The organism is uncultured Jatrophihabitans sp. (genome assembly GCF_964246335.1).
Classification (GTDB): Bacteria; Actinomycetota; Actinomycetes; order Mycobacteriales; family Jatrophihabitantaceae; genus Jatrophihabitans.
Map to the genome: position 1 here is coordinate 1 of NZ_CAXTQF010000021.1, position 51,114 is coordinate 51,114.

Consider the following 51,114-nt stretch of genomic DNA (forward strand, 5'->3'; position numbering starts at 1 on the left):
CGCGACGCGGCGCACCGGGCCGTCCAGCGGCCGCGGCAGGACGCGGGCGCCGACGTCGTCACGCACCGCGGGCGCCACCCGACCTTCTTCGTCCGGGTAGGTGCGCCGCAGCTCGCGGCGCAGCCGCCGCAGGTAGAGCGCGTCACCGCCGCCGAGCGGGCCGACGAGCAGCTGTTCGGCGACGTCCTCGACCAGCCGCTGCGGATCGACGACGCACTCGAGCAACGTCAACAGCAGCGCGACGGCCGGCTGCTCGGCCACCGGCAGGTCGTCGCCGCGCACCGTCACCGGCACGCCGGCAGTGATCATCGCGCGGCGCAGCACACCCAACGTCGTGGCCGTCGAGCGCACGAGCACGGCCATCTCGCTCCACGGCATGCCGTCCAGGTGCGCCGCGCGCAGCACGCCGGCGACGTAGGCGGCCTCCTCGCTGGCCGTGCGGAACACCGCGGCCTCGGCGCGACCGGGCGGCAGGCCGGGTGCCGCGGTGATGGTGCGTTGCTCGCCGCGGCCGGGCAGCCGCGCGGCCAACCGGCGGGTAGCCGCCAGCAGCTGCGTCCCGGAGCGGCGGCTGCGTTGGAGCGCGATGGTCGGGACGGGCGCACCCGCGACGCCGTACCGCTCGTCGACGCTGCGGATCGCCGACGCGTCCGCGCCACGGAAGCCGTAGATCGATTGATCCGGATCCCCGACCAGCACGAGCTCGTCGGCGCCGTGGGCGAGCAGCTGCAACAGATCGGCCTGGCCCGGATCGGTGTCCTGGTACTCGTCGACGAAGATCCGCCGTCGCCGTGCCCGCTCGGCGGCGAGCAGCACCGGGTCGTCGCGCAGGACGTTCAGAGCGGTGCTGATCAACTCGGCGGTGTCGTAGGCGCCAGGGTCGGCCATCGCGTAGATGGCGTGGTACTCGGTGAGGAAATCCCCTGCGGCCACCCAGTCGGCGCGCCCGCGCCGGCGGCCGAGCTCGGCGAGCGCCGGGCCGTCGAGGCCACGCTCGACCGCGCGCATCAGCAGGTCACGCAGCTGGCCGGCGAACGCGTGCGTGTGCAGCGCCGGGCGCAGTGCCGCCGGCCAGCGCGCGGGATCGCCGGATTCGAGCAGCTCGCGGAACACGATGTCCTGCTCGGCGGCCGAGAGCAGCCGCGGCGCCGGCAAACCACGTGCGGCGTTGGCCATCCGCAGCACGCCGAAGGCGTAGGAGTGCAGCGTGCGCGCAATGGGCTCGCGGACGGTGCGGTGCAGCCGGGCCGCGACGCGGTCGCGCAACTGCCCGCCCGCGCGCCGGCTGAACGTCAACATGAGCATGTGTTCGACCGGCACCCCGGCGGCTGCCCGGGCGACCACCGCCTCGACCAGCGTGGTGGTCTTGCCGGTGCCGGGGCCCGCCAGCACCAGCAGCGGGCCGCCCGGGTGCTCGACCACCGCGCGCTGGGCGTCGTCGAGCACCGGCGCTGCCGCAGGCGCGGCGGCGGAGCGCACCAGGCGGTAGGCGGGCTGGGTCACGCACGCCATGCAAGCACGTCGCACCGACGATTTCCGCACGTAGGGTCGCCGGGTGCAGGCACGGGTCGAGACGGCGGCGAGGCCCTGGTGATCACTGTCGGGATCGATCTCGCGGCCGAGCCGAAGAACACCGCCGCGGCCGTGCTGCGCTGGCGCAACGGCCGCGCCCGGATCGACCAGGTCCGTGCCCCCGCGACCGACGATCAGCTGTGCGCGCTCGTCGCAGGCGCGGACAAGGTCGGCCTCGACTGTCCACTCGGGTGGCCGATCGCGTTCCGCGACTTCATCGATGCGCAGGCCGACGGCGGGCCGCTCGCTCCTGCGCGCACGATCGCTGAGCGCAGAGCACTGGCCTACCGGGTCACCGATCGGTGGGTGGCGCAGTGGCACTCGCCGCTGCGGCCGCTGAGCGTCTCGGCCGACCGGATCGCGCACGCCGCGTTCCGTGCCGCCGGGCTGCTGCGTCGCCTCGATCCCTCCGTCGACCGCACCGGGTACGGGTTCGTCGCGGAGGTGTACCCGATCGGCGCCCTGCACCGATGGGACATCCGCCCGCGCAGTTACAAGGGACCGGCCGGCCGGGTCACCCGCGAGTACATCGTCGACGCGCTCGACGGCATCGTGCAGTTCGGCTTCCACCGCGCGCTCTGCCTGGACAGCGACCACGTCCTGGACGCGGTGATCGCCGGTCTCGGAGCCGCGGCCGTGCACATCGGCCGCTGGTCGTACCCGCGCGCGCCGGAGCAGCTGGCAGCGGCGCGGATCGAGGGCTGGATCGCCATACCCGAGTGCTCGTTGGCCGAGCTGAGCGAGGCGACCCGCTCCTGAGCGGCCGACGCCGGGTGGCAGGCTCGACGGCATGAGCGAACTCGTCGTCGACGACGATCCGGCAGAACTCGGCTTCGACGGCACGCGACTCGCTCACATCGACGCGTTGCTGCAGCGCTACGTGGACGACGGCAAGCTGCCGGGTTACTCGTTCCTGCTGACCCGCCGCGACCGGATCGCGCACGTGACGCGCGGCGGCCTGCGCGACATCGAGGCGGGGCTGCCGGTCGAGAGCGACACCATCTTCCGGATCTACTCGATGACCAAGCCGATCACGTCGGTCGCGGCGATGATGCTCTACGAGCAGGGCGCGTTCGAGCTCACCGACCCGATCAGCAACTGGCTGCCCGAGTTCGCCGACATGCGCGTCTACGTCGCGGGCTCGGATCTCAGACCGAAGACGGAGCCGGCGACCGAGCCGATCCGCGTCTGGCATCTGCTCACGCACACATCGGGGCTGACCTACGGTTTCCACCGCGCACACCCTGTCGACGCGATGTACCGCACCGCCGGGTACGAGTGGAGCACACCGGAAGGCGTCGACCTCGCCGGCGCCGTCGAGGCGTTCGCGGCCATGCCGTTGCTGTTCCAGCCCGGCACCGAGTGGAACTACTCGGTGTCCACCGACGTGCTGGGCCGGCTCGTCGAGGTGCTGGCCGGCAAGCCGCTGGACGAGGTGTTCCGCGAGTGGATCCTCGATCCGCTCGGCATGGTCGACACGACGTTCGAGGTACCCGCGGCCGAGCACGGGCGGGTCGCTGCGCTGTACCTGCCGACGTCGCGCGGCGGTCTGGTGCGCAACGATGCGCTGGGCAACGGCGCGCTCGAACGGACCTGGCTGTCCGGCGGCGGTGGCCTCGCGTCGACGCTGCACGACTACCACCGCTTCGCCCGGCTGCTGCGCGGATTCGGCCGACTGCGGGACGAGCACGGTGACGTGCGTCTGCTCGGCGATCGCACCGTGCGCTACATGACCCGCAACCACCTGCCCGGCGGCGCCGACCTCGCCACCTTCGGCCGGCCGCTGTTCGCCGAGACGCCGTTCGACGGCGTCGGCTTCGGCCTCGGCTTCTCGGTGACGCTCGACCCCGCCGCGACGCACACGCTGTCCTCGCGCGGCGAGTTCGCGTGGGGCGGCGCCGCCAGCACCGCGTTCTGGGTGGACCCGGTCGAGGACGTCACAGCGGTGTTCATGACGCAGTTGCTGCCGTCGAGCACCTACCCCGTCCGCTCGCAGTTGCGCCAGCTCGTCTACTCGGCGCTGGTGGATACGCCGTCCCAGCGATAGGCGGTCAGGTCGACACGTTCGGATCGCTGCCCGTGGAAGCGCACACCCTCGGCGCGCAGGCGCGCGCGTTGCTCGTCGCGGATGTGCGGCGCCATCGAGCCGTCATGGCGCAGGACGCGGTGCCATGGGACCGTCCCACCGTCGGCGGCGAGCACCTGCCCCACCGATCTCGGTGAACGGATGCCGGCGTATTCGGCGACGTCGCCGTAGGTCATCACCCGCCCGGCCGGAATGGCCTCGACGGCGGCCAGCACACGTTCGGCGAAGTCGGCGCGCTCGGGCACCGGTCAGGACTGGCCGTCGAGCCGGGTCAGCAGGTCGTCGGCTGCCTTCTCGTTGACCTCGTAGCTGGGCACGTCGTCAGTGCGGGTTGCGGCCGGTGAGGCCGAGGAGCTTGTCCAGGGCCGAGGCATCGTCGGGCACGTCCACCGGATCGCCGAACATGTCGCTCTGGGCGAACGCGTCCCGCATGCCTTCGACGTCGCCCCACACCCGTACGGCGACGTCCTCGGGCAGCGAGCCGTCGAAGCCGATCGCGGTGCCGAGATCCCACGAATGCACCAACAGGTCGACGGTCATCTGCCCCAGGTACTCGGGCACCGGTCGCTCGCCGTAGGACAGGTGCACCGTGCGCTGCAACGCGCCGTCCGCAGTGAACGCGTCGGCGGAACCGACGGCTGCCTCGTCCCACTGCTCGGCGAGGTTCGCGCCCACGCCGCCGTCGACCGGCAGCGACCGTGTGCCCTCGACTATCTTGCGTGCCGTATCGATGTCCTGGCCGTGCAGCAGCGGCGCGGCCCACTGGTGCTCTTCGACGAGGTGTCCGACGAGGTCCGCGACCGTCCAGTCTCGGCAGGGCGTGCTCTCCTGCCACTGGTCCTCGCGCACGGCGTGCACGCGCTCACCGAAGGCGCGCTGGACGGTCAGGAACTGCTCGAGCTGGTCATCCATACGACCGTCCTACCCGAGACGACCGCTCGGCGGAACCACCTACCCCGTGAGCGAACGCGCGATCAGTAGACCGGCAGCGACTGATCGACCTGGTTCACCCAGGCGGTGACGCCGCCCTGCACGTGCACGGCATCGCGGAAGCCGGCCGCCTTGACCGCAGCCAGCGTCTCGGCCGAGCGCACGCCCGTCTTGCAGTACATGACGATCTGCTTGTCCTGCGGCAGGTTCGACAACGCGTCGCCGCGCAGGATCTCGTCCTTTGGGATGAGCGTGGCGCCGGGGATCTTGACGATCTCCCACTCCGCCGGCTCGCGGACGTCGACGAGATAGGTCGGCTTGTCCGAGTCGAGCAGTTCGGCGAGTTCCTTGGCGGTGATCGTCGAACCGGCGGCGGCCTCCTGCGCCTCCTCGGACACGACACCACAGAACGCGTCGTAGTCGATCAACTCGGTGATCTTCGGCGCGTTCGGATCCTTGCGCACCTTGAGCTCGTGCCAGCTCGCCTCGAGCGCGTCGAACACCAGCAGCCGGCCGAGCAGTGTCTCGCCGATGCCGGTGATGAGCTTGATGGCCTCGTTGACCATGGCCGCGCCGATGGCCGCGCACAGGACGCCCAGCACGCCACCCTCGGCGCACGACGGCACCATGCCGGGCGGCGGCGGGTCCGGGTAGAGGTCACGGTAGTTCGGGCCGTATTCGTCCCAGAACACCGACACCTGGCCGTCGAAGCGGTAGATCGAGCCCCACACGTACGGCTTGCCGAGCAGCACGCAGGCGTCGTTGACCATGTAGCGGGTGGCGAAGTTGTCGGTGCCGTCGACGATGAGGTCGTAGTCGGCGAAGATGTCGAGCACGTTGTCGTTGTCGAGCCGCTCGTTGTGCACGTTGACGGTGATCAGCGGGTTGATCTCGCGCACCGAGTCACGCGCGGACTCGGCCTTCGGTCGGCCGATGTCGCTCTGCCCGTGGATGATCTGCCGCTGCAGGTTCGACTCGTCGACGACGTCGAACTCGACGATGCCGAGCGTGCCGACGCCGGCTGCCGCGAGGTACATCAGGGCCGGCGAGCCGAGGCCACCGGCGCCGACGCACAGCACCTTGGCGTTCTTGAGCCGCTTCTGACCGATCATCGCGACGTCGGGGATGATCAGGTGGCGGCTGTAGCGACGGACCTCGTCGATGGTGAGCTCATCGGCTGGTTCCACGAGCGGCGGCAAAGACACGGTGTTCCTCACGGTCGGGTCTGGTCTGTCCACCTCAACCCTGACACGCGCGGGCGCATTCCACCCACCCCGGCGGCCGCGGCGGTGACTGCAGCCTCAGTCGCCCTTGCCGTACTCGTCGTTCTTCGCGGTGTCGGGCTGTTCGGCGCCCGGTGCGCCGGCAACCCCCGTGGGGTACGGCCACGCGTTGGCGGAGCAGAACTTGCCCGTCTGCGGCGACCGCAGGCCGAACGTCTGCTGCATCATCACCGGTGCCAGGCCGTTGGGCAGGCACTGGTGCGCGTGCTGGTGGCCGAGGGCGTGCCCGTCCTCGTGGTTGATCATGTAGATGCGATACGCCGCGAGATCACCGACGTAGGCGGTCGAGCCACGCATCCACCGCGCGACGTTGAACACCACCCGGTTGACCTTGCTGGTGCTGCCGGCGGCGTCGTAGCAGGACGTCTCGGCGGGGATCGTGTAGCCGCAGAACTTGCGCGTGGTCAGTGACGAGGTCAGCGACACCCGGAAGTCAATGGGTCCGGAGTCGACGCGCTGCAATGCGACACCGTGCCCGGACCAGCTCTGCGGGTTCGACAACGTCGAGACCACGAGCTGCTGGAACTGTGCGAGGTCGACACCCTGAATCCCGTTCTCGACCTCGACGCTGTAGCGGAACAGCTTGCCGTGACCGACGACGGGCGTGCTGCCCTTCAACACCCGGAACGTGCCCGCGCCCTTGAGCGTGTAGGCCGGGCCGGCGGGCAACGCAGCCGCCGCGAGCACCTTCGGGTTGATGTCGCCGCCGGCCGGGTCCGCCTTGATGATGGAACTGGGGGCCGCGGCAGGCGGGGCGGTGGCACGCGCCGGCACGTGCGCACGCGCGGTGGGCTTGGCGGCCTTCGGCGCGGAGCGCGTCGTCAGCAGCGCAACGATCGTGATGACCAGCAGGATCGGCAGCGCGTACGCCCGCCAGCCGTAGCGCTGCGTGAACCGCATCCACGCGTGCCCGGTCGAACGCTGTGGTGGCCGGCGACCGTAGAGGGTCTCGGTGTTGCGCACGGCGCCGCGGGCCCGGGCGACGTCGTCGACAGTGCCCTCAGCGCCGCGAACGCGCGAAGGATCCTGAACCGCCACGCACCAAAGGTTGCCACAGCCACCGGCAAATAACGCCGAAGCGGCGCAGGCGCTCAGGATCCGGTGGGTGCGGTCTCGTCGAGGAACGCGAGCACGGCGCGGGCGGTGGCGGCCGGGTCCTCCATCATCGCGGTGTGGCCGATGTCATCGAAGACGAGCAGGCGTGAGTCCGGGATAGCCGCGGCGACGTACGGCGCGAGGTCGGGCGCGACCAGCCGGTCGGTGTCGCCCCACAGCACGAGCGTCGGCGCGGTGATCTTGCGCATCGTCGCCCAGCCCTTGCGGCCGCGCAGGATCTGCGACGTGGCGAGCGTGCGCATCGAGCGCAGGAACGCCGCCGCCGCCCACGGCTTGTCGAGCCGGTCGCGCGCCTCGGCGACCGCCTCGTCGAGCCGCTGCTTCGGGTAGCGCTTGCGGTCGGCGAAGCACAGCGCGATGGTGCCCTTGACCCGCGCCTCCGGCGCGTACCGCTTGTCGAACTGCTTCATCAGGAACTCGCCGAGGACGGGCACGACGAGGATCGCCATGCGCGGGTCGTTGCGCAGCGGGAAGACCCGGACGCGGTTGTCCGGCACCGCCGGCGAGATCAGCGTCAGGGTGCGGATGAGGTCCGGACGTCGCGCGGCGACGAGGATCGACACCGCGCCGCCCATCGAGTTGCCGATGAGGTGCACCGGACCGTTGCGGTACTGCTCGATGTAGTCGATGACGACCTGCGCGTGCGCGACGGGGTTGTAGTCGCGGTTCGGCACGCCCGGTGAGCGCCCGTGGCCAGGCAGGTCAAGCGCGTCGATCGCAAGCCGGCCGCGCAGCAGCGCCGCGAAATCCGTCCAATTGTGTGCCGAGCCGCCGAGGCCGTGCACGAAGACCGCTTGCTCCACCGAGTCGCCGTCGGCGGGCGTCGTGCGGACGTGGATGCGCCGGTTGCCGAGCTGGACCTCGTGACCGGGCCACATCTGCACCCCGTCGAGGGACGGCAGGTCGACATCGGCGAGCTTGGCGCGCGGTGCGGTACGCGTGGGCGGCTTCGGCATCAGCTCAGCCTACCGACGGGTAACCATCGGTCAGGCGCTCTTGCGGGCGGCCTTGCGCGCTGCCGTCTTCGTACTCGCCTTGGTGGTCTTCTTCGCTGCGGTCTTCTTGGCGGTCTTCTTGGCGGCCTTCTTGGCCGGCGCCTTCGCCGCCTTCCCCGTCTCCTTCGTGGCGGCCTTCTTGGCGGCCTTCTTGGCCGGCGCCTTCGCCGCCGTTGCCGCACCGCCGGCGGATTCGCCGCGGCCCTTCTTCGCGGCGTCCACCGATGCCCGCAGTGCGGACATCAGGTCGACGACATTGCCGGCGTTGGGTTGCGGTTCCTCCGTCTCGACGATCTCGCGCCCCTCGACCTTCGCGTCGATGACCGCTTCGAGCGCCTCGCGGTAGTCGTCGGTATAGTCCTCCGGCTCGAAGTCACCGGCCATGCTCTCGACGAGCGAGCGCGCCATGTTCTTCTCCTGCTCGCGCAGCTCGACGTCGTCGTCGAGGAACCCGAAGTCCGCGGTGCGTACCTCGTCGGGCCAGATCATGGTGTTGAGCACGATCACGCCGTCGCGCACGCGCAGCGTCGCCAGCTGCTCCCGGTTACGGATCGCCACCTTGACCACGCCGACCGTCTCGCTCTCGGTGAGCGCGTCGCGCAGCAGCACGTAGGGCTTGACCGCGCTCTTCTCCGGCTCGAGGTAGTAGCTCTTGTTGTAGTAGATCGGGTCGATCTGCTCGGCGGGCACGAACTGCACGACGTCCACCACGCGCGCGCTGGGCAGCGGCAGGTCAGCGAAGTCGTCGTCGGTGAGCACGACTGTCTCGCCGTTGGGCAGCTCGTACCCCTTCGCGATGTCGGAGTACGAGACCTCCTCGCCGTCGCTCTCGGCAACCCGCTTGTAGCGGATCCGCGCCCCGTCCTCGCGCCGCACCTGGTGGAAGCTGACGCTCTTCTCGTCGGTGGCTGAGTACAGCTTCACGCCGATGCTCACCAGACCGAAGGACACACTGCCCTTCCAAATCGACCGCATGCCGCCCGCTTTCGTTGATCGGTTGCCCTAAGAATGGACGTATGCAGCCCATGCTCGCCACTGCGACGGCCGTACTGCCGTCCGGCGCGGACTGGGTCTTCGAGTTCAAATGGGACGGCGTGCGCACGCTGCTCGACGTCACCGAGCGCGGTGTGCGCCTGCACAGCAGGGCCGGTAACGACGTGAGTTCGGGTTATCCGGAGATCGTCGCGCAGGCTGCGGACGTCGGCGACGCCCTGCTCGACGGCGAGATCGTGGCGTTCGTCGACGGCCGGCCGTCGTTCGAGCGGCTGCAGTCGCGCATGCACCTGCGCGGGAAGTCCGACGTCGTGCGCGCGGCGGCGGACATTCCGGTGACCTTCGTGGCCTTCGACGTCCTGCGCCGCTTCGGCGTGGACGTCACCGGCCGGCCGTGGAGGGAGCGGCGCGCGACGCTGGAGCGGTTCGCCGCGGAGCACGACGGCTGGACGCTGTCGCCGTCGTTCGACGACGGTCCCGCCACCGAGGCCGTCGCCCGCGAGCACGGTCTCGAGGGCGTGGTGGCCAAACTCGCGACGTCGCCGTACCGGCCCGGCGCGCGGTCCGAGCAGTGGCGCAAGCTTCGTTTCGTCCGGGCCGGCGATTTCGTCGTCCTGGGCTGGGAGTCCGCCCCGGAGCATCCCGCGACGCTCAGCTCGCTGGTGCTGGGGATCATGCGCGACGACGGTCTGCACTACGCCGGGCGCGCGGGCAGCGGACTGTCCGGGCGGGTGGCGGCCACCCTGAAGTCGATGCTCACCGATCGCCGCACCGCGGCGGCCGACGGCGTGCCGCCGCCGACCGCGCGGACCCGCAAGCTGCACTGGAGCGAGCCGACCGTCGTCGTCGAGGTGGAGTTCAGCGCCTGGACCGGCGACGGGCGACTGCGCCAACCGGTGTTCCGCGGCATCCGCGCGGACAAGGACGTGGCCGACGCACGAGGGGACGGGTAGCGGTGGCAGCGAAGTCGCAGAAGGTGCAGGTGGACGTCGACGGGCGCGAGCTCACGCTGTCCAACCTCGACAAGGTCCTCTACCCGGACGCGGGATTCACCAAGGGCGAGGTGATCGACTACTACACGCGCATCGCACCGACGCTGCTGCCGCATCTGGCCGACCGGCCGCTCACGGTCAAGCGCTACCCGAACGGCGTCGACCAGCACTTCTTCTTCGAGAAGAACGCCTCGCGCGGCACGCCGGACTGGGTGCGCACGGTGACGCTGCCCGTGCCCGGGTCGACGAAGAACCGCGAGACGATCGACTACATCGTCGTCGAGGCGCTGCCGACGATGGTGTGGCTGGCCAACCTCGCCGCGCTGGAGCTGCACGTGCCGCAGTGGCAGGTGCCGCGCCGGGCCCGCAAGCCGCGCACCGACATCGTCGTGTTCGACCTCGACCCGGGTCCGCCGGCAACGGTCGTCGAGTCCGCGCAGGTGGCCCTGCTGTTGCGCGACGTGCTCGCCGAGGACGGGTTCACGGCGTTCGCCAAGACCTCCGGCTCGAAGGGCATGCAGGTCAGCGTGCCGGTCAGCGTCGACGACCAGGACCTGCCGTCGCGGTACGCGCACGAGATCGCGAAGCGGCTGGAGGAGCAGCATCCGGATCTCGTCGTCTCGCGGATGACCAAGTCGCTGCGCCCGCGCAAGGTGCTCGTCGACTGGAGCCAGAACAATCCCGCGAAGACCACCGTCGCGCCGTACTCGCTGCGCGCGCGCCCAGAGCCGACCGTGTCGACGCCGCTGACGTGGGACGAGGTCGAGGCAGGCGGGGACCTGTCGTTCACGAGCGAGGAGGTCCTCGACCGCGTCGCCGAGCACGGTGATCTGTGCGACGGGCTGCTCGGCGACGAGCACCGGGCCCGGCTGACGACGGCGATGGTGACCGACCGGTAGATTGCCCTTGCGGGAGCAATCAGCGACCTGAACAAGGAGCCGCCGTGTCCAGCGCCCTCGGCGCGGAGATGGGCCGTGGAGCCCGACTGCCCCGCTCGGCACGCCGCAAGCAACTGCTCGCCGCCGCCCAGCAGGTGTTCGTCGCCAACGGCTACCACGCTGCCGCGATGGATGACATCGCCGAGCGCGCCGGCGTCTCGAAACCCGTGCTGTACCAGCACTTCCCCGGCAAACTCGAGCTCTATCTGGCGTTGCTGGACACCCAGACCGAGGCGCTGCGCGACGCCGTCATCGATGCTCTCGCGGGGCACACGGACAACCGCGAGCGCATCCACGGCGTGCTGTCGGCGTACTTCGCCTTCGTCGACCGCGACGAGGACGACGGCGCGTTCCGGCTGATCTTCGAAAGCGATCTGGTCAACGATCCGGCGGTGCGTGACCGCGTCGAGTCGGTGACCCGCACGACGATGGAAGCGGTGGCCGACGTCGTGGCCGCCGACACCGGGCTCGCACAGGCCGAGGCGGCGTTGCTCGCCACCGCCCTCACCGGCGCGGCGCAGGTGGCTGCGCGGTGGTGGCTCGCCAGCGACCGTCCGGTGTCGCAGGAGGAAGCCGTCGCGCTGCTCGAATCGCTGCTGTGGCGGGGCATCTCGAACTTCCCCCGGCACATCTGACCACTTGGCGCTCTGACGTCGGCTGTTTGCTGCCACCAAAGGCGGACTGTGCACCGTCTGCAGGTCGTTTACGGCGTGTCGCGCGGTATCCGGTGCACAGTCGCTACGTCGGCACACGTTGCGCTGCAGTCACTGTTCGCTGACGGCGCAGCCGACCGAGCGGCGGACCTCACCGGTGCTCGACTAGCGTTGTCGGCAGGACGCGGCACGACGTCGCGGCCATCGACTCGGCGGAGGTTCGCGGTGGAGGTCAAGATCGGCGTGCTGCACACGGCTCGCGAGATCGTCCTGGACAGCCCGCAGACGCCCGAAGAGGTCGAGCACGCCGTCGCCGAGGCCCTCAAGAGCGTCGACGGCCAGCTCGTGCTCGTCGAGGAGAAGGGCCGCAAGGTCATCGTGCCGGCGAACCTCGTCGCCTACGTCGACATCGCGCAGGCCGACACCCGCCGCGTCGGTTTCGCCACCGCGCCGTAGTTGCCGCGCGCGACTCAGCTATCCAAGCCGAGCGCGACCATCCGCTCCGCGTGCCGATCGGTGATCCGCGTGATCAGCGCGGCCACCCCGGTGATGTCCCCGGTGCCCTGAACGAACAGGAGCATCAGCGAATCGCGGTCTGCGAGCACGTGCTGTGTCTGGCTGATGGCCTCGCCGACGAGCCGGCGCGCCCACAGCGCCAACCGGCCGGCCACCGCCGGCTGCTGGGCGACCGCCGCCTTGACCTCACGTACCGCGAACTCCGCCCGGCCACCCTCCACCAGCACGTCGCGGATGAGGTCGCCGGTCTCGGTGTCGACGAACGTCGCCACCTCGCGGAAGAAGTCGGCCGCCATCCCGTCGCCGACATAGGCCTTGACCACGCTCTCCAGCCACGTCGACGGCTTGGTGATCGCGTGATAGCTCTCCAACGCTGCGACGAACGGCGCCATGGCCAGCGCCGGGTCGGCGCCCAGCTCGCCCAGCCGCGCGGCGATGCGCCGATAGTGTTCGAACTCGAGCGCCGCCATGGACGACATCTCCGCGCGCCCGGCGAGGTCCGGCGACAGGCCCGCGTCGTCGGCCAGGTGGTCGAAGGCACTGAGCTCGCCGTACGCGAGCGCGCCGAGCAGATCGACGACAGCGTCCTCGGGCGGCACGCTGCGCAGGCTATCGGTTCGCCGCTGCACGGGCGCAGATCGCGAACCGATATGATGGCCGCGTAAAGCTAGACGAATCTGCGCGTCGACCGCGCTGCTCGCCTCCCTCCCACTCGGTTGCAGGCGCGCACCACTGCCAGAGTCGAGGTCGGCGCACTTCAGCCGAGGATGCGCATGACCGAAGAGACAACCACGCCCGCTGACGAGCTATCGCCCGCGGATTCCGAGATCGGGCTGTCGCCCGCGGATTCCGAGATCGGGCTGTCGCCCGCGGAAGCGGACCACCGCACCGACCTCCCGGACCCCGCGCCGCGGGCCGACGAGCTCGCCGCCCGTGCCCCCGTCAGCAGCGACAGCCCCGCGTTCAGCGACTTCGACATCAAGCCGGAGATCGTCCAGGCGCTCGCCGACGTGGGCATCACCCGCACGTTCGCGATCCAGGAACTGACGCTGCCGATCGCGCTGGCCGGCAATGACCTCATCGGTCAGGCGCGCACCGGCACCGGCAAGACCCTCGGCTTCGGCGTCCCGCTGCTGAACCGCCTCACGCTGCCGGGCGAGCCCGGCGCGCTGCCGCAGTCGCTCGTCGTCGCCCCGACCCGCGAGCTCGCGGTGCAGGTGTCGGCCGACCTCGCGAGCGCCGGCAAGCGGCTGGGCGCGCGGGTGCTCACCATTTACGGCGGCCGCGCCTACGAGCCGCAGATCGAGGCGTTGAAGAAGGGCGTCGACGTCGTCGTCGGCACGCCGGGCCGGTTGCTCGATCTCGCCCAGCAGGGTCATCTCAAGCTCAGCGACGCGCGGATCCTCGTGCTCGACGAGGCCGACGAGATGCTCGACCTCGGCTTCCTGCCCGACATCGAGAAGCTGCTCGCGATGGTCCCGGCGGCACGCCAGACCCTGCTGTTCTCCGCCACGATGCCCGGCCCGATCGTCGCGCTCGCGCGCCAGTTCCTCATCCAGCCGGTGCAGATCCGCGCCGAGCAGGGCACCGGGACGCCGAGCACGTCGCACATCGACCAGTTCGTCTACCGCGCCCACGCGCTGGACAAGGTCGAGTTGATCTCGCGCGTGCTGCAGGCGCGCGGCCGCGGGCTGACGTTGATCTTCACCCGTACCAAGCGCACCGCCGCCAAGGTGGCCGACGAGCTCGAGAACCGCGGCTTCGCGGCTGCCGCCATCCACGGTGACCTCGGCCAGGGCGCCCGCGAGCAGGCGCTGCGCGCGTTCCGCTCCGGCAAGGTGGACGTGCTGGTGGCCACCGACGTCGCGGCCCGCGGGCTGGACGTCGAGGGCATCACCCACGTGATTAACTATCAGGCACCCGAGGATGCGATGACGTACGTGCACCGCATCGGCCGCACCGCGCGCGCCGGTGCGAAGGGCACCGCCGTCACGCTCGTCGACTGGGACGATATCCCCCGCTGGAAGCTGATCTGCGACGAGCTCGAACTGCCCTACCACGAGCCGGTCGAGACGTACTCCAGCTCGTCGCACCTCTACCTCGAACTCGACATCCCCGAGGGCACCAAGGGCACGCTGCCGCGCAGTGAGCGCACCCGCGAGGGTCTCGACGCCGAACGCATCGAGGACCTCGGCGGCCGCGACAGTCGCACCCGTGAGGGCAGTCGGGACAACGGGCGCGGCAGATCCGGGCCGTCTCGCTCGCGCGAGTCCGGCCGCGGCGGCGAGCGACGCGACGGGGAACGACGTAACGGCGAACAGCGCGAGGGCAACCGCCCGCAGCGCAACCGCAGCCGTACCCGCGGCGGCCGCCCGGTCGATCAGGCCGCCGAGGCCGCCCAGGCCGCCCAGGGCGCGGGTGCCAACGCCCAGCACGCCGGTGACACCCCCGTGGCGGCAGCCAACGGCGACGCCGGCCGCGCGCGTCGGCGCAGGCGCGGCGGCCGTGGCCGCGGGCAGGGGCAGGGCGGCAACGATGCAGCGGCCGCGACGCCGCAGGCGAACGACTCCGCGGAGTGACCCTCCCGCCGCCTCCGGCGCAACCCCGCGCAGCAGCGCAGCCCGGGGCCGGCGATGCGCGGGCGGCGGCGTCCGATGCGGCGCTGGACCGGCACAACGCGAGGCTGCGCAGATCGCGGCTCGTCTACTTCGTGACGGTCGCGGTGGTGGTGGCCGCGCTGGCGACATTCGCGGCCGTCGCCTGGTCCCGCGGCGAGGCCGCACACACCACGCTGCGCACCGTCGCGCATCCGCCGGCGAGCATCGGCCCGGCGCGCCCGGTCGCGGCACCGCAGCAGCGCTGGCGCAGCGGCGACCGACTCGCGCTGGGCACCCCGACCACCAGTGGCACGGTGGTCACCTATTCGACGCACACCGTCAGCGGACGTAACGCCCGCACCGGCGCGCAGACATGGAGCTACACGCGCACCGACCGCCGGGTGTGCAACACGATCCAGCTCGGCGCCACGGCGGTGGCGGTGTACGCGCTGCACGGCGACTGCGACGAGGTGACGGCACTCGACGTCGGTACCGGCGCGCGCGACTGGACACGCACGCTGGACGAGGACGGCGTCACCCTCAACGGTGCGGCGTCCTACCGCTGGAAATCCGACACGCTGCTGATCTACTCGCCGGACGCGATGTACGCGATCGACCCGTCGACCGGCCTCGACCGCTGGACGTACCGGCGCTACGGCTGCCACACGAACGCCGCCGTCATCGGCGCCGCCGGGGCGTTGATCAGCCAGAACTGCCCCAACCCGCGCTGCAAGGGCGTCAAGTTGTGTGCCCGCGGGCAGCAGCTCGTCCTGCGGAGCGCCACCGCCGGGCAGCTGGACACCTCGAAGCCGAACTTCGACCAGTTTACCTGGAACGACGTCGGCAACTCGGACGTGCCGTTGGCCTCGGCGTCGGTGATCAGCGCGCTCAATCGCACCACCGGCGAGATCGACACGTTCGCCCCGAACAACGGCCGCCCGGTGCTCAGTGTTGGGCTGCAGCCTGCGCCGGCCCTCGATTCCGCGACACTGCGCTCCGCGACTGCCGTCGGTACCAGCGACGGTGCTCTGGCATGGATCGGTGGGCACACCACGGTGGTGCAGCAGAACCAGCCGCAGCCGGTGTGGACCACCGCGACCACGGCTGCACCGACGGTGCTCAGCGACAACGACCCCGCGCAGCTGTCGAACGCGACGATCACCGCGCCCGTCGCCGGCGCCGTTGTCGAGCTCGATGCGCGTACCGGCAAGCCCGCCGGTCACTTCCCCCTGGCCGGACTCACCTCCACGGGCAGCGACACCCGGGTCTTCCCGCTCGGCACCGGCTTCCTCGTCGGCACCCGGACCGGGACGGTGGACTACCAATGACGGCGCAGCTGTCCACCGGCTCCGCGCGGCGCACGACGTTCGAGCTCGTCGACCAGCGCATCGCCGCGCTGCAGACCGGTGACGAGAGCGCGCCGCCGGTACTGCTCGTCGCCGGTTACACGGGCAGCAAGGAGGACTTCGGTCCCGTCCTCGATCCGCTGGCCGAGGCCGGGTACTTCGTCACCGCCATCGACCTGCCGGGTCAGTACGAGTCGCCCGGTCTGCCTGCGGCCGCCGATTACACGCCGGACCGGCTCGCCGTCGCGGTGCTCGGCGTCGCGGCGGCGCTCGGTGCCGATGTGCGGCTGCTCGGCCACTCGTTCGGCGGCCTGGTGTCCCGCGCGGCCGTCATCGCGCAGCCGGACCGGTTCGGATCCCTCACGCTGCTGTGCTCGGGCCCTGCCCATCTCGGCGGCACCCGGCGGTTGAGCATGGACACCCTCGAGCCGGTGCTCGCCGCGTCCGGGCTCCCCGGCGTCTACGCGGCGATGCAGAGCGCGGCGCTCGGCGACCCCGCGTTCGTCGCACCGCCGGATGACCTCGCCGACTTCCTGGAGCGGCGTTTCCTCGGCGGCTCGCCGCAGATGTTGCAGGGCATGGCCGACGCCCTGCGCACCGAGCCGGACCGCGTCGACGATCTTGCCGCGACGGGCGTGCCGGTGCTCGTGACGCACGGTGTGGACGACGACGCGTGGCCGATCGACGCGCAGGCGGACATGGCGCAGCGGCTCGGTGCGCGATACGCACCCATCCGCGACGCAGCGCACTCCCCCGCGATCGAGAACCCGACCGGACTGGCCACAACCCTGGTCGGCTTCTGGCAGTCCTGAGCAGAAACGGGCACTGACGAGCAGAGTGGGTATGCCCCGATAGTGAGCGGTGACGTCGGCTACTTCGGCCCGGGCAGCATGACGTGGCGCATCCACGGCGAACCGATCGCGATGATCGGTGGTCTGCGCGCGCTGCTGATGCAGGCGCTGCACCCCGGCGCGATGACCTTGCTGGCGCAGCGCTCGAACTTCCGCGACGACCCCTGGAAGCGGCTGGAATCGACGGCCCTCTACGTCGGCACCGTGTCCTTCGCGCCGCGTGCGGACGTCGACGCCGCCGCCGCGCGGTTGCGCAAGGTGCATGCCGCCATCGGCATCGACGACCCGGAACAGCTCGCCTGGGTGCACCTGTGCCTGGTCGACTCGTTCCTGGTCGGCGCGCGTGCCGCCGGACTGCGCCTGACGCCGGCCGAGGCGGATGCCTACGTCGCCGAACAGGCGTTGTCGGCGTCGCTCGTCGGTGTGCCCACCGAGCGCACGCCCACCGATGCGGCGCAGCTCTACGACGCGATCGCGGCGCTGCGTCCGATTCTGCGAATTACCCCGGAGGCCCGGGACGCGGCACGCGTCGTGATCGCACCGCCGTTGCCGCTGCGTGCCGCGCTGGTGCTGCCGGCACGGCTGGGCTGGTCGACGGTGTCCGCGCTGGCCCTGGGGCTGCTGCCCGACTGGGCGCTGCGGATGTACCGGCTGCCCGCCTTGCCGGGGCGGACGCTCGCGACGGCTGCGGGGCTACGGACCCTGCGCGGCGCGGTGCGCGCGCTGCCGGCCCAGTACCGGGAGGGACCGCTCTACCGGGACGCCAAGGAGCGTGCGGCGGCGTCGTGACGCGCGTGCGCGTCAGTCCGGGTCGGCGATCCCGGCCCACGGATCGAGCTCAGCGGACACGGCACGGCCCTCGGGGCAGTGCTGACGGAAATCGCACCACGAGCAGCCCGGCGTCGGGTTCGCCGGGAAGACGTCGTCGGCCTGCGCACCCGCGGCCAGCGTGTCGGTGGCGGTGACGATGTCCTGCGCGGTCTGCTCGGCGCGGTCGAGATGGCGGCCCAGCGACGCGTCGGTGTGCTCGAAAGCCGCGACCTTGCCGGTGGGCAGGTGGTGCAGCTCGACCCGGGCGCAGTGTCTGCGCAGCGTGCGGCGCGCTGCCAGCACGTAGAGCGCCAGCGCCTGGGAGCCCCGGGCGTCGTCGGTGTCGAGCTCGCGACGGCCGGTCTTGTAGTCGACGACGACGAGCTCGCCGTCGCGCTCGTCGATGCGGTCGACGCGGCCGGAGACCGCGAGCCGCTCGGTGCGTGTCGCGACGGTGCGTTCGACGCCGAGTGGCTCGTCGGTGGGGTCGACGTGCTCGGCGAGGTAGTCGCGAACCATGTCGGCGGTGCTCGTGCAGACCCGCTGCGACTGCCGCTCGTCACAAAAACCTATGGACTGCCAGTTGCGCTCGACGATGTTCGCGCCCTCGTCGGCGGTGCGGTGGGCCCGTGGCAGCAGCCACCACTTGTGCAGCGCCAGGTGCGCGGTGGCGCCGACGGTGTTGTGCGCCCAGGGCCGCCCGCGCACCGGCGCCGGACGGTCGAGGTAGGTGAATCGGTAGCGCCGCGGGCAGTCGAAGGCCGCAAGCCGCGACGGCGTGCACCCGAACAGCCGCGTCGGCATGTGCGCCAGCGTCAACTGGCCCGCGGCTGCCTCGCCGGCGGGCTGCGCTGCGGCAGTCATGGTTGCCACCCTAGGTCGCCGCGGCGACAGTTCCGGGCACGGCGTACCGGGAACACGCCGAGCGGTCAGCCGCTGACCGGCCGGCGCGCGGCCGGCAGCGCGAGCAGCCGCTCGTACTGCGCGTCGTCGGTGGTGCACGCGCCGATCGGCGTCCGCTTGTTGGCGCCGTGATAGTCCGACGAGCCGGTGCCGATCAGCTCGAGATCGCGCGCGAGCCGCGCCGCGTGCGCGCGGTCATCGGCGTCCTGGTCGGGATGGTCGACCTCGAGACCGACGAGCCCGGCACGCGTCATCTGCTCGACGACCTCGTCCGGCACCACCGGACCGCGCCGGCGCGCGAGCGGGTGCGCGAAGACCGGCAGGCCACCCGCGGCGACGGTGAGCGCGATCGCGTCGAACACGTCGGTGTCGGGCTTGCGCACGTAGTAGGGCTGGCGCGAGGACAGCAACTCGCGGAACGCGGTGTCGACGTCGGGCACCACGCCGGCCGCCACCAGCGCGCGGCCGAGGTGCGGGCGGCCGATCGTCGCGTCGCCCGCGAGCCCGGTGACGTCCGCCCAGCTGATCGGGTAGCCGGCAGCGGCCAGGTTGTCGACCATCTGCTCGCCTCGCGTGCGCCGCGCGGTACGCAGCCGCTGCCACTCGGCCTGCAGGTCGGCGTTGGTGTCGTCGACGAGATAGGCGAGCAGGTGCAGGCTGATGCGCCGTCCCTCCGGCGCGACGTAGACACAGGAGAACTCGACGCCCGGCACGACGGTCAGCCCGGGCGGCCGTGCCTCGAACGCCGCCGCCCAGCCGTCCGTCGTGTCGTGGTCGGTGATCGCGACGACGTCGAGGCCGGCTTGCGCCGCCGTGCGGATGAGCTGCGCCGGAGTGTCGGTGCCATCCGAGGCGGAGCTGTGGGTGTGCAGGTCGATGCGCATCGCGCTCAACACTAGGCAGCCGGCAGCGAGTCGATCAGCGGCGCCTGCCGAATCTGTCTGCACCGCGCGGCAGTCGCGGCAGGCGCGGGAGCGGCTCGGTACGGAAGTCGTCGTGCTCGTCGTCGAGGCCGTCGTCCGGGTCGCCGTTCACGGCCTCACCGAAGGCCACCCGGCGCAGCTCGAGGTAGAACTGGTGCGGGCCGGCGATCTTCGTCAGATGCCGCACGTCGGGGTGATCACCCGGCGCCTCGAGGTCGATCGTGCCGTAATCGAGCAGCTTGCCCGGCACGGTCTGCGTGAGCCGCGCGCCGGAGATCCGGTCGGTGCGCAGCGAGGCCTCCGTCGAGGTCGTCTCCGGCACGCCCTGGATGCGGATGATCCGCTTGCCGGTCAGGATGACCCACTCGGCAGCCCACGTCTGCCAGCGCAGGAAACCGAGGCCGAGGAACACCACGACCGCGATCCAGGCCATCGGGTTGGGGTCGAAGATCGCGGCGAGCAGCAGGATGACCAGCGCCGCGCCGAGGATCTTGTGCGGCGGCCGGAACATCGTCGTCCAGTGGTACCGGGTGCGGGCGCGCACCGGCAGCTCGGAGGGCAGCAGGGCCGGCACGAGGCCTCAGGACGACAGTTTGTCGAAGAAGTGCCCGATGCCGTGCGCGATGTTCACCGTGACGTGCCACGCGCCGTCGGCCATGCTGGCCGCGTTGTCCGGCGACGTGATGATGTAGAACAGGACGAACGCGCCGACGAGAGCGGCGATGGCTATCTTGACCATCGGCAGGTGCCCCCTGAGCATTCGGTCCGGACGATTCGGCTCGGCGCACCGGGCAGCCGAGATCGCAACGCCCACGTTCATACCGCACCCCCACGGGCAAATCGGGGAGCCGCGCCGCACCGACGCAGCGCGCCGGTGAACCGGCGAATCCCGTGCGCGGGCGGCATCGTGTTCGACGACGCCGCGAGGCTGCTGCTGATCCGCCGCGGCCGACCGCCCGCCGAGAGGCTGTGGTCGGTGCCCGGCGGCAAGTGCGAGGGCGGTGAATCCCCCGCCGACGCGTGCGCGCGTGAAGTTGCCGAAGAGACCGGCCTGCAGGTCGACGTCGTCCGCGTTGCCGGCCGCGTCGAACGTCCGGCACCGGGCGGCGACGTCTTCGTCATCGACGACTTCGTGTGCCGCGTCGTGGGCGGCGCGTTGCAGGCCGGCGACGACGCGTCCGAGGCGCGGTGGGTCGACCTCGCGGACCTGACGGCGCTGCCGCTGACTCCGCTGCTGTTCGAGACGCTGCGGTCGTGGGACCTGCTGCCCGCGTGAACTGCTCCGGCGTGAGCTGCGCTGGCGTGAGCTGCTCCGGCGTGCTGCTGCGCGGCCCGTTCAGCCGCGCGGGATCGGCTCCGGGCGGCCCGGCTGCTCGCCGCCGCGCGCGTCGATGTACTCCTGCGTCGGGACCATCACCTTGCGCCGGAAGATGCACACGATCGTGCCGTCCTGGTTGTAGCCGATCGTCTCGACGTACACGACGCCGCGGTCGCTCTTGGATTTCGACGGAGTCTTGTCCAGCACCGTCGTCTCGCCGTAGATCGTGTCGCCGTGGAAGGTCGGCGCGACGTGCCGCAGCGACTCGACCTCCAGGTTCGCGATCGCCTTGCCGCTGATGTCCGGCACCGACATGCCAAGAAGCAGCGAGTAGATGTAGTTGCCGACCACGACGTTCTTGCCGAAGTCGGTGGTCTTCTGCGCGTAGTTGGTGTCCAGGTGCAGCGGGTGGTGGTTCATGGTGAGCAGGCAGAACAGGTGGTCGTCGTACTCGGTGACCGTCTTGCCCGGCCAGTGCTTGTAGACCGCCCCGACCTCGAACTCCTCGTAGAACCGACCGAACTGCACGCTGTCTCCTCACCGAGCTTCGCGCGGGCGACGTGCGGCGCGAGAACAGCGCCGGACGGCACGTCGGCGCGCCGCACGCCATCTTGCCAAGCCGCCGCGCGCGGCGGGTGCCAATGTGGCCGACGCCAAAGGCGGTTGTGCTGCCTGGCGATCAGCCCGCGGTTCCCTCGGCGGTCAGCCCGCGGTGCACTCGGCGGTCAGCCCAGCGTGACACCGGTGCGGGCGAGGTCGAGCAGGTCGGTGCCCGCCTCGGCCCACCGTGCCTGCAAGGCGTCGCTACCGCGCACCCGGCACCAGGCCAGCTCCGCAGAGGTCGCGGGCACGACCTGCAGCACCTCGACACCCAACACGCTGTGCACCGGTGAGTCGGTGACGAGCACGCCGGTGCACGCGGACGCCGCGGTCAACGGTTCGCCGAGGTCGACGCTCATGCCCGCGCGGTAGACGACGCCCTCGACGGCGGGCGTGGCGGCGAGCAGCGCAAGCCGTCGCCACACGTCGGCGAAGGCGTCGGTCGGGTCGCGCAGATGCAGCAGCAGCTCCGCGCGCGGACCGTCCGCGGCCACCACCTCCTCCGCGGCGCCGGTCATCGGGTGCCGGGACATGCCCAGCGAGACGTAGGCGCGCTCGCCGGGGATCGGCTCGAAGCGCAGCACGTCTATCGGGTCGACCCCGACGAAGGACACCGACGCGCGTACCGGCCGCTGGCCGAAGTGGTCGGCGAGGTGGTCCGCGACGGACGTGAGCAGGTCATCGGCCACCTCGCCACGCTATTCCACCGCCTCCGCGGCGCGCGTCGTCGGCGAGCATCAGTGGAACGACGCGGCGATGGCCTGTTCGGTGTCGGCGTAGCTGCTCCCGGCCCGCACCATCAACGCCGCGATGCCGTCGAGGGCGTCGCACATGCCGCGGGCGTGTTGGTCGAAGTTGTCTGAGTTTCTGGCTCATCACACGGTGTGGTGCTCAGCGCAGTACATGTCACATGAACACTCACACGAACACACAGCCCCAAGCGTTGCTGTACGCACGTATCTCCGTCACCGATCAGCGCACGCCGAAGGTCGCCAATCAGCTTTCAGACCTTCGCGCCCTAGCTACGCGCGAGGGCTACGCAAACGCTTGCGAGTACCGAGACGACGGCATCGCGGCGAGCAAACCTGACCTTCGCGACGACTTCAACCGGCTCATGGCTGACCTGCCGAAGCACCCCGGCGCAGTCATCCTTGCGACCGAAGAGGCCCGCTTGGCACGCAATATGCAGGAAAAGCTCGCGCTACAGGTGCTCTGTGCTGAGCACGGCATCACGTGGCACACAGTCCGAGACGGCAAGGTCAATCCGTCCGAGGCAGCGGGCGAGTTCATGGCGCTCATTCGCGGCGCTGTGGATACCCTGGAAAGCAAGCGCAAAGGCGAGCGCCAGCGCGCCCGTGCCGCTCATGACCGCGCACAGGGTCTGCCGTACAGGAACAGCCCGCGACCCTTTGGCCGCGAGGATGACCACGTAACCGAGCGCCGCGCCGAGGCCGACCTAATACGCCTGGCCCGAGACATGCTGTTGCGCGACGGCAAATCACTATTTGCCGTGATGACGGCGTGGCAGAAGGCAGGCAGCACCACGCCGAAGGGCAACGCGTGGACGGCCGCAAGCGTGCGCCACGCCATGCGCAAATGGTCGAATGCCGCCGTACCCACCTACGGCGACGAGCCGCTACCCGACGTGCAGGCGCATCCATCCTGGACACCAATCATCAGCCGCGACGACGCCGAAGAAATCCGCGCGCTGTTGGCTTTGCGCTCTCGCCCCGGTACCGGCGTGACCACGCTGTGCGGAGGCATCATCCGTTGCCGTTGTGGCGCGCCGATGGTGGGCGGCGGCTGGCAGGGCCGTAACAGCGGACGGCGCATCTACCGATGCAGCTTCTACACAGATAACAAGATCAACCTTACGAACAGCAAGGGCCAGCACTCGACCGTGGCACGGCACCTTGCCGACCATGCGGCACGCGAGGCCGTCATCACCACCTACCTGTTCAGGCCGAGCGCGTCGAATGCCGCGTCAGGCGAGGCGGCACGTTTGGCCGACATGCAAACCGAGCTGACGGACGTGCAAGCCAAGATCGGCAACCTTCTCGACCTGCACCTAGAGGGCGAACTGAGCAAGGCGATCTTTCAGAGCAGAAAAGCGCCACTCGCAACCAGAGAAGCCGAGCTAGCGGAGCGCATCTCTCAGATGGCCGCTGCCAGCGCCAACGCCCGAATGCTGACCAAGACGCGCCGTGCACTCTTCTCACGGCGCACGCTGCCGCTGAGCGCCGCCGCGGAGGTCAAGCGCGAGCTGGGCGACATATTCGACGGCATGGGCTTGGAAGATCAGCGCGCACTACTGGCCGCAACCGCTCACGTAGTGGTGGGCGCGGGCCAGGGCATGAGCCGTTTCACCGTCACGGGTGAAGGTCTGCCAACCGAGGACGACGACAGTTATTCAAATGCACAAGAAGGCTAATTGCATTACACAAATGCTTTCGTCTCGGAATGGCCGGGTGCAGCGAACAATGGTAGACAAATGGGCGGCCATAATGTAGGGTCGACCCTACTCACTTACCGAACGGAGGCGAGCAACTACTAAACTATAGGAACCAAACATGAACCGCGAAAATATCAAGAGTATCTGTGACGCTATGCAAGCGGGCCACTACAAGCTAGGCGTCCTGGAGAAGTTTTTTGAGGCCGACCCCGACGACCAGACGCGCGATGAGATTCACGCCATTGACGTAATGGCGCGCATGCGACGCGACCATTTGGCATTTGACGACGCGTTCCGTGCCCACCTAGACGCACTGGCGGAAGAGTTAGCCGCGTCGCTCATGTCGTCGTTCCGCACCATTGCACGGGCCAAATAAGCGGCAAGCCGATATCTAATACGTAATCATTTGAGTTCGTCGCAACAAGGCCCGCAGGATTCTTCTATTCAAATCCGCCTGCGGGCTTTGTTGTCTGCCGATATCTCATATGTAATGTCGGGGGCTAGAGCGCATCCCGTTACGAACACTAGCCCGGTAACGCGGTTCGAAAGCCTAGCGTTACCGGGCTTTGTGTTGGGCGCAGTATATGTCTATGACAGCAAGTGCAGACGGTTTCAGCAGATAATTACGGCGGCCACCAGAATTATCTCGACAAAAATAGACCGTTCGGACTAGCTGCCGATGTAAAGAGCGAAGACTACTTTGAGCGTTGTCTTTCAAGCGTCGTGTATGACTGCGAGTACGCCCCGTTTGATGTTTCAGGAATCGCAGGCTTGAAATATTGAACGGGGCGTTCTCTATTTCTATGGTCACCACGGCCTAACCGTGGGGCGAGCTAGCCACTCGCTAAACCTGCGTCTGAGGCAGCAACATTTATCTGCTCTCAGACCGGCTCAGTACAGCAGAGAGTCGAGCGTCCAACGTGCAACATAAGGAGCCTGTACGAACGGACCCCAGCCAGAGGGAATCGGATTCAGTTCCGGGTGAATATCTGGTGAGGCGCTCACATACGACGCTCTAGCGGCGGCTATAGAAAACCGCAGTGGCAATCCCGGAACGGGACAGTGATGACGTGTTGTCGCAGTGATTGTTTTATCTATTGATAGGCATAGCTGTGATAACACACGGACACAGAACATGAACTAGGACCGTTCCACCTACAACCACTACTCACATAACGGACATTGAAGATGAAAAATGATGACATAGCCCATGCGCAAGCCATGAACCTTATTGCACTGGCCTGCGAGCAAGACACCAACGCCTACATTTCGCAGCTTAAATCTATCGACAACGCGCATGCCGTAGTGAATGAGCTATGCCGCATGGTGGTAGTTGCCGTGCCCTACGAACGGCACAATGATTTAGCGGAAGAGATGCGTAACGCCATAGGCCGATTAGCTTAGTAGACAGGCATATGACTTCCTATCAAAACAGCCGCACATGCGGGCACGTTTTATCTTCACGTCGTATGCCTGTCTTTATCTATTGAAAGACAAGTATGAGTAACACATTCTGTATTGAGCCTGACTGCGGCGAACCGAGCACAGGCACCCGCTGTGCCGAGCACACACGCACACGAGCACAGGCGGTACGCCATAGGTCATACGAGCGTGAGCGTCCCTACAACCGCAGACAGTGGCGCAGGCTCAGCGTCAGAGCGCGAGAGCAACAGCCGTGGTGCTCGGACTGCGGTAGTGGCAGTGACCTAACGGCCGACCACAGCCCTGCCGCATGGCAGGCATACGAGGCAACCCACACAGTGCCGATGAATCTCATTGGGGTTGTGTGCAGAGGATGCAATAGCAAGAGAGGCAGAGCACGTGGAGCCAACGTCACCAGAGCCAGCTAGCAAGGTCTGCACGCTGTGCGGAGATGTGAAGCCGTCAACTGAGTTCTACGCCGGACGCGTGGACTGCAAGGAATGCAAGCGGGCGATGTCACGTAGGAACTACCACCGTGACCCGCCGCCGCGCATCGCACAAACCACCGCCTATCACGCGGTTGACCACGATTACTGGTTGAGGTACTGGAACGCGTACAACGCGCGCAGGGTCAGCTAAGCGGAGGGAAGCGCTGCCGCAAAACGGAGATGGACATTTCGGACGTTAACTCTGAGTGACCATTCCGCAGAAATGGCGACCGTGGGGCGGGGTGACCGTCCGCGTTTAGGGCGACAGGCTCGTGCCCTGCTTCAAAGCCGAACTAACTCGTTTTTCGCAGAATAACTTGCGTCACGCTAGTTCGACCCATTTTGGAGCTATTCCCGGTCTATCTGGCATCTAATTGGTGACTAACTGTGTCCGGCTAACCGGAGGTCTCGACGGTAATTACCGGAGGCTTTGAGTTGTAAACCCCGCAATGCGCGAGACCTACCCACCATTATATCGCCATCCGCGCCGATTTCCTACCTAGAGAGCAGATCGATCTAGTTAGGGCAAGGCATGGCGAAGACAGGACCAAAGGCGGAAGTCACTTCCGAGCCTTTGACGTTGCGCAAACGACGTGTCCGCAGCAAATCATTCGAGGATTTCTGCCGCAAGTATTTATCTCTGAAAAGTGCACCGGGCAAGCCCTTCAAGCCGGTTGGCTTTCAGCTAGACATTGTGTCGCAGATTTTCGACTGCGGCGACGTATTCCTAGCTGGCGTGCAGATTGGACGTAAGAACGGAAAGACCGCGCTCATGGCGGCGATTGCGTTGTGGGATATGTTCGTCGCTGGCCCGTACGGCGCAAACGTCGTGTGCTGCGCCGTGAATGAGGCACAAGCCATGCTGCTATTCAAAGACGCGGCATGGATGGTCGAGAATTCACCAGAGCTGGCCGCACGTGCGTTGATCTACAAAGATCACATAGAGGTTCCCGGCCGCGCGGCCACATTGCGTGCTTTGCCCGCTGAGGCTCGCGGACTGGAAGGGTTGCTCTACAGCACAGCGATACTTGATGAGGCGGGAGACGCCAGCCTAGATACCTTCGAGACGCTGCTAGACGCACAGGGTGCGCTGGACCGCTCGCGCCTCATCCTCATAGGTACACCGTCCGGGCGTGATGACACTCCGCTACACCGGGTGCGCGACATTGTGCGTACCGAGGCCAGAGCCTCGCACGTGTTCATTGAGTACAGCGCCGACGCGTTCCGTTCTCACGATTGGGACTGTGACCACTGCCTGACGCTGGCGAACCCCGCCGTAGGGGCAGGGTTTCTCAAGATCAAAGCTCTGGACGCAACCAAGCCGCCCGCCACGTCGATAACACGTTATCGCCAGCGCAGATTAGGGCAGTGGATTGCCGGAACGGGCGAAAGCTGGCTTGACGCGAGCCAATGGGATGCATGCGACGACGGGCGCACGATTGAGCCAGGCGCAAACGTGGTTGTCTCGATTGATGGTTCGAGGGTTTCGGATAGCACCGCATTAGTGATGGCCTCAATTGAGGAAAAGCCCGTCATTGAACTTGTGCAGCTATGGCAACCGCACTTGCAAGATGACGATTACCGCGTGCCGGTTGCTGACGTTGAGGCGCGGATTCGTGCGCTGTCCGATATTTACTGTGTCAGGGAAATTACCGGAGACCCGGCGCAGGGTTGGTCTCGCACGTTTTCCATTCTGGCGGATGAGGGTTTCACCGTTGCTGAGTTTCCCAACTCATCGCAACGCATGATGCCCGCCATTGCGGCATTCAAGTTTGCAGTTCTCGAAGGCGAGCTTAGCCACAACGGCGACCCGCAGCTAGCGCAGCACATTACTAACGCAGTGATGCGTGAGCGTGAGCGCGGTTACTTGATTTACAAGCCGGCCTCTAATTCTGCAAAGAAAATTGATGCGACGATATCGAGCGTGATGGCCCACGCGAGAGCGCGTCATCACTGGCGCAGGCCAAAGGCAGGACAACTACGAGTTTTGAAGATGAGAAAGTGATGTTTGAGTGGGAAACAGCCGCACCGGCAGACAAGGTGAGCTATCTCGGCTTGCAGCTACAGGCTCAGTCAAATGCGCTTGCACAGCTAGAGCTCTACTACGAGGGACGCCAACCTACTGCGTTCGTGAGCTTAGATATTGCAACGCAGCTACAGAATCGCTTGGTCTCGCTCAATGTCAATTATTGCCGTTTACTCGTAGAAAATCTCGTGCAACGCATAACGCTGAATGGGTTCAAGCTGGACGGGGCCATGAGCACCGACGCTTCCGTGTGGGACGTGTGGACGCGCAACCGCATGCAATCAGAGTTCGATTGGGCGCTACGTGACTTTCTGGCACTAGGCCGAACCTACATTCTAGTTTGGAAAGACAAGCAGGGCCGCGTGTCGCTGTCTGTTGAGTCACCTAAGCAAGTGACGGCCTACCGCAACCCTGTTACGCGCGAGGTCGAAGGCGCGCTTAAGCAATGGGCCACCTTCAATGACGTGACCAATCAACAGCACGCATGGTCTGTGCTCTACCTGCCCGATGAGGTCATTACCTTCACGAGCGCAAGTCCTGCCGCCGTGAATTCGATACCTAACACGGGGTGGCGCGTCACTGACCGTCAACCTAACCCGTTAGGTGTCGTGCCCATGGTCGAGATTGCCAATAAGACCAACGTACTTGACTGGACCGGCACCAGTGAGTTTGAGCCAATCATGGGCCTACAAGACGCACTCAATAAGACGTTACTCGATTCCATGGTTGCCTCAGAGTTCGCAAGCTTTGCTAGGCGCTGGGCTACCGGCCTAGCAGTGCCCGATGACGAGGACGGCAATCCTGCCGAGCTATTCGGTATGTCATGGAACGAAATTTGGACGAGTGAAGATGCCGAAACAAAGTTCGGCGCTTTCCCGTCGCAGAGCTTGACCGGCTTTGATACTCAGTCAAACCTCCTGACCCGCCATATAAGTGCTATTAGCGGGCTCCCAGAATTCTTGACAGGAACAGGTTTATCAAATCCTCAATCCATTGACGCTATCAATGCCTCTGAATTGACGATTACTGCGAAGGCCCAGCAAAAGCTAGACCTACTAACGCCAGCGCTTGCCGAGGTCGGCGCGCTGGTGGTTGCCATCGGTGACAATCGCCGTGCAGTAAATACCGCGAAGGTCGCGCCTGTGTTTGCAGACTTGCAAAATCGCAGTGACACAGCCAAGACAGACCAATTCGTCAAGTTGACGAGCGTGGGCATGAGTCCGCGCGTTGCAGCCCGCATGTGCCTTGGTTGGTCCGAGTCCGACGCTGCCCAGCTACCCGACACCCCGATAACTACGAATGGAAATCAAGATGAGCGAACCAACGCAGCAGCCTAACGAGGGCGAGCACGCAGAAGAGGCCGTAGAAGCTTCTGAGCAGGCCGTACAGACACCAGAGGCCGACGAGAGCACAGAGACTCCCGACGTAGAAGCACAGTTAGCAGAGGCCACCACACGCGGTGACGCGTTGGCAGAGCTTCTACTTACGCGCAGTATCGAGCAGGGTGCGGGGGACGTGTTGCAGGACGTGACCGACCTACCGCGCACCGATGACCTACTAGGCGAGGACGGCACGCCGGACCTAACCAAAATTCGTGCAGCCGCGCAAGCTCTGTCTGAGACCAAGCCTCATCTAGCCAAGGCCAAATACGGCGACGTAGGCCAGGGCGCGAAGCACACCGCCAACGTCCCTACGTGGTCCGACATTATGTGTGAGGCGTTGGGCTAATGGCTAGGGTAAACATTCACATTGCCACGCAGGGAATGCGTGCAATGGAAAACGATTTTGGCCTGCTAGCGTCACCCGCGCCGATTGATGACGCCAAGGCGCGTATGAGCACGCTTGCAGAGCTTGCGGCCACGAGCGCACAGTCAGTCATCCCGGTTGACGACGGAGACTATCGCCGTCCTGCCGGAACGTTGCGTGATAGTGCGCGCTGGTCAATCTCAAATGAGACGGCCGATTACTGGGAGTTTTCATTCACGGTCGGTACTAACGATGACGCCGCACCTTATGCCAAATGGGTTTTGTATAAAGGATTGGCCGCTGGTAGGGGTGACTATCTCGAACCACTCGATGCAATGGAAAGCCGCATCGAAGAGGCCATGAATCAAGCGTTCGATGATGTGTTCGGTACAGGTGAGTAATGAGCGAGCAAGCACCTGCACTATTGGTCGCGGCGCGTGCGAAGTATCTGGCGGCCAACGAATTTACGCAAGTGAGCGCATCCGTAGGCAGCGGTCCCGCCCCTGTAAGCGCGTGGGTATTCGTAAATACCGACCCTCGCACGGGCCTTCCTGCCGCGTACGGGCTAGGTAGAGCCGCAATTGTGTTCTATCTACGTGGCGGCTCGTGGCACACGAACGGCTCCAGCGCTCAGTTTCCAAAGCTGGCCGTCACGGTGTTTGCACAGGGCGACCCGGCCACGCGTGACGGCGAGTACCAAGCCCGCACCGTAGCTCAGTCAGTCATTGCGTGTTTCGATGACTACTCAAACTCGCACGCTCCGAATTGGTCGCCAAGCGTGTACGTCGTGCACAGTCGATGGACCGGCGAACTGAGCGTGTATGAGGCTGAGGGCATCGAAGGTATGTACCGCGCCGAACTGTCTTTCGAGATAGAGACGGCCTAAACGCCGATCTACTAGGTAGGCAATGAAGTTTTGCCTACCCTCGTTTTACATGCTCGAACGGCTTTCGAGGGGTTAATTATCTCTTGAAAGACGTAGAAACATGGCAGGACTCGGCGTTACCAATCAGAACGGCCTAACACCACAAGCAGCAGCACTTTCAGTAGAAAATGTGCAGCGCTTCCTAGTGCAGCCGTTGACCGACGCATCCATCTACCTATCCAGCGGCGTAAACATCATCGACAGTGCGTCACCTGTGCGCATTCCCACTGCGCCAGACCCATCAACAAATCTGGGCTACGTAGCCGAGGGTGGAGTAATTCCTGAGGTAGCGCCTCAGTTTGGCAAGTTAAATTTACTGCCAAGCACCCTGGAATCAACCAAGGTCATTGCCCCATTCTCAAATGAGCTATACCGACAGAGTGTCGTAGACATCAATAATGAACTACAGAGTTACCTAGTTAGTTCGGTAGCCGCCACGGTAGACAACAATCTGATTAGCGGCAACGGCGACGGTGTTACGACCGTCAAGGGCTTACTAAACTTCCCGAACACGCAAACGCTAGCCGTGGGCGGCCACCTTACCGTTGATAACGTCTATGACGCTATTAGTCTTGCACTAAAGGCATTCGTCAATGAGGGCGACCTACAGCTATGGGTGACGCCAGACGTACTGACCCAGCTACGCAAGCTCAAGGATGCTGCCGGTAATTATTTGCTACAGGCCAACCCAACTGCCCGCACGCCGTACAGCGTGGCCGGTGTGCCGGTAGTCGTAACGCAGCGTCTACCTACGAGCACAGGCCAGACGCCAAGCACCACTGCGGTGCTGTGGGCGCCCAAATACACCTATGTTGTGCGCGATGCTTCACCTACGGTCACGTTCCTGACCGAGGCCTACGCCAAGACCGATGAATTCGCCATTCGCGTAACTAGCCGCTACGACACCGCCTGCGCCAAGCCGCAGAGCATCGTGCAGCTAACGGGCATCACCACGAGCTAACCCATGGTTGCGCTTACCCCCAACGTGTCGGGCCGCGACGTGGCCGCACTCATCGGGCGTGACGATGACGCACGATTTGTTGCCGGTGTGGGTGACCTGGCAGCAACCGCCGCACGCTCTGCCGCATCCAGTTACACGCGTGGCGTCGGTTTCGAAGATGAGGACCAAATCCCGGTGTCGCTAGTACACGTCATCACGAACCGCGCCATTCGCATAGCTGGCAACGCGCAGCAGCTTCTATCCGAGACCCGCGACGGCGTAACCATGAACTACGGCCTTGCTAGTCAAGGCTGGACTTTGGACGAACGCCGCGCCCTAGATGAGTATCGCCGTAAGACTGCGAGCCTGTAAGTGTTCAATCTGACTGACACCGTGACCGTGCTCGGCAAGCGCACCACCAGTGCCGAGCCGGACACAGGTAACCCCGTGCTCGAAGACACGGCAGAGATGGTGAACCAACCGTGCGCGTTCGCGGTGCTGAGTGCGCAAGATCATTTACAGCAATGGGGCGACGGCGCGACGCCAACGGACACAGACGCCGTGACGGCGAGCTTGCGCCTGCCAACGTGGGCACCGGCTCTTGACGGCTCAGACACGCACACAATCACGGTGAACGGCTACGCGGGCACCTGGCGTGTGTTGAGCATGCGTCCCGGTGCTCAGTGGTCTACTTATCTTTTACAGTTGACCTAACGGAAAATCGCAATTGGAGTAAGCCAGATTCCAGGGCCGACGATTGTCGCGTCATTGGCCGACAATTCCATGCCGAAAGCCGATCCCGAGTCGCTAAAGTGTGCAACCGCATCCTTCATGGTAGTCATTTCTAGTGGCGTGGGCGCACTGCCTTTTATCAGACGCAAGGTCGGATACTCTTCCGCTGGCTGAATTACTCGGTCTACTTGGGCAACCACGCGGTAAATTCCGCCCAATCGGCCGTAATCGCCAATAATCCATTCTGATTGGCATGCCATGCCCACAACCGGCCCCGGCTCTCCCTCTGGCTTGGCCAGAATGACCGTCTCAGATTCGGCACTGTCGCCCAGCAGCATGCGAATATTGCGCTCAGCTTCCTTCAATTCTTTGAGTGCATCCCCCTTGACAGAAAAAATATTCCCCTGTGTTTTCGCCTGTTCAGCAAACCAAAGGAACGCCCGCAGCAACGTCGTCAGCGGGGCTACCTCTAGCGTGCATTTCAATTCAACTGTGTCACCCGGCTCGACTTTGTCGATTGCATCCGAGCCCCAGCCATTGAATGACCCAATGGCCTTCTGTCCGACGAGGTTTTGATACCAAATCTCGAAGACGGAGAAGCGGGTGCGCTTGCGCACAAGTTCCTGCTCCAACTCCGATGTAGTCTTTTTTCCGCCTTCGAGCTTGACCGTAGAAATTCCGGCCGAGCCTCCAATACCGCCTTCAGATAGCGAATTGACCTTCTGCACCACTTCGTCGATCTTCCCTGCTTCGACGGCCGACAGGGAGTTTATTACCGTCTCGTCGTCCAAATAGAAGAATCCACGGTGCACCCTGTTTGCTGGGTTTACGTAGACTTCCGTGACTTCATCTTTCGCCATGTACATCCTCCCGTCGGCGAACCCCAATGGTTCGCTCATACGTTCGAGTGTCCGGCGTCACAGTCATTGATGCAAGTCGTCTATTTCATCGCTCGCATGCGGTGCGTTCCGCCGCGACTGAGCCCACGAAGCCAGCAGCGCCACGCCTGCCGCGAACATCGTGCAGGTCCACCACTCCCAGCCCACGCCGTTGAGCAGCACCGCGGCAAACACGCCCACCGCTCCCCCGACACGGGCGACAGGCCGTTTCATGCCGCCAATGGTGCCGGTCAGCAGTACGGTGTGACGCGGGAGAACTGCTCGTACAGCGCGGTGAACTGCGCCGACGCGGCGCCCACCCAGTCGGCGCCGAACAGTGGTGACAGCTGGGATTTCAGCATCTGGTGTTCGCCGCGGACGTCGGCCGACACCCGATGCGTGGTGCCGCCCAGGGCTTCGAGCTGGGCGGGAGTGACTTTCAGACTGCCCACGGCAATCTCCTTCGGGTACGTGGCTGTCGCCGGTAATGATCTTCGGACCGGACGCACGTTACGAGCCCACGACCAGTCCGCGCTGCGTGCTTGCGTCGGCTGTGGACAACTCGGCAATTTCCCGAGGTTGTCCACAGGCGTGCGGTCCGACCCGGCGATCCGTCCGACCCGCGTCGCAGACTGCGGCGCATGCAGATCGAGCTGACGATCCGGCGCCGAGGCGCCTGCACCGACGTGGCGGTCGAAGCCACCAGCGCGGTGTCGTTGGCGACACTCGAGTCGGCGCTCGGCACGGCACTGGCATGCCCGACGCCCGTCGAGCTCTGGCACGACGGGCGGCGCTTGGGCGCCGGGACACCCCTCGGCGCACCCGGGTTGCGCAATGGCGCGCTGCTCGATGCCGACGGTCCGGGCGCGGATCGTCCGGCCGCGGGGGTGCTCGCCCTGCATCGGGTCGGGGGGCCCGATGCAGGCAGCACCGTCGCCGTCACGCGCGGGCGCCTACTGCTCGGGCGGGCGCCCGACTGCGACGTCGTCGTTGCCGATCCGGACGCGTCGCGCCACCACGCCGTGCTCGACATCGGCAGCTCGGCGATCAGCCTGCGCGACTGCGGGTCGACCAACGGCACGCGGGTCGACGGCTGCCCGGTGCCACCCGGCGGCTCCGAGGTCGTGCCGGGGCAGGTCATCCGGATCGGCGACACCAGCCTCATGGTCCGCGGCCCGCTCGACGTGCCGGCCGCGCTGGCCGACGCCGGTGACGGCACCTGCCGCCTCATGCGCTCGCCGCGTGACGTGCCCGCGGTGTCGCGGCGCGAGATCGTGCTGCCGCAGCGCGCCACGAACACCCGACCGCGCGGCGTGCAGTGGATCGCGGCGCTCGTCCCCGCGTTGGCCGGTGGGGCGGTCGCCTGGCTGGCGCACTCTCCGCAGTTCCTCCTCTTCGCGCTGCTGTCCCCGGTGATGCTGCTGTCGACGTCGGTGGGCGACCGTCTGCATTGGCGCAGGTCGCGCCGCCGCGACGCCGCAACCTACGTGCAGCGTCGCGCCGCGGCCGAACGGGAGATCGTGGCGGGTCTGACGGCCGAACGCCGTGCCCGACTGCGCGCCGCGCCCGACGCCGCCGCGCTCCTGTCCGCGGCGACGCTGCCCGGCAGCCGGTTGTGGGAACGGCGACGCAGCGACGCCGACCTGCTCGACCTGCGGCTCGGCATCGCCGACGTTCCGTCCGTCCTTCGGGTGCGTGACGGCGCATCGGTCCGCGCCGCAGGGCTGCTCGCCGACGTGCCGTACTCGGTGGCACTGCGCGACGGGCCGCTCGGTGTGTGCGGTCCGCCGGACGTGGTCGACGCCGTCGTGCGCCACCTCGTCGGGCAACTGGCGACGCTGCACTCACCCACCGACGTCGGGCTCACCCTGATGCTCGGTCCGGCCGCCGAGGAGCGTTGGCGGTGGGCGCGGTGGCTGCCCCATCTGGCGGGTCGTGTCGCGACGACGTCCGATGAGTGGACTGCGCACGTTGCACGGCTCGCTGCCGAACGAGGCCGCGACGCCGCTCGTCGAGGTGCCACACGGTGGCCGGGCCCCTGGCAGGTACTCGTGCTCGACCGCGCCGGCGATCTTGTGGACGTCTCTGGTCTGCCCGGCCTGCTCGGCGGCGCGCGTCACAACGGCCTGAGCGCCCTGTGCGTGGCCGAGGACGAGGAGTCACTGCCTGCCGCCTGCGCGACGGTGGTGCGGGTGAGCGGCGCGACGGGCACCCGCGCGGTCGTTCGCCGCGCCGCGGACGTCGGCGAAGCCGGTCGGACCGCGGCGCGCCGCGCTGCAGCGACGGATACGGCGCGCGGTCGCGCAGCACCGCACGACTCGTCCGGTACCCCGCCGCACGACGTCGTGCTCGATACAACGGACGAGTGGTGGGCGAGCAGGCTCGCGCGCGGCCTGGCCGCAATCAGCGACGCCGGGGCGGACGCAACGGCCGCGCTCCCCTCGACGTTCGCCCTCACCGAGGCCCTGGCCCTCCCCGACCCGACCGCGGCCGAGATCAGCGACCGGTGGGCGAGCTGCGTCGGCGGCGCGCGCACGGTCGTCGGCGCCGGTGCCGACGGGCCACTCGTCTTCGACCTCGTCCGTGACGGGCCGCACGCCCTCGTCGCGGGGACCACCGGTGCCGGGAAGTCTGAGCTGTTGCAGAGCCTGGTCGTCGGTCTCGCGGCGAACCATCCGCCCGAGTCGGTCTCGTTCCTGCTCATCGATTACAAGGGCGGCGCCGCGTTCGCCGACTGCGCGCGCCTGCCGCACACGGCCGGACTGGTCACCGACCTCGACGCCTACCTGACCGCGCGGGCCCTGCGCTCGCTGCACAGCGAACTGCGCCGCCGAGAACGCCTCTTCGCCGAACACGGTGCCGCGGACCTCACGGCTTACCGCAGCAACGACGCTGTAGAGGCGTTGCCGCGCCTGGTGATCGTCGTGGACGAGTTCGCCGCGCTCGCGCAGGAACTGCCCGACTTCGTGCACGGATTGATCGGCGTCGCACAACGCGGGCGCTCGCTCGGCGTGCACCTCGTCCTCGCGACGCAGCGCCCGCGCTCCGCGGTGTCGGCGGAGATCCGAGCCAACACGGCACTGCGAGTCGCGCTGCGCGTCACCGATGTCAGCGAGTCCACCGACGTAATCGATGCCGGCGACGCCGCGACCATCGACCGCCGCCATCCCGGGCGCGGCTACCTGCGCACCGGCGATTCCCTGGTCGCATTCCAGGGTGCGTACGGCGGCGGACCAGCGGTGCGGCACGAGCAGGTCACGGTACGTGTACTCGACGCATGGCGACGCTCCGCCGACGGGGTGAGCGAGGTCGACGGTCCGACACAGCTCTCGACGGTGGTCGACGCCGTGTGTGCCGCCGCCGCGCACACCTACCGCGCACCTGCACGCAGTCCGTGGCTGCCGCCGCTGCCGGCCGCGATCGCTCTCGCCGCGCTCGACCCGCCGACCGACGCCTGCGCGGCGCGCGTCGCCGTGGTGGACCTGCCCGACGAGCAGCGCCGGGCGCAGATCGAACTGGACCTGCGGCGCGGGCCGTCGCTGCTCATCGTCGGCAGTCCCGGCTCCGGTCGCACGACTGCGCTCGCCACCGTTGCCCTCGACGCCGCGACCCGGCTGGCGCCGGACGAGCTGCACCTGTACGCCGTCGACCCGAGCGGCGCGCTCGAGCTCATGCTGACCGGCCTGCCGCACGTCGCCACGATCGCAGGCCGCGGCGACCCCGCACCCGCCCTCGTCCTGCTGCGCAGGCTGACCGAGCTGTGCGGCGACGGGTCCGCTGCGGCCGAACCACCTGCCCGGTTGCTGCTGATCGATTCCTGGGACGCGCTCACCACGTCGTTGGGCGATGCCGACGCAGCCGAGGCAACCGACCTGCTGGCCACGTTGCTGCGCGCCGGGCCGGCGGCGCGGTTGACGGTCGTCGCTGCGGGCGGACGTAGCGCGCTGATGCCGCGCTTCGCCGGCGACTTCGGCGCCCGGATACTGCTGGCCCTGGCCGACCGCAACGACTACGGCCTCGCCGGCGTCAACCCGCGCGACGTGCCCGCGACGATGCCGCCCGGCCGCGGGCTGCGGGCGGCCGACGGCGCTGGTCTGCACGTCGTGCACGCGGGCACGCATCCGGGTCCCGCCGCCGCTCGCAAGGTGGTGGCCGAGCTCGCGGCCCGATGGCAGGGGCATGCGGCGACGGACCTGCAGCACGGGGCGATCCGGATCCGTCCGCTGCCGCAACGAATCACCGCCCGGGAGTTGCCGCGCGCCGACGCGACCGTGGGTGACCACGAGCCCGCGTTCCTCATCGGCGTCGGCGGAGACGCCGCGGATCCGCTCGTCGTGCGGCTTTTCTCGGGCGCCGGGCAGATGGTCGTTGCCGGGCCGCCGCGTTCTGGGCGCAGCACGACGCTCCTGTCGTTTCTCGGCCAGGGTGTGCGCCACGGAATACCTGTCGTCGTCGCGGCCGGCGCACGCTCGCCGCTGCAGACCGCGGCGATCGACCTCGGTGTGCACCTCGTCCAGCCACAGGACGATCTGCATGCTCTGCAGCCACCCGAAGCGCCGGCGCTGCTGGTGGTCGACGACTGCGAGCTGCTCGCCGACACGGTGATCGGCGAGGCGCTGCTGGCGTGGGTACGCGCGCCACGCGGGGCGCCGGCGGTTGTCGTGGCCGGGCGCGCAGACGACCTCGCCACCAGCTACCGCGGGCTCGGCTCGCACGTGCGGCGCTCCTGTTGCGGACTGCTGCTGCGGCCCGGCCCGGTCGACGGTGAGATCCTCGGTGCGCGCCTGCCGCGGCGGCCGCGCACCGGGCCGCCCGGGCGCGGCGTGTTGGTCGGCGACCCGGCATGGGGGCCACTGTTCGGCACCGGCGAACCCGTGCCGGTGCAGGTTGCGTTGCCCGATCTGCCGACCGCGGTGCCGGTATGAGCCCCGCTCGCGGCCGGCCCTCAGCCCATGTGTGGGTAACGGTGGTCCGTCGCCGGTACGAAGGTCTCCTTGAGCGCGCGCGGCGACAGCCAACGCACGAGATTCCACATCGAGCCGGCCTTGTCGTTCGTGCCCGACGCGCGGGCTCCGCCGAACGGTTGCTGGCCCACGACCGCGCCGGTCGGCTTGTCGTTGACATAGAAGTTGCCGGCCGCGAAGCGCAGCACCTGCTGGGCATGCAACACCGCAGCTCGATCGCGCGCGAACACCGCGCCGGTCAGCGCATACGGAGCCACCGATTCGAGCTGCACGAGCGTGTCGTCCCACGCGTCGTCGTCGAACACGTGCACCGCGAGCAGCGGTCCGAAGTACTCGTCGCGGAACACGGCATTCGTCGGGTCGTCCACCTGCACCACCGTCGGTTGCACGAACCATCCGGTCGAGTCGTCGGCGGTGCCGCCGGCCAGCACGGACACGTCCCGGTCCGCCGCGACGGACTGCAGTACGCCGCTGAGCCGGTCGTAGGCGCGTCGGTCGATCACCGCGCCGCCGAAGTTCGCGAAGTCGCTGACGTCGCCGTAGCGCAGCGACTCGGTCACCGAGACGAGCTGGTCGCGCACGCCGGCCGTCCACAGCGACCGCGGCACGTAGGCGCGCGACGCCGCCGAGCACTTCTGTCCCTGGTACTCGAACGCACCGCGCACCAGGCCGGTCACCAACGCCTGCGGGTCGGCGCTCGGATGCGCGACGACGAAGTCCTTGCCACCGGTCTCGCCGACGAGCCGGGGGTAGCCCGCATACGAACCGATCGCATTGCCGACCGTCCGCCACAGGTTCTGGAACGTCGACGTGGAGCCGGTGAAGTGGATGCCGGCGAGTGCGGGATGGGTGACCGCGGCCTGGCTGACCGCCGCGCCGTCGCCGGTCACGAGGTTGATCACGCCGGGCGGCAGGCCGGCGGCCTCGAACAGCGCCAACGTGTGATGCGCGGCGAACTGCTGTGTCGGCGACGGCTTCCACACGACGACGTTGCCGAGCAGCGCCGGCGCGGACGGCAGGTTGCCCGCGATCGCGGTGAAGTTGAACGGCGTGATGGCCAGCACGAAACCCTCGAGCGGGCGGTACTCCATCCGGTTCCACGTGAGGTCCGAACTCGTCGGCTGCTGTTCGAGGATCTGCCGCGCGTAATGGACGTTGAACCGCAGGAAGTCTGCGAGCTCGCAGGCCGCATCGATCTCGGCCTGCTGCACCGACTTCGACTGGCCGAGCATCGTCGCGGCGTTGAGCCGATCACGCCACGTCGTGCTCAACAGATCCGCGGCGCGCAGGAACACCGCGGCCCGCTCGTCGAAGGGCAGGTCGCGCCATGCGGGGGCGGCGCCCAAGGCCGCGCCGATCGCCGCATCGACGTCGTCGGTCGTGGCCTGCGCACTGTGGCCCAGCACGAGGTCGTGCCGGTGCGGCGCCACGACGTCGTACCGGTCGCCGCCGGCCATCCGGGCACGTCCACCGATGGTCATCGTCAGGTCGATGGGCGATGCAGCAAGCTCCTTGAGCGCTGCCGCGAGCGAGTTGGCCTCGTGGCTACCGGGAGCGTAGGTGCGCACCGGTTCGTTGCGCGGCGACGGGGGATGGGTGATCGCGTCCATGCCCTCGATCGTGCCACCGGTGGCGCCCGCGGGTCGGAGCGGTTGCAGGTCGGGACTGAACAGCTCGGGTCAGAGCAGCTCGAGCAGCGCGCCGATCTCCTGCGTCGCGTACCACGACAGCTCGTAGCCCTCGGCGTCGTCGACGGTGTCCTGCGAACCCGGGTCGCCGAGGTCGGCCGCGATGATCGCTTCAGCCGCAGCAGCGACCGTCGGTTCGGCATCGGCGTCGTCGACGTGCACCGACGCGACCGCCGATATCGGCACCGGCTCCGCCAGGTGCACCACGCCTCGGTCCACGTCGTCGCGAACCGCCACTTGGCTGTCGGGCACCTCGGCGGCAACGACCACGCGGCGCCGAGCCGCCGCGTCGTCTGCATCGACCAGCCGCAGCGAGCCGCGCGCCGCCTCGAGCATGGCGGCGTACTCGAGTTCCTCCGCGTCGTCGTCGACGTACCACTCGCGCAGCCCCGGGGTCACCGCGAACGCGGTCAACGGCGCCGGCCCGATTTCGCCGTCGTCCAGCAGGGCGTGCAGGACGCCGGTGGTCGCGGGCAGGTAGACGCGCATCAGCGGTCGCCTCGCCGGCCGCGGCGAGCGTGGTCGAGCCGGTCTCCGCCGGCCCCTGCGACGAGCTCGGCGAGCGACTGCTCGATCAGCTCAGCGAACGCGTCCGCGTCCGGAACCGCGTCGTAGTCGGCGTTGATACCGAAGTAGACACCACCGTCGTAGGAGGTGAGCGCCACCGACAGCGCCTGACCTTGTGTCAACGGCAGGAAGGGAAACATCTCGGTCATCCGCGCGCCCGCCGCGTACAGCGGTACCTGCGGCCCGGGAACGTTGGTGATCACCAGGCTGAACAGTCGGCGGGTCAGCTCGTTGGCCGCACGCGCTCCGAGCGCATGCATGGTCGGCGGTGCGAAGCCGGCCAGCTCGGCAAGCTGATCCGCGCTGACGGCACGCCCGGTGGCCTTGTGCGACGCCATCGCGTACCGCAGCTGGGCAAGACGCAGCACCGGGTCCGGCTCGCCGACCGGCAGGTCGACCAGCAACGGCCGCACGGTGCTGTGCGACGCGGCCGACGAGTTCTGTGCCCCCGTCGAACCGGCGCCGCCCATACCGCCCACGCCACCCACGCCGCCCATGGCACCCATGTCACCGGTCGCTGCCGCCAGCATGGCCGGCGTTCCCGGCGGCGGTGCTGCCGCGAGGTCGGCCACCGCGACCGGCACGAGCACGCGTACGGTCGCCGCCGGCCGCAGCCCCACGGCGCGGGAGAGCAGCCACGCCCGCAAGGCACCGGCGACGACCGCCAGCGCGACGTCGTTCACCGTTCCGCCGTACGCGTCGCGGACGGCGCGGTAGTCGGCGAAACGGGTGCGCGCCACGGCCAGTCGCCGTTGTTCGCCGAGCCGCACGTGCAGCGGCAGGTCGGGCGGCCGGCTCAGTACTGCGCTCGCGTTCGCGGCGAGCCCACCGGCGACCGACGTCGCCCGCCGCGCCAGCAGCGACGCGTCGCGGGCCGCACCCCGGGCGGTGTCCAGCACCCCACGCGGGCTGCGCACCAGGCCCAGCGCGGCGTCGAGCACCAGCTCCACGGCGCTGGGCTCGGGCTCGGGCATCCAGATCGCCTCGACGGTGCGCCGCGGCGCCGGGCTCGCGTCCAGGATCACCTGCGCGAGATCGATGTCGCCCTGCCCGCCGACCATCGCCGCATGCGTCTTGGTCAGGATCGCGACCCGTCCGCCGGTCAGGCCCTCGATCAGGTACATCTCCCACAGCGGTCGCGCGCGGTCGAGCAGGCGGGACTGGATGCGCGCACAGAACTCGAGCAGCTGCGCCTCGGTGCCCGGCCGCGGCAGCGCAGACCGGCGCACGTGGTAGGTGATGTCGAAGCGGGGATCGTCGACCCACACCGGGCTCGCGAGGTGACCGGGGACGATGCGCACCTTCTGCCGGTAGCGCGGCGCCAGCGAGATCCGCTCCTCGAGCAGCCGCACCAACCGGTCGTAGTCGAGGCTCCCCGCGTCGAGCGCGATGATCCCGCCGGTGTGCTGCGGCGACGTACGCGTCTCGCGGTGCAGGAAGCCGATGTCGGCGGCCGAGACGCGCTCGGTCATTGGCTCACCCTCCTCGGACGTCGGCTGGAGCGATTCTCACAGACCGCCCCGGCCGGCAGGCAGCAGGCGGCTCGCACACGGTTTCCCGGCACAGCGATGATCGTTATCGTCGGACCGATGAGGTCGGTGCGGGGCGTCGCACTCGCGATCGGGACGCTCGTCCTGTGCACCGTGCTCGGCGCGACCGCGACTGCCTGCAGCTCGTCGCCAAGCAACCCGATCCCCTCGTTCCAACCGGGCGCCGGGCGGTTCCGCGTCGTGCCGCCGCACCCGAGCGAAGGCGCACCAATGCCGCAGATCCTGCGCTAGGGCGGCCATCGCGTGCAGGTCGGGCTCGACGACGTACGCGGTGACGGTGCCGCCGCCCGCGCGAGCTTGGGGTTCGGATTGCAGGACGCGCACGCGGACGTGCCCATCCGCAATTACCGCGCCGGCGACTCCGTGGCGGTCGGCCCGGTGCACGTGCACATCGACGGCATTTACGGCTCGGGCGAGAAACACATCGCGGTCGACGTCACGCTGTCCTGAGGCCTCAGCGACGTCGGCGGCGGCGGCCCGACGCAGCGGGCACGCCCGTCAGCGCACCGGCGAGTTCGGCCACTGCCCGACGCAACGAACTGTTCGGCGCCGCCTCGCCGAGCACCCGGCCGGTCGACAACGCAGCGTCCAGCGCCGCCGTGTCGTCGGGCAGCAGTGCGGCCGGCGTGCGGCCGGCGAAACGCTGCAGCGCCGCCTGCAGTTCGGCATGCGTGTCGCCCGGCACGACACCCGCCCGCACCCGATTGAGCACGACCCACACCGTCGCGCCGACCTCGGCGTCGCGCAGGTCCGCCAGCCCGCGCACCAACCGCTGCAAGCCGATCGGGTCGGCCGCGCCCACCGCGATGATCAGGTCCGCATCGTCGAGCACGGCCAGCGTGGCGCCGTTGCGCCGCGGCGCCAACGTGTCGAAGGACAGCTCCTCGTCGGTCTCGAGGCAGAAGCCGCAGTCGACGACGGTGAAGTCGGCCAGCGCCCGCGCCGCGGCGAGGACCGGCGCGACGGCGGTGGGCCGTAACTCCGGCCAGCGGGCGGCGAGCGGGATGCCGGTCAGCACCCGCAGGTTCGGCCCGAGCTGCCAGCACAGCGTCGCGAGCTCCGCGGCATCGAGACGCTGCGCACCGGCACGCCGACACGCGGCGGCCAGCCCGGGCGACTCGTCCAGCAGCCCGAGTACCGCAGCGACCGTCGCGCCGTAGACCTCGGCGTCCACCAGCAGGCTGCCCGCGCCCAACCGGGCCAGCTCGTCGGCGAGCGTCACGGCGAGCGTCGTGCGGCCCGGCGCGCCCGTCGGCCCCCACACGGCAATCACCGAACCGCGGCGTGCGGTGTCCTCCGCCGTGACCGGCGCGCCTTCACCGGGCGGCACGGCCATCGACGTCGCCGGGTCGGCGAATGCCCGTTGGGTGCGCGCCGCGGTGCCGTCGGCGGCTGCGTCCCCGCGGCCGCCTGCGGTGCGCACCGCTTCGGCGAGCACGGACGCGACGACCTCGGCCGCGGCGTCCGCCGTCACGAGGAACTCGACACCGACCGACCGCAACTGGTCCTCGGCGGCCGTGTCGTCGCGCGGCACCACGCCGACCGGCACGACGCCGGCCGCGAAGAGCCGGTCGACGGCGTCGACGTCGAGGCGCCGCAGCCCCGCGGCGAGCAGCGCGGCCTGCCCCTGACCCGACGCCGCAACCGCCAGCACGTCGACCACGTCCACGCAGCGCCGCACGATCTCGACGCCGTGCGGTGCACGGTCGAATTCGCGCACGAGCCGCTGCTCCCACTCCGCGCCGTCGGCGACGGACAGGACGGCAAGCCTCATCGCAGGCTCAATGCGTGGCCGATGCCGAACCGCAGCTCGACACGTCCGGCGCCGACGGCGCGGCGGGTGCCGACGGCGACGGTGCGCCGGACGGCGCGGCGCCGCCGGTCAGCACCCCGGCGCGCAGCTGCGCGGCATCGATGGCCAGCGCCTGCACGACCCTGCTCGCGGCGGCGGGTGCGACGTCGACGACGACGTCCTGGCCGCCGCTGCCGTTGCTGAACGACGTGCCGTTGTCCGCACGCACGGACTGGACCGCGACGTCGGCGAGCAGCACCACGGACGCGCACGCCGCCGTGGACAACCAGATCTCGATGCGTTGGCCGGCACGCAGTGACGGCGCGGCGCCGGACGCCAACGGCACCGTCAGCGTCACCTGCGCGCCCGCAACACCGACCGCGGCTGCCGGGAGCAGCTCGTCGCGCGAGACCGCCCGGGTCAGCCGCTTGCCGACCGCTTGGGTCGTGCGCGTCAGGTACACGCCGTTGCCGTGATCGGGCAGCTGCACCTGCCGCAGCGCCACGTCGTCGCCGGTCAGCACGGTGCCCGCGGCGAGGTCGTGCCGGACAGCGACCACCGGATAGGTCGCGCTCGCCCCGGACACCACCTTGGCGCCGACGAGCACCGACGCGAGCACCAGCAGCACGCCCAGCACGAGCCGAAGGTCGAGCCAGCGCGGCGTCGCGATCCGTCGAGGCTGCGGCGAGGGCGGCACCGCACCCTGCGCAGGGCTCTGCGACGGACGGACGGAGTGTGACGGGGTGACGGTCACGCGGCCATAGTGCCGCAAGACGATCAACGTGCGCGAGTCGAAAGTGCGCCGTTGTGGACAGTCGACGCACCACGAGACACGGACTGTCACACTTGCACCACAACGCGAGATCCGTCTGCCGCGAAGGAGCCGCTGCCTGCCATGGCCGCCGAGTCCCGGTTCCTCACGCTGAACGACGTCGCCGAGGTGCTCAACATCTCCACGTCGCAGGCGTACGCGCTGGTCCGCAACGAGGAACTCGCCGCGATCAAGATCGGCGGCCGGGGCCAGTGGCGCGTCGAGCGGGACAAACTCGAGGACTACATCTCGCGGATGTACACGCAAACCCGCAAGTTCATCGAGAGCCACCCGTTCGTGGACGCCGAGGCCGACACCGCCGATTGAGACGGCCGGCCGGCGGATGCACGACGTGGTTACGCTGGTGCATGACGCGGGGTGCTGCCGCCATCGGCAGCTGAGATCAGACCCGTCGAACCTGCCCCAGTTCGTACTGGCGAAGGGACGTCCGCCGTGACCGACCCAACCCCCGACCTGCCGTCCGCCGTCGCCGCCGCGCTGGCCGCCGTGCGCGAGCAAGGACCGCTCGTGCAGTGCCTGACGAACATCGTCGTCGCCCAATGGACGGCCAACGTGCTGCTCGCCGTCGGCGCCGCGCCTGCGATGGTCGACAACCCGCGCGAGGCCGGTGAGCTCGCCCGCGTCGCCGGCGGCGTGCTGATCAACCTGGGCACGCCCTACGCCGAGACGGTGCAGGCCATGCCGCTCGCCGCTGCCGGGGCCGCGGAGGCCGGGCGTCCCTGGGTCCTGGACCCGGTGGGTGCCGGCGGGATGTCCTGGCGCACCGAGGTCGCCGGGAGCCTGCTCGCGCAGTCGCCGACGATCGTGCGCGGCAACGCCTCGGAGATCCTCGCGCTCGCCGGCGGCGCGGGCGGGCGCGGCGTGGATGCCACCGACGCGGCCGACGCGGCGGCCGGCCCGGCGCAGGGGCTCGCCCGCGAGCACGCCACGGTGCTCGCCGTGAGCGGCGCGGTGGACCACCTGACCGACGGCCGGCGGCACGTCACGGTGTCCAACGGCGACCCGTTGCTCACCAGGGTCACCGGGGTCGGCTGCGCGCTCGGCGCCATGACGGCCGCGTTCGCCGCGGTGGGCGACGACCCCTTGCTGGCCGCCACCGCTGCGACGGCGACGATGACGGTCGCCGCCGAGCAGGCGGCGCGCACGGCGGACGGCCCCGGCTCGTTCGCCGTCGCGCTGCTGGACCGGCTGGCGTCGATCACGCCGGACGAGCTGCGCGCGAGCGCGAGGCTGGAACTCAGCACGTGAGCGGACGCCCCGCCTTCGACCTGTCCGTGTACGTGGTCACGGACACCGAGATGTGCGGTCGGCGCGGTGTCGTGGCCACGGTGCGCGCGGCTGTCGCGGGCGGGGCGAGCATGGTGCAGCTGCGCGACCCGTCCGCCACCGACGACGACTTGATCCGGCTCGGGCGCGAGCTGTGCGCGGAACTGGCCGGCACCGATGTGCCGTTGCTCGTCAACGACCGCGTCGACCTCGTCGCCGCGATCGGCGCTGCGGGCGCGCACGTCGGGCAGGGCGACACGTCGCCGAGCGAGGCGCGCGCCGTGCTCGGCCGGGACGCGCTGCTCGGGCTGTCGGTGCAGAGCGTCGAGCACGTCCGCGCGGCGGCCGGCGCGGACGTCGACTACCTCGGCGTCGGGCCGGTGTGGACGCAGGCGACCAAGACCGACGCCGCAGTGCCGTGCGGGCCGGCCGGGTTGCGCGCGATCGTGCGGGCGAGCCCGTGGCCGTGTGTCGCGATCGGCGGCATCGACGAAACACGCGCAGCGGCGGTGCGGGCCACCGGTGCGAGCGGCGTCGCCGTCGTCAGCGCGGTGTGCGCAGCGCGCGACCCACGCGCCGCCACGGCGGCGCTGCGTGCGGTATGGACGGCGGCGGCATGAGCGTGCCCGTCGCGCTGACGATCGCCGGCAGCGACCCGTCCGGTGGCGCCGGCATCCAGGCCGACCTCAAGACGTTCTCCGCCTGGGGCGTGTACGGCACCGCGGTGCTGACCGCGCTCACCGCGCAGAACACCCGCGGCGTGACGGGCACGCATGCCGTGCCGCCCGACTTCGTGACCGCGCAACTGCACACCCTGCTCGAGGACGTCCGGGTGGACGCGATCAAGATCGGCATGTTGGCGAACGCCGGCACGGTGCATGCGGTCGCGGCCACAATTCGCGCGATGCCGGATGTGCCGGTCATCCTCGATCCGGTGATGGTCGCGACGAGCGGCGACCGACTGCTCGACGAGGACGCTGTCGCCGCCGTACGCGAGCTGATCCCGCTGACGTCACTCGTCACGCCGAACGTGCCGGAGTCCGCGGTCCTGCTGCAGACGACGCCGGCAACGGACGTCGACGGTCTGCGCGATCAGGCGCACGCACTGCTCGACGCCGGCGCCCGCAGAGTGCTGCTCAAGGGCGGTCACCTGGATGACCGGTCCGAGGCCGTCGACGTGTTCGCCGACGGGGAGCGCACGCACGTCCTGCGCGCACCGCGGGTGGCGACGCACAACACGCACGGCACCGGCTGCACGCTCTCGGCAGCGATCGCCGCGTCGACGGCGCGCGGCGCCGCGTGGCCGGAGGCCGTGCAGCAGGCGAAGGACTACCTGGCCCGCGCACTCGCGGCGAGCGACGAGCTAGACATCGGGCACGGCGCGGGGCCGGTGCACCACTTCGTGGACCAGTGGCGCGCAGCCGCTGACGTCACGCCCGCCGGCTGAGCGCGGCGAGCGCAGCCAGCGGGACCAGCTCGACGTCGCGCACGTCGCCGCGCCGGCGCACCTCGCCGGCCGGGTGCGTCGCGACCTCGACGAAGTCCGCGCCGACACGGTCGATGGTGGCGTCCACGCTGGACGCACCGTCGCCGATCAGATGCAGCCGCAGCGGTGACCGGTCGCGCGCAAGGCCGCGCAGTACGTGCCCCAGGCCGAGCCGGGACTCCACGACGCCGGCCGAGCCGGGCACCCCGGACGCCCGGCCGAGACCGCGCACCCGCTGCAGCGCGGCGTTGACACCGACGACTTCGCGGCCCTGGCCCGAGTCGAGCAGCAGCCAGTCCACGCCGACGCGGGTCAGCGTGCCGCGCACCGCGAGACCGCCGGCGAACGCCAACTGCAGTTCGGTGTCCACGGCGGCGCGCAACCGGTCGTAGACGGCCAGCTGGCCGATCTCGTCGCGGGTGCGGGTCTCGACCTCGGCAGCACGCTCGGCCAGGGCAAGCGCTTGCGCCTGCGCCTCGAGGTCGGCGAACAGCCCGTCCCACCTCATGGCGTCCGCCCTGCGATCACCCGCAGATCGAAGCACGTCCGGGTGGCCCGGTCCGGCCGGCTGGGAAGATCGGCCGATGACGCAGGCCCACGACGCAGCGATCCGGGTCCGCGGTGCGCGCGTGCACAACCTGCGCGACGTCGACGTGGACATCCCACGCGACGCGCTCGTCGTCGTCACCGGCGTCTCCGGGTCGGGCAAGTCGTCGCTGGCGTTCGGCACCGTCTTCGCCGAGGCGCAGTCCCGCTATCTCGAATCCGTAGCGCCCTACGCGCGTCGCTTGATCGATCAGGTGGCCGCGCCCGACGTCCGCGAGATCACCGGCCTGCCGCCGGCGGTCGCGCTGCAACAGGCGCGGGGTGCCGGTCAGGCCCGGTCGACCGTGGGCACGCTCACGGCCCTGTCGAACTCGTTGCGGATGCTCTTCTCGCGCGCCGGTGACTATCCGGCCGGTGCGCAACGGCTCGACTCGGACGCGTTCTCCCCGAACACGCCGGCGGGCGCGTGCCCGCACTGCCACGGACTCGGCCGGGTGCACGAAGTCACCGAAGCGTCGCTCGTGCCCGACCCGGGTCTGTCGATCCGCGAGCGCGCTGTCGCCGCATGGCCGGGTGCCTGGCAGGGCAAGAACTACCGCGACATCCTCGCGACCCTCGGCTACGACATCGACCGGCCGTGGCGCGACCTGTCGCAGGACGACCGGGACTGGATCCTGTTCACCGACGACCAGCCCGTCGTGACGGTGCACGCCGAGCGCGAGGCGCATCGCATCCAGCGGCCGTACCAGGGCACGTACCAGAGCGCGCGCCGCTATGTCCTGCACACGCTGGCCACGACGCAGAGCACCACCCTGCGCAAGAAGGCGCTGCAGCACGTCGAGGTGCGGGCGTGCCCGGTCTGCGGCGGCGCCGGCCTGCGGCCCGAGGCACTGTCCGTCACGGTCGCCGACGCAAACATCGCCGAGCTCACCGCGCTGCCCCTGGCCACGCTCGGCACCCGGCTGATGGGTGCGCAGACGAGCGACGTCGCGCGGACCATCGTCCCCGACCTCCTCGCGCGCATCGACGGACTGCGCGAACTCGGTCTCGGCTACCTCGCGATGAACCGGGCGACGCCCACGCTGTCCTCGGGCGAGTTGCAACGGCTGCGGGTGGCGACAGCGCTCCGGTCGACACTGTTCGGCGTCGTCTACGTGCTGGACGAGCCGTCGGCCGGGCTGCATCCGGCCGACACGCAGGCGCTGCTCGGTGTCCTGGACCGGCTGCGCCACGCCGGGAATTCCCTGGTGGTCGTCGAGCACGAGGTCGACGTCGTGCAGCACGCCGACTGGCTCGTCGACGTCGGCCCCGGTGCGGGTGTGCACGGCGGCCGCATCCTCTACAGCGGTCCGCCCGCCGGGCTTGCGCAGGTCACGGATTCCGAGACGGCCCGCTACCTCGACGGCACGGGCCGCCCGGCGCGCGCGCAACGCCGGGCCACCGGCGTGATCGAGCTGCGCGGCATCACGCACCACAACCTCGTCGATGTCGACGTCGACGTCCCGTTGGGCGTGTTCACCGCCGTCACCGGGGTGTCCGGATCGGGCAAGACGACGCTCGTCACCGGCGTGCTGGCGGCAGCCGTGCGCCACCGGCTGGGTGCTCGCGCCGACGACGACGAGGACTCGGACGCTGCGCTCGACGACGACACGTCCGGCAGCGCGCAACGCATCACCGGGTTGGAGTCGATAGACCGGCTGGTCGAGGTGGACCAGCGGCCGATCGGGCGCACTCCCCGATCCAATCTCGCCACGTACACGGGCCTTTTCGACGGGGTCCGCAAGCTGTTCGCCGGCACCGACGAGGCTCGTCGACGCGCTTACCAGGCGGGGCGGTTCTCGTTCAACGTCGACGGCGGCCGCTGCGACAACTGCCAGGGCGAGGGCGCCGTCGCCGTCGAGTTGCTGTTCCTGCCCGGCACGTACTCGCCGTGCCCGGTGTGCCACGGTGCGCGGTACAACCCGCAGACCCTCGAAGTGCGCTACCGCGGCCGATCGATCGCCGACGTGCTCGCCCTGACCGTCGACGCGGCGGCGGACTTCTTCGCCGACGTCCCGGCGATCGCCCGCAGCCTCGACACGTTGCGCATGGTCGGCCTGGATTACCTCACTCTCGGCCAGCCCGCACCCGAGCTCTCCGGCGGTGAGGCGCAACGGATCAAGCTGGCCACCGAGCTGCAGCGCGCGCGTCGTGGTCACACGATGTTCGTCCTCGACGAGCCGACCACCGGGCTGCACCCGGCCGACGTCGACCGACTCATGGCGTTGCTGCACTCGCTGGTCGACGCCGGCAACACCGTGATCGTCGTCGAGCACGACATGGCCGTCGTCGCCGGCGCAGACCACGTCATCGACCTCGGCCCGAGCGGCGGCGACGAGGGCGGCAGCGTGATCGCCATAGGCGCACCGGCCGAGGTCGCGGCGAGCGCCACCAGCCGCACCGCGCCCTACTTACGGGCCGCGCTGGCCCGCTGAGCTATCGGCGGTTTCGCACCGGACGTCGCGGATCGGCGCAATTGCCGATGTGCGCGTGGGAAATTCAGGCAAGACAAAAAGGACAGCACTAATAAACGCCTGTCCGACGCCGATCAGGAGCCTGCCCAGATCCAAGGGCGGGCAAACAAACCTGAAGGAGTCGCCCGTGTCCCCCATCCCCACCATTCGGCGCAGCGCCCGCAACATCGTCGTGGCCGGCAGCTCCCTGCTGGCGCTGACAGCTGTGCTTCTGTTCCTCGTCTCCCCCAGCTCGGACGCTTTGACGCTGCAGGCCAAGTCCGTCGGGCACGCGTCCCACGGGAGCGAGGTTCTGTACGGCAAGTTCACCAATGCTGCCGGCAAGCCGATCAAGCACGCGCACGTCACCATCTCGAAGAAGGTCGGCAACCACCGTGAGAAGGTGGCCAGCTTCTCGACCAACAGCAAGGGCGTGTACCGCAAGGTGTTGCACCGCCGTAAGGGCGTCTACCGCATCACCGTCAGCGAGCACGTCGGGCACCGGACGTATCGCGCGTCCAAGTCGATGCACCTCAAGCCGGGCCACACCTACCGGGTCGGCGGCCGCATCACGAAGCACAGCGTCTTCAGCTTCCTGCCCATCTCCACCTACTGACCGACCGTCGGGGCGAAGGGGTGCACCCGTCAGGCCCCCCCGCCGCGGCCCCCGCGCGGATGTATTCGATTCCGTCGGCCAGCGTGTAGGCCAGCTCCAGGTCGGCCGACGCTCCCGCCTCCTGCATGTGGTAGCCGCTGATGGAAATGGAGTTGAACTTCGGCATCTCGCGCGAGGTGTAAGCAAAAATGTCCGAGATAATGCGCATCGAACCCGCGGGCGGGTAGATATAGGTGTTGCGCACCATGAATTCTTTGAGGATATCGTTCTGAATGGTCCCCGAG

The 51,114-nt window shown here is 68.7% G+C and carries 52 protein-coding genes, 1 pseudogene and 1 riboswitch; of the genes and pseudogenes, 29 read left to right on the forward strand and 24 right to left on the reverse strand.

Annotated features, from left to right (window positions below):
- The coding region (locus ACFFCN_RS08295; protein WP_375490672.1) for an ATP-dependent helicase at positions 1-1,503 on the reverse strand (1,503 nt) is incomplete at its 3' end.
- An 87-nt stretch (positions 1,504-1,590) separates the two neighbouring features.
- Here ACFFCN_RS08295 and ACFFCN_RS08300 point away from each other — a divergent pair.
- Both ACFFCN_RS08300 and ACFFCN_RS08305 read left to right on the forward strand, forming a co-directional pair.
- Positions 1,591-2,331, forward strand: coding sequence for a DUF429 domain-containing protein (locus tag ACFFCN_RS08300; RefSeq protein ID WP_375490673.1), 741 nt, complete (start codon positions 1,591-1,593; stop codon positions 2,329-2,331).
- Between the two features lie 31 nt (positions 2,332-2,362).
- The gene (locus ACFFCN_RS08305) at positions 2,363-3,619 is read left to right on the forward strand and encodes a serine hydrolase domain-containing protein (RefSeq protein ID WP_375490674.1); all 1,257 of its coding nucleotides are present in this window, start codon (positions 2,363-2,365) and stop codon (positions 3,617-3,619) included.
- Here the strand turns inward: ACFFCN_RS08305 and ACFFCN_RS08310 are convergent.
- The 6 genes from ACFFCN_RS08310 to ACFFCN_RS08335 form a co-directional block, all read right to left on the reverse strand.
- Complete coding sequence (locus ACFFCN_RS08310; protein WP_375490675.1) at positions 3,583-3,903, reverse strand: MGMT family protein; 321 nt, start codon at positions 3,901-3,903, stop codon at positions 3,583-3,585. The two genes, ACFFCN_RS08305 and ACFFCN_RS08310, sit on opposite strands and share 37 nt — an antisense overlap.
- Positions 3,904-3,979: 76 nt before the next feature.
- A complete protein-coding gene (locus ACFFCN_RS08315; protein WP_375490676.1) occupies positions 3,980-4,570 on the reverse strand; it encodes a TIGR03086 family metal-binding protein in 591 nt (196 codons plus the stop codon).
- Positions 4,571-4,632: 62 nt separating this feature from the next.
- Positions 4,633-5,793 carry an adenylyltransferase/sulfurtransferase MoeZ gene (moeZ, locus tag ACFFCN_RS08320; protein ID WP_375490677.1) on the reverse strand — a complete coding sequence of 387 codons (1,161 nt, stop codon included), beginning with the start codon at positions 5,791-5,793 and terminating at the stop codon, positions 4,633-4,635.
- 96 nt (positions 5,794-5,889) lie between these two features.
- Complete coding sequence (locus ACFFCN_RS08325; protein ID WP_375490678.1) at positions 5,890-6,909, reverse strand: DUF3152 domain-containing protein; 1,020 nt, start codon at positions 6,907-6,909, stop codon at positions 5,890-5,892.
- A gap of 53 nt (positions 6,910-6,962) precedes the next feature.
- Positions 6,963-7,943 (reverse strand): alpha/beta fold hydrolase, encoded by a 981-nt coding sequence (locus ACFFCN_RS08330; RefSeq protein ID WP_375490679.1) that lies wholly within the window; start codon positions 7,941-7,943, stop codon positions 6,963-6,965.
- A 30-nt stretch (positions 7,944-7,973) separates the two neighbouring features.
- Positions 7,974-8,957, reverse strand: coding sequence for a Ku protein (locus ACFFCN_RS08335; protein ID WP_375490680.1), 984 nt, complete (start codon positions 8,955-8,957; stop codon positions 7,974-7,976).
- 41 nt (positions 8,958-8,998) lie between these two features.
- Here ACFFCN_RS08335 and ligD (ACFFCN_RS08340) point away from each other — a divergent pair, with 41 nt between their 5' ends.
- From ligD (ACFFCN_RS08340) to ACFFCN_RS08355, 4 genes are all read left to right on the forward strand, one after another.
- Complete coding sequence (ligD, locus tag ACFFCN_RS08340) at positions 8,999-9,928, forward strand: non-homologous end-joining DNA ligase (protein WP_375490681.1); 930 nt, start codon at positions 8,999-9,001, stop codon at positions 9,926-9,928.
- Between the two features lie 2 nt (positions 9,929-9,930).
- Complete coding sequence (gene ligD, locus ACFFCN_RS08345) at positions 9,931-10,866, forward strand: non-homologous end-joining DNA ligase (RefSeq protein ID WP_375490682.1); 936 nt, start codon at positions 9,931-9,933, stop codon at positions 10,864-10,866.
- Positions 10,867-10,934: 68 nt separating this feature from the next.
- Entirely contained in the window at positions 10,935-11,540 is a 606-nt protein-coding gene (locus tag ACFFCN_RS08350; RefSeq protein WP_375490722.1) for a TetR/AcrR family transcriptional regulator, read from the forward strand.
- A gap of 243 nt (positions 11,541-11,783) precedes the next feature.
- Complete coding sequence (locus tag ACFFCN_RS08355; protein ID WP_375490683.1) at positions 11,784-12,014, forward strand: DUF3107 domain-containing protein; 231 nt, start codon at positions 11,784-11,786, stop codon at positions 12,012-12,014.
- Between the two features lie 14 nt (positions 12,015-12,028).
- Here the strand turns inward: ACFFCN_RS08355 and ACFFCN_RS08360 are convergent, their stop codons facing one another.
- Positions 12,029-12,673: a ferritin-like fold-containing protein gene (locus tag ACFFCN_RS08360; RefSeq protein WP_375490684.1), complete on the reverse strand. Its 645-nt coding sequence runs from the start codon at positions 12,671-12,673 to the stop codon at positions 12,029-12,031.
- Positions 12,674-12,847: 174 nt separating this feature from the next.
- Between ACFFCN_RS08360 and ACFFCN_RS08365 the strand changes: the two genes are divergently transcribed.
- The 4 genes from ACFFCN_RS08365 to ACFFCN_RS08380 are packed head-to-tail and all read left to right on the forward strand — an operon-like array spanning position 12,848 to position 17,657.
- A complete protein-coding gene (locus tag ACFFCN_RS08365; RefSeq protein ID WP_375490685.1) occupies positions 12,848-14,653 on the forward strand; it encodes a DEAD/DEAH box helicase in 1,806 nt (601 codons plus the stop codon).
- Positions 14,650-15,999, forward strand: coding sequence for a PQQ-binding-like beta-propeller repeat protein (locus tag ACFFCN_RS08370; protein ID WP_375490686.1), 1,350 nt, complete (start codon positions 14,650-14,652; stop codon positions 15,997-15,999). The genes ACFFCN_RS08365 and ACFFCN_RS08370 overlap by 4 nt, the downstream gene beginning before the upstream one ends.
- Entirely contained in the window at positions 15,996-16,829 is an 834-nt protein-coding gene (locus tag ACFFCN_RS08375; RefSeq protein ID WP_375490687.1) for an alpha/beta fold hydrolase, read from the forward strand. The genes ACFFCN_RS08370 and ACFFCN_RS08375 overlap by 4 nt, the downstream gene beginning before the upstream one ends.
- A gap of 42 nt (positions 16,830-16,871) precedes the next feature.
- Entirely contained in the window at positions 16,872-17,657 is a 786-nt protein-coding gene (locus tag ACFFCN_RS08380; RefSeq protein ID WP_375490688.1) for an oxygenase MpaB family protein, read from the forward strand.
- 12 nt (positions 17,658-17,669) lie between these two features.
- Here ACFFCN_RS08380 and ACFFCN_RS08385 read toward each other — a convergent pair whose 3' ends face one another.
- The 4 genes from ACFFCN_RS08385 to ACFFCN_RS08400 all read right to left on the reverse strand — a co-directional run bounded on the left by ACFFCN_RS08385 (position 17,670) and on the right by ACFFCN_RS08400 (position 20,243).
- Positions 17,670-18,542, reverse strand: a complete 873-nt coding sequence (locus tag ACFFCN_RS08385; RefSeq protein WP_375490689.1) for a RecB family exonuclease — start codon at positions 18,540-18,542, stop codon at positions 17,670-17,672.
- A 65-nt stretch (positions 18,543-18,607) separates the two neighbouring features.
- Positions 18,608-19,465 carry a PHP domain-containing protein gene (locus ACFFCN_RS08390; RefSeq protein ID WP_375490690.1) on the reverse strand — a complete coding sequence of 286 codons (858 nt, stop codon included), beginning with the start codon at positions 19,463-19,465 and terminating at the stop codon, positions 18,608-18,610.
- A 34-nt stretch (positions 19,466-19,499) separates the two neighbouring features.
- Positions 19,500-20,078: a hypothetical protein gene (locus ACFFCN_RS08395; RefSeq protein ID WP_375490691.1), complete on the reverse strand. Its 579-nt coding sequence runs from the start codon at positions 20,076-20,078 to the stop codon at positions 19,500-19,502.
- Positions 20,079-20,084: 6 nt separating this feature from the next.
- A complete protein-coding gene (locus ACFFCN_RS08400; protein ID WP_375490692.1) occupies positions 20,085-20,243 on the reverse strand; it encodes a hypothetical protein in 159 nt (52 codons plus the stop codon).
- A 135-nt stretch (positions 20,244-20,378) separates the two neighbouring features.
- On the opposite strand from ACFFCN_RS08400, the gene ACFFCN_RS08405 reads away from it, so the two are divergent.
- Positions 20,379-20,780, forward strand: a complete 402-nt coding sequence (locus ACFFCN_RS08405) for an NUDIX hydrolase (RefSeq protein WP_375490693.1) — start codon at positions 20,379-20,381, stop codon at positions 20,778-20,780.
- Between the two features lie 60 nt (positions 20,781-20,840).
- On the opposite strand, the gene ACFFCN_RS08410 is transcribed toward ACFFCN_RS08405, so the two are convergent.
- Positions 20,841-21,350, reverse strand: a complete 510-nt coding sequence (locus ACFFCN_RS08410; protein WP_375490694.1) for a MaoC family dehydratase — start codon at positions 21,348-21,350, stop codon at positions 20,841-20,843.
- A gap of 197 nt (positions 21,351-21,547) precedes the next feature.
- Positions 21,548-22,111, reverse strand: coding sequence for a suppressor of fused domain protein (locus ACFFCN_RS08415; protein ID WP_375490695.1), 564 nt, complete (start codon positions 22,109-22,111; stop codon positions 21,548-21,550).
- A 221-nt stretch (positions 22,112-22,332) separates the two neighbouring features.
- Here ACFFCN_RS08415 and ACFFCN_RS08420 point away from each other — a divergent pair, with 221 nt between their 5' ends.
- From ACFFCN_RS08420 to ACFFCN_RS08460, 9 genes are all read left to right on the forward strand, one after another.
- On the forward strand, positions 22,333-23,853 hold the full coding sequence (locus tag ACFFCN_RS08420) for a recombinase family protein (protein ID WP_375490696.1): 1,521 nt from the start codon (positions 22,333-22,335) through the stop codon (positions 23,851-23,853).
- A gap of 139 nt (positions 23,854-23,992) precedes the next feature.
- Entirely contained in the window at positions 23,993-24,250 is a 258-nt protein-coding gene (locus tag ACFFCN_RS08425; RefSeq protein WP_375490697.1) for a hypothetical protein, read from the forward strand.
- A gap of 812 nt (positions 24,251-25,062) precedes the next feature.
- The gene (locus ACFFCN_RS08430; protein ID WP_375490698.1) at positions 25,063-25,278 is read left to right on the forward strand and encodes a hypothetical protein; all 216 of its coding nucleotides are present in this window, start codon (positions 25,063-25,065) and stop codon (positions 25,276-25,278) included.
- Between the two features lie 1,038 nt (positions 25,279-26,316).
- Positions 26,317-27,789, forward strand: a complete 1,473-nt coding sequence (locus ACFFCN_RS08435) for a terminase TerL endonuclease subunit (protein WP_375490699.1) — start codon at positions 26,317-26,319, stop codon at positions 27,787-27,789.
- Positions 27,789-29,147 (forward strand): phage portal protein, encoded by a 1,359-nt coding sequence (locus ACFFCN_RS08440; protein ID WP_375490723.1) that lies wholly within the window; start codon positions 27,789-27,791, stop codon positions 29,145-29,147. Before ACFFCN_RS08435 ends, ACFFCN_RS08440 begins: the two co-directional genes overlap by 1 nt.
- A gap of 390 nt (positions 29,148-29,537) precedes the next feature.
- On the forward strand, positions 29,538-29,957 hold the full coding sequence (locus ACFFCN_RS08445; RefSeq protein ID WP_375490700.1) for a hypothetical protein: 420 nt from the start codon (positions 29,538-29,540) through the stop codon (positions 29,955-29,957).
- A gap of 585 nt (positions 29,958-30,542) precedes the next feature.
- Entirely contained in the window at positions 30,543-31,442 is a 900-nt protein-coding gene (locus ACFFCN_RS08450) for a phage major capsid protein (RefSeq protein ID WP_375490701.1), read from the forward strand.
- Positions 31,443-31,481: 39 nt separating this feature from the next.
- Complete coding sequence (locus ACFFCN_RS08455; RefSeq protein WP_375490702.1) at positions 31,482-31,793, forward strand: hypothetical protein; 312 nt, start codon at positions 31,482-31,484, stop codon at positions 31,791-31,793.
- Positions 31,794-32,135 (forward strand): hypothetical protein, encoded by a 342-nt coding sequence (locus tag ACFFCN_RS08460; protein ID WP_375490703.1) that lies wholly within the window; start codon positions 31,794-31,796, stop codon positions 32,133-32,135.
- Here ACFFCN_RS08460 and ACFFCN_RS08465 read toward each other — a convergent pair.
- The 3 genes from ACFFCN_RS08465 to ACFFCN_RS08475 are packed head-to-tail and all read right to left on the reverse strand — an operon-like array spanning position 32,132 to position 33,483.
- Entirely contained in the window at positions 32,132-33,052 is a 921-nt protein-coding gene (locus ACFFCN_RS08465) for a hypothetical protein (protein ID WP_375490704.1), read from the reverse strand. The genes ACFFCN_RS08460 and ACFFCN_RS08465 overlap by 4 nt on opposite strands.
- A 24-nt stretch (positions 33,053-33,076) precedes the next feature.
- Positions 33,077-33,265 (reverse strand): hypothetical protein, encoded by a 189-nt coding sequence (locus ACFFCN_RS08470; protein WP_375490705.1) that lies wholly within the window; start codon positions 33,263-33,265, stop codon positions 33,077-33,079.
- A 17-nt stretch (positions 33,266-33,282) separates the two neighbouring features.
- Complete coding sequence (locus ACFFCN_RS08475; protein WP_375490706.1) at positions 33,283-33,483, reverse strand: WXG100 family type VII secretion target; 201 nt, start codon at positions 33,481-33,483, stop codon at positions 33,283-33,285.
- A 189-nt stretch (positions 33,484-33,672) separates the two neighbouring features.
- Between ACFFCN_RS08475 and ACFFCN_RS08480 the strand changes: the two genes are divergently transcribed.
- The gene (locus tag ACFFCN_RS08480) at positions 33,673-37,956 is read left to right on the forward strand and encodes an FtsK/SpoIIIE domain-containing protein (RefSeq protein ID WP_375490707.1); all 4,284 of its coding nucleotides are present in this window, start codon (positions 33,673-33,675) and stop codon (positions 37,954-37,956) included.
- Positions 37,957-37,976: 20 nt separating this feature from the next.
- On the opposite strand, the gene pruA is transcribed toward ACFFCN_RS08480, so the two are convergent.
- The 3 genes from pruA to ACFFCN_RS08495 all read right to left on the reverse strand — a co-directional run bounded on the left by pruA (position 37,977) and on the right by ACFFCN_RS08495 (position 41,722).
- Positions 37,977-39,605, reverse strand: a complete 1,629-nt coding sequence (gene pruA, locus ACFFCN_RS08485; RefSeq protein WP_375490708.1) for an L-glutamate gamma-semialdehyde dehydrogenase — start codon at positions 39,603-39,605, stop codon at positions 37,977-37,979.
- A gap of 69 nt (positions 39,606-39,674) precedes the next feature.
- Complete coding sequence (locus tag ACFFCN_RS08490; protein ID WP_375490709.1) at positions 39,675-40,172, reverse strand: DUF6912 family protein; 498 nt, start codon at positions 40,170-40,172, stop codon at positions 39,675-39,677.
- Positions 40,172-41,722, reverse strand: coding sequence for a wax ester/triacylglycerol synthase family O-acyltransferase (locus ACFFCN_RS08495; protein ID WP_375490710.1), 1,551 nt, complete (start codon positions 41,720-41,722; stop codon positions 40,172-40,174). The genes ACFFCN_RS08490 and ACFFCN_RS08495 overlap by 1 nt, the downstream gene beginning before the upstream one ends.
- A 117-nt stretch (positions 41,723-41,839) precedes the next feature.
- Here ACFFCN_RS08495 and ACFFCN_RS08500 point away from each other — a divergent pair, with 117 nt between their 5' ends.
- A complete protein-coding gene (locus tag ACFFCN_RS08500) occupies positions 41,840-42,031 on the forward strand; it encodes a hypothetical protein (RefSeq protein ID WP_375490711.1) in 192 nt (63 codons plus the stop codon).
- A gap of 12 nt (positions 42,032-42,043) precedes the next feature.
- Positions 42,044-42,250, forward strand: coding sequence for a hypothetical protein (locus ACFFCN_RS08505; protein ID WP_375490712.1), 207 nt, complete (start codon positions 42,044-42,046; stop codon positions 42,248-42,250).
- A 4-nt stretch (positions 42,251-42,254) separates the two neighbouring features.
- Here ACFFCN_RS08505 and ACFFCN_RS08510 read toward each other — a convergent pair whose 3' ends face one another.
- Together ACFFCN_RS08510 and ACFFCN_RS08515 are read right to left on the reverse strand one after the other, a co-directional pair.
- Positions 42,255-43,574, reverse strand: a complete 1,320-nt coding sequence (locus ACFFCN_RS08510) for a CpaE family protein (protein ID WP_375490713.1) — start codon at positions 43,572-43,574, stop codon at positions 42,255-42,257.
- Between the two features lie 7 nt (positions 43,575-43,581).
- Positions 43,582-44,346, reverse strand: a complete 765-nt coding sequence (locus tag ACFFCN_RS08515; protein ID WP_375490714.1) for an SAF domain-containing protein — start codon at positions 44,344-44,346, stop codon at positions 43,582-43,584.
- Between the two features lie 141 nt (positions 44,347-44,487).
- On the opposite strand from ACFFCN_RS08515, the gene ACFFCN_RS08520 reads away from it, so the two are divergent.
- The 4 genes from ACFFCN_RS08520 (at position 44,488) to thiD (ending at position 47,137) form a co-directional block, all read left to right on the forward strand.
- Positions 44,488-44,730 (forward strand): helix-turn-helix domain-containing protein, encoded by a 243-nt coding sequence (locus ACFFCN_RS08520; protein WP_375490715.1) that lies wholly within the window; start codon positions 44,488-44,490, stop codon positions 44,728-44,730.
- 37 nt (positions 44,731-44,767) lie between these two features.
- A riboswitch (TPP riboswitch) is annotated at positions 44,768-44,865 on the forward strand.
- Positions 44,857-45,672 carry a hydroxyethylthiazole kinase gene (gene thiM, locus ACFFCN_RS08525; protein ID WP_375490716.1) on the forward strand — a complete coding sequence of 272 codons (816 nt, stop codon included), beginning with the start codon at positions 44,857-44,859 and terminating at the stop codon, positions 45,670-45,672. (Overlaps the previous riboswitch by 9 nt.)
- The gene (gene thiE / locus ACFFCN_RS08530; protein WP_375490717.1) at positions 45,669-46,310 is read left to right on the forward strand and encodes a thiamine phosphate synthase; all 642 of its coding nucleotides are present in this window, start codon (positions 45,669-45,671) and stop codon (positions 46,308-46,310) included. The genes thiM and thiE overlap by 4 nt, the downstream gene beginning before the upstream one ends.
- Positions 46,307-47,137 carry a bifunctional hydroxymethylpyrimidine kinase/phosphomethylpyrimidine kinase gene (gene thiD / locus ACFFCN_RS08535; protein WP_375490718.1) on the forward strand — a complete coding sequence of 277 codons (831 nt, stop codon included), beginning with the start codon at positions 46,307-46,309 and terminating at the stop codon, positions 47,135-47,137. Before thiE ends, thiD begins: the two co-directional genes overlap by 4 nt.
- On the opposite strand, the gene ACFFCN_RS08540 is transcribed toward thiD, so the two are convergent.
- A complete protein-coding gene (locus ACFFCN_RS08540; RefSeq protein WP_375490719.1) occupies positions 47,121-47,684 on the reverse strand; it encodes a hypothetical protein in 564 nt (187 codons plus the stop codon). The two genes, thiD and ACFFCN_RS08540, sit on opposite strands and share 17 nt — an antisense overlap.
- 76 nt (positions 47,685-47,760) lie before the next feature.
- Here ACFFCN_RS08540 and uvrA point away from each other — a divergent pair, with 76 nt between their 5' ends.
- Entirely contained in the window at positions 47,761-50,196 is a 2,436-nt protein-coding gene (gene uvrA / locus ACFFCN_RS08545) for an excinuclease ABC subunit UvrA (RefSeq protein WP_375490720.1), read from the forward strand.
- Positions 50,197-50,362: 166 nt separating this feature from the next.
- The gene (locus ACFFCN_RS08550; protein WP_375490721.1) at positions 50,363-50,830 is read left to right on the forward strand and encodes a carboxypeptidase-like regulatory domain-containing protein; all 468 of its coding nucleotides are present in this window, start codon (positions 50,363-50,365) and stop codon (positions 50,828-50,830) included.
- Positions 50,831-50,867: 37 nt separating this feature from the next.
- On the opposite strand, the pseudogene ACFFCN_RS08555 reads toward ACFFCN_RS08550, so the two are convergent.
- Positions 50,868-51,114 (reverse strand): annotated as a pseudogene (locus ACFFCN_RS08555) (methylmalonyl-CoA mutase family protein); the annotation flags it as partial.

Bases quoted from the DNA above. Each gene is read 5' to 3' on its own strand.
- ACFFCN_RS08305 (WP_375490674.1), top strand. From the start codon at position 2,363: ATGAGCGAACTCGTCGTCGACGACGATCCGGCAGAACTCGGCTTCGAC.
- ACFFCN_RS08315 (WP_375490676.1), bottom strand. From the start codon at position 4,570: ATGGATGACCAGCTCGAGCAGTTCCTGACCGTCCAGCGCGCCTTCGGT.
- ACFFCN_RS08330 (WP_375490679.1), bottom strand. From the start codon at position 7,943: ATGCCGAAGCCGCCCACGCGTACCGCACCGCGCGCCAAGCTCGCCGAT.
- ACFFCN_RS08335 (WP_375490680.1), bottom strand. From the start codon at position 8,957: ATGCGGTCGATTTGGAAGGGCAGTGTGTCCTTCGGTCTGGTGAGCATC.
- ligD (WP_375490681.1), top strand. From the start codon at position 8,999: ATGCAGCCCATGCTCGCCACTGCGACGGCCGTACTGCCGTCCGGCGCG.
- ACFFCN_RS08350 (WP_375490722.1), top strand. From the start codon at position 10,935: ATGGGCCGTGGAGCCCGACTGCCCCGCTCGGCACGCCGCAAGCAACTG.
- ACFFCN_RS08365 (WP_375490685.1), top strand. From the start codon at position 12,848: ATGACCGAAGAGACAACCACGCCCGCTGACGAGCTATCGCCCGCGGAT.
- ACFFCN_RS08375 (WP_375490687.1), top strand. From the start codon at position 15,996: ATGACGGCGCAGCTGTCCACCGGCTCCGCGCGGCGCACGACGTTCGAG.
- ACFFCN_RS08385 (WP_375490689.1), bottom strand. From the start codon at position 18,542: ATGACTGCCGCAGCGCAGCCCGCCGGCGAGGCAGCCGCGGGCCAGTTG.
- ACFFCN_RS08390 (WP_375490690.1), bottom strand. From the start codon at position 19,465: ATGCGCATCGACCTGCACACCCACAGCTCCGCCTCGGATGGCACCGAC.
- ACFFCN_RS08400 (WP_375490692.1), bottom strand. From the start codon at position 20,243: ATGGTCAAGATAGCCATCGCCGCTCTCGTCGGCGCGTTCGTCCTGTTC.
- ACFFCN_RS08420 (WP_375490696.1), top strand. From the start codon at position 22,333: ATGAACACTCACACGAACACACAGCCCCAAGCGTTGCTGTACGCACGT.
- ACFFCN_RS08425 (WP_375490697.1), top strand. From the start codon at position 23,993: ATGAACCGCGAAAATATCAAGAGTATCTGTGACGCTATGCAAGCGGGC.
- ACFFCN_RS08430 (WP_375490698.1), top strand. From the start codon at position 25,063: ATGAAAAATGATGACATAGCCCATGCGCAAGCCATGAACCTTATTGCA.
- ACFFCN_RS08435 (WP_375490699.1), top strand. From the start codon at position 26,317: ATGGCGAAGACAGGACCAAAGGCGGAAGTCACTTCCGAGCCTTTGACG.
- ACFFCN_RS08440 (WP_375490723.1), top strand. From the start codon at position 27,789: ATGTTTGAGTGGGAAACAGCCGCACCGGCAGACAAGGTGAGCTATCTC.
- ACFFCN_RS08445 (WP_375490700.1), top strand. From the start codon at position 29,538: ATGGCTAGGGTAAACATTCACATTGCCACGCAGGGAATGCGTGCAATG.
- ACFFCN_RS08450 (WP_375490701.1), top strand. From the start codon at position 30,543: ATGGCAGGACTCGGCGTTACCAATCAGAACGGCCTAACACCACAAGCA.
- ACFFCN_RS08465 (WP_375490704.1), bottom strand. From the start codon at position 33,052: ATGAGCGAACCATTGGGGTTCGCCGACGGGAGGATGTACATGGCGAAA.
- ACFFCN_RS08470 (WP_375490705.1), bottom strand. From the start codon at position 33,265: ATGAAACGGCCTGTCGCCCGTGTCGGGGGAGCGGTGGGCGTGTTTGCC.
- ACFFCN_RS08480 (WP_375490707.1), top strand. From the start codon at position 33,673: ATGCAGATCGAGCTGACGATCCGGCGCCGAGGCGCCTGCACCGACGTG.
- pruA (WP_375490708.1), bottom strand. From the start codon at position 39,605: ATGGACGCGATCACCCATCCCCCGTCGCCGCGCAACGAACCGGTGCGC.
- ACFFCN_RS08490 (WP_375490709.1), bottom strand. From the start codon at position 40,172: ATGCGCGTCTACCTGCCCGCGACCACCGGCGTCCTGCACGCCCTGCTG.
- ACFFCN_RS08495 (WP_375490710.1), bottom strand. From the start codon at position 41,722: ATGACCGAGCGCGTCTCGGCCGCCGACATCGGCTTCCTGCACCGCGAG.
- ACFFCN_RS08500 (WP_375490711.1), top strand. From the start codon at position 41,840: ATGAGGTCGGTGCGGGGCGTCGCACTCGCGATCGGGACGCTCGTCCTG.
- ACFFCN_RS08510 (WP_375490713.1), bottom strand. From the start codon at position 43,574: ATGAGGCTTGCCGTCCTGTCCGTCGCCGACGGCGCGGAGTGGGAGCAG.
- ACFFCN_RS08520 (WP_375490715.1), top strand. From the start codon at position 44,488: ATGGCCGCCGAGTCCCGGTTCCTCACGCTGAACGACGTCGCCGAGGTG.
- thiD (WP_375490718.1), top strand. From the start codon at position 46,307: ATGAGCGTGCCCGTCGCGCTGACGATCGCCGGCAGCGACCCGTCCGGT.
- ACFFCN_RS08540 (WP_375490719.1), bottom strand. From the start codon at position 47,684: ATGAGGTGGGACGGGCTGTTCGCCGACCTCGAGGCGCAGGCGCAAGCG.
- uvrA (WP_375490720.1), top strand. From the start codon at position 47,761: ATGACGCAGGCCCACGACGCAGCGATCCGGGTCCGCGGTGCGCGCGTG.